The organism is Corynebacterium sp. 045007 (genome assembly GCF_040743205.1).
In the GTDB taxonomy this organism is placed as follows: Bacteria; Actinomycetota; Actinomycetes; order Mycobacteriales; family Mycobacteriaceae; genus Corynebacterium; species Corynebacterium jeikeium_D.
The window spans coordinates 57,305-114,274 of the sequence record NZ_JBFLKW010000002.1 but is presented as its reverse complement, the minus strand read 5'-3'; the positions used below and the strand labels follow the sequence as shown (position 1 = coordinate 114,274).

Annotated in this window: 52 protein-coding genes and 1 tRNA gene (2 of these 53 only partly in view); 37 read left to right on the top strand and 16 right to left on the bottom strand. The window is 58.2% G+C overall.

What is annotated here, in order from left to right; all coding sequences use genetic code 11:
- The 3 genes from AB1Z34_RS01820 to AB1Z34_RS01810 form a co-directional block, all read right to left on the bottom strand.
- On the bottom strand, positions 1–902 hold the start of the coding sequence (locus tag AB1Z34_RS01820; RefSeq protein WP_367157805.1) for an alpha-(1->3)-arabinofuranosyltransferase family protein. The gene continues 2,710 nt to the left of window position 1, outside the view; only the first 902 of its 3,612 coding nucleotides appear in the window; the start codon lies at positions 900–902; the stop codon falls past the left edge of the window.
- Between the two features lie 29 nt (positions 903–931).
- Positions 932–1,126, bottom strand: coding sequence for a DUF2613 domain-containing protein (locus tag AB1Z34_RS01815; RefSeq protein ID WP_005510537.1), 195 nt, complete (start codon positions 1,124–1,126; stop codon positions 932–934).
- A gap of 196 nt (positions 1,127–1,322) precedes the next feature.
- Positions 1,323–1,802 carry a universal stress protein gene (locus AB1Z34_RS01810; protein ID WP_147719434.1) on the bottom strand — a complete coding sequence of 160 codons (480 nt, stop codon included), beginning with the start codon at positions 1,800–1,802 and terminating at the stop codon, positions 1,323–1,325.
- Positions 1,803–1,986: 184 nt separating this feature from the next.
- On the opposite strand from AB1Z34_RS01810, the gene AB1Z34_RS01805 reads away from it, so the two are divergent.
- The 10 genes from AB1Z34_RS01805 to AB1Z34_RS01760 all read left to right on the top strand — a co-directional run bounded on the left by AB1Z34_RS01805 (position 1,987) and on the right by AB1Z34_RS01760 (position 12,479).
- On the top strand, positions 1,987–3,318 hold the full coding sequence (locus AB1Z34_RS01805) for an MFS transporter (protein ID WP_367157804.1): 1,332 nt from the start codon (positions 1,987–1,989) through the stop codon (positions 3,316–3,318).
- Positions 3,319–3,374: 56 nt separating this feature from the next.
- Positions 3,375–4,544 (top strand): sensor histidine kinase, encoded by a 1,170-nt coding sequence (locus AB1Z34_RS01800; protein ID WP_367157803.1) that lies wholly within the window; start codon positions 3,375–3,377, stop codon positions 4,542–4,544.
- Entirely contained in the window at positions 4,541–5,200 is a 660-nt protein-coding gene (locus AB1Z34_RS01795) for a response regulator (protein WP_367157802.1), read from the top strand. Before AB1Z34_RS01800 ends, AB1Z34_RS01795 begins: the two co-directional genes overlap by 4 nt.
- Before the next feature lie 91 nt (positions 5,201–5,291).
- A complete protein-coding gene (locus AB1Z34_RS01790; protein ID WP_367157831.1) occupies positions 5,292–5,681 on the top strand; it encodes a recombinase family protein in 390 nt (129 codons plus the stop codon).
- A gap of 15 nt (positions 5,682–5,696) precedes the next feature.
- Complete coding sequence (locus AB1Z34_RS01785) at positions 5,697–6,164, top strand: recombinase zinc beta ribbon domain-containing protein (protein WP_224433374.1); 468 nt, start codon at positions 5,697–5,699, stop codon at positions 6,162–6,164.
- Between the two features lie 84 nt (positions 6,165–6,248).
- Positions 6,249–8,036 carry an ABC transporter ATP-binding protein gene (locus AB1Z34_RS01780; RefSeq protein WP_070602446.1) on the top strand — a complete coding sequence of 596 codons (1,788 nt, stop codon included), beginning with the start codon at positions 6,249–6,251 and terminating at the stop codon, positions 8,034–8,036.
- The gene (locus AB1Z34_RS01775; RefSeq protein WP_367157801.1) at positions 8,033–9,781 is read left to right on the top strand and encodes an ABC transporter ATP-binding protein; all 1,749 of its coding nucleotides are present in this window, start codon (positions 8,033–8,035) and stop codon (positions 9,779–9,781) included. Before AB1Z34_RS01780 ends, AB1Z34_RS01775 begins: the two co-directional genes overlap by 4 nt.
- 34 nt (positions 9,782–9,815) lie before the next feature.
- Complete coding sequence (locus AB1Z34_RS01770) at positions 9,816–10,412, top strand: MptD family putative ECF transporter S component (RefSeq protein WP_070437219.1); 597 nt, start codon at positions 9,816–9,818, stop codon at positions 10,410–10,412.
- Entirely contained in the window at positions 10,405–11,091 is a 687-nt protein-coding gene (locus AB1Z34_RS01765; RefSeq protein ID WP_070437217.1) for an energy-coupling factor transporter transmembrane protein EcfT, read from the top strand. The genes AB1Z34_RS01770 and AB1Z34_RS01765 overlap by 8 nt, the downstream gene beginning before the upstream one ends.
- Positions 11,088–12,479 (top strand): ABC transporter ATP-binding protein, encoded by a 1,392-nt coding sequence (locus AB1Z34_RS01760; RefSeq protein ID WP_070602388.1) that lies wholly within the window; start codon positions 11,088–11,090, stop codon positions 12,477–12,479. The genes AB1Z34_RS01765 and AB1Z34_RS01760 overlap by 4 nt, the downstream gene beginning before the upstream one ends.
- Before the next feature lie 149 nt (positions 12,480–12,628).
- On the opposite strand, the gene AB1Z34_RS01755 is transcribed toward AB1Z34_RS01760, so the two are convergent.
- Positions 12,629–12,702, bottom strand: a tRNA-Gly gene (locus AB1Z34_RS01755).
- A gap of 208 nt (positions 12,703–12,910) precedes the next feature.
- On the opposite strand from AB1Z34_RS01755, the gene dcd reads away from it, so the two are divergent.
- Both dcd and AB1Z34_RS01745 read left to right on the top strand, forming a co-directional pair.
- On the top strand, positions 12,911–13,492 hold the full coding sequence (gene dcd, locus AB1Z34_RS01750) for a dCTP deaminase (RefSeq protein WP_038626826.1): 582 nt from the start codon (positions 12,911–12,913) through the stop codon (positions 13,490–13,492).
- Positions 13,493–13,693: 201 nt separating this feature from the next.
- Positions 13,694–15,076, top strand: a complete 1,383-nt coding sequence (locus AB1Z34_RS01745; RefSeq protein ID WP_367157800.1) for a UDP-glucose/GDP-mannose dehydrogenase family protein — start codon at positions 13,694–13,696, stop codon at positions 15,074–15,076.
- On the opposite strand, the gene AB1Z34_RS01740 is transcribed toward AB1Z34_RS01745, so the two are convergent.
- The 3 genes from AB1Z34_RS01740 to AB1Z34_RS01730 form a co-directional block, all read right to left on the bottom strand.
- Complete coding sequence (locus AB1Z34_RS01740) at positions 15,073–16,503, bottom strand: YibE/F family protein (RefSeq protein ID WP_367157799.1); 1,431 nt, start codon at positions 16,501–16,503, stop codon at positions 15,073–15,075. The two genes, AB1Z34_RS01745 and AB1Z34_RS01740, sit on opposite strands and share 4 nt — an antisense overlap.
- A 544-nt stretch (positions 16,504–17,047) precedes the next feature.
- Complete coding sequence (locus tag AB1Z34_RS01735; RefSeq protein ID WP_306295413.1) at positions 17,048–18,430, bottom strand: pyridoxal phosphate-dependent aminotransferase; 1,383 nt, start codon at positions 18,428–18,430, stop codon at positions 17,048–17,050.
- A gap of 136 nt (positions 18,431–18,566) precedes the next feature.
- Positions 18,567–19,103 carry a YceI family protein gene (locus AB1Z34_RS01730; RefSeq protein WP_016421578.1) on the bottom strand — a complete coding sequence of 179 codons (537 nt, stop codon included), beginning with the start codon at positions 19,101–19,103 and terminating at the stop codon, positions 18,567–18,569.
- Between the two features lie 303 nt (positions 19,104–19,406).
- On the opposite strand from AB1Z34_RS01730, the gene AB1Z34_RS01725 reads away from it, so the two are divergent.
- Positions 19,407–20,528 carry a CE1758 family FMN-dependent luciferase-like monooxygenase gene (locus AB1Z34_RS01725; protein WP_049171747.1) on the top strand — a complete coding sequence of 374 codons (1,122 nt, stop codon included), beginning with the start codon at positions 19,407–19,409 and terminating at the stop codon, positions 20,526–20,528.
- The gene (locus AB1Z34_RS01720) at positions 20,528–21,295 is read left to right on the top strand and encodes an FMN reductase (protein ID WP_256884532.1); all 768 of its coding nucleotides are present in this window, start codon (positions 20,528–20,530) and stop codon (positions 21,293–21,295) included. Before AB1Z34_RS01725 ends, AB1Z34_RS01720 begins: the two co-directional genes overlap by 1 nt.
- Positions 21,296–21,345: 50 nt before the next feature.
- On the opposite strand, the gene AB1Z34_RS01715 is transcribed toward AB1Z34_RS01720, so the two are convergent.
- Complete coding sequence (locus tag AB1Z34_RS01715; protein WP_049171743.1) at positions 21,346–21,537, bottom strand: hypothetical protein; 192 nt, start codon at positions 21,535–21,537, stop codon at positions 21,346–21,348.
- A gap of 518 nt (positions 21,538–22,055) precedes the next feature.
- On the opposite strand from AB1Z34_RS01715, the gene AB1Z34_RS01710 reads away from it, so the two are divergent.
- The 3 genes from AB1Z34_RS01710 to AB1Z34_RS01700 are packed head-to-tail and all read left to right on the top strand — an operon-like array spanning position 22,056 to position 23,977.
- Positions 22,056–22,649, top strand: a complete 594-nt coding sequence (locus tag AB1Z34_RS01710; RefSeq protein WP_016421574.1) for a hypothetical protein — start codon at positions 22,056–22,058, stop codon at positions 22,647–22,649.
- Between the two features lie 45 nt (positions 22,650–22,694).
- Positions 22,695–23,369 (top strand): hypothetical protein, encoded by a 675-nt coding sequence (locus AB1Z34_RS01705; protein WP_005511744.1) that lies wholly within the window; start codon positions 22,695–22,697, stop codon positions 23,367–23,369.
- Between the two features lie 8 nt (positions 23,370–23,377).
- Complete coding sequence (locus AB1Z34_RS01700; RefSeq protein WP_005511781.1) at positions 23,378–23,977, top strand: hypothetical protein; 600 nt, start codon at positions 23,378–23,380, stop codon at positions 23,975–23,977.
- 140 nt (positions 23,978–24,117) lie between these two features.
- Here AB1Z34_RS01700 and AB1Z34_RS01695 read toward each other — a convergent pair whose 3' ends face one another.
- From AB1Z34_RS01695 to AB1Z34_RS01685, 3 genes are all read right to left on the bottom strand, one after another.
- Entirely contained in the window at positions 24,118–24,771 is a 654-nt protein-coding gene (locus tag AB1Z34_RS01695; protein ID WP_016421571.1) for a response regulator transcription factor, read from the bottom strand.
- Between the two features lie 133 nt (positions 24,772–24,904).
- Positions 24,905–26,011 (bottom strand): histidine kinase, encoded by a 1,107-nt coding sequence (locus AB1Z34_RS01690; RefSeq protein WP_222865240.1) that lies wholly within the window; start codon positions 26,009–26,011, stop codon positions 24,905–24,907.
- A gap of 249 nt (positions 26,012–26,260) precedes the next feature.
- Complete coding sequence (locus AB1Z34_RS01685) at positions 26,261–29,644, bottom strand: heterodisulfide reductase-related iron-sulfur binding cluster (RefSeq protein WP_367157798.1); 3,384 nt, start codon at positions 29,642–29,644, stop codon at positions 26,261–26,263.
- 788 nt (positions 29,645–30,432) lie between these two features.
- Here AB1Z34_RS01685 and AB1Z34_RS01680 point away from each other — a divergent pair.
- The gene (locus AB1Z34_RS01680; protein WP_049189446.1) at positions 30,433–31,041 is read left to right on the top strand and encodes a YdcF family protein; all 609 of its coding nucleotides are present in this window, start codon (positions 30,433–30,435) and stop codon (positions 31,039–31,041) included.
- Positions 31,042–31,047: 6 nt separating this feature from the next.
- Here the strand turns inward: AB1Z34_RS01680 and AB1Z34_RS01675 are convergent, their stop codons facing one another.
- A complete protein-coding gene (locus AB1Z34_RS01675; protein WP_049193758.1) occupies positions 31,048–31,824 on the bottom strand; it encodes an enoyl-CoA hydratase in 777 nt (258 codons plus the stop codon).
- 246 nt (positions 31,825–32,070) lie between these two features.
- Between AB1Z34_RS01675 and AB1Z34_RS01670 the strand changes: the two genes are divergently transcribed.
- On the top strand, positions 32,071–32,835 hold the full coding sequence (locus AB1Z34_RS01670; RefSeq protein WP_049171735.1) for a cyclase family protein: 765 nt from the start codon (positions 32,071–32,073) through the stop codon (positions 32,833–32,835).
- Positions 32,836–33,112: 277 nt separating this feature from the next.
- Here the strand turns inward: AB1Z34_RS01670 and AB1Z34_RS01665 are convergent, their stop codons facing one another.
- Positions 33,113–33,844, bottom strand: coding sequence for a YcnI family protein (locus tag AB1Z34_RS01665; protein WP_049171733.1), 732 nt, complete (start codon positions 33,842–33,844; stop codon positions 33,113–33,115).
- A gap of 518 nt (positions 33,845–34,362) precedes the next feature.
- On the opposite strand from AB1Z34_RS01665, the gene dnaK reads away from it, so the two are divergent.
- From dnaK to AB1Z34_RS01645, 4 genes are read left to right on the top strand one after another with little or no spacing between them, the layout of a single operon-like run.
- Positions 34,363–36,204 carry a molecular chaperone DnaK gene (gene dnaK, locus AB1Z34_RS01660; protein ID WP_048734453.1) on the top strand — a complete coding sequence of 614 codons (1,842 nt, stop codon included), beginning with the start codon at positions 34,363–34,365 and terminating at the stop codon, positions 36,202–36,204.
- Between the two features lie 2 nt (positions 36,205–36,206).
- Positions 36,207–36,794 carry a nucleotide exchange factor GrpE gene (grpE, locus tag AB1Z34_RS01655; RefSeq protein WP_016421563.1) on the top strand — a complete coding sequence of 196 codons (588 nt, stop codon included), beginning with the start codon at positions 36,207–36,209 and terminating at the stop codon, positions 36,792–36,794.
- A 60-nt stretch (positions 36,795–36,854) separates the two neighbouring features.
- On the top strand, positions 36,855–38,051 hold the full coding sequence (gene dnaJ / locus AB1Z34_RS01650; protein ID WP_005511752.1) for a molecular chaperone DnaJ: 1,197 nt from the start codon (positions 36,855–36,857) through the stop codon (positions 38,049–38,051).
- Entirely contained in the window at positions 38,051–38,461 is a 411-nt protein-coding gene (locus AB1Z34_RS01645) for a helix-turn-helix transcriptional regulator (RefSeq protein ID WP_070601024.1), read from the top strand. Before dnaJ ends, AB1Z34_RS01645 begins: the two co-directional genes overlap by 1 nt.
- Positions 38,462–38,569: 108 nt before the next feature.
- Here the strand turns inward: AB1Z34_RS01645 and AB1Z34_RS01640 are convergent, their stop codons facing one another.
- Together AB1Z34_RS01640 and AB1Z34_RS01635 are read right to left on the bottom strand one after the other, a co-directional pair.
- A complete protein-coding gene (locus AB1Z34_RS01640; protein WP_367157797.1) occupies positions 38,570–40,132 on the bottom strand; it encodes an alpha/beta hydrolase in 1,563 nt (520 codons plus the stop codon).
- Complete coding sequence (locus AB1Z34_RS01635; protein ID WP_070549985.1) at positions 40,120–40,437, bottom strand: hypothetical protein; 318 nt, start codon at positions 40,435–40,437, stop codon at positions 40,120–40,122. The genes AB1Z34_RS01640 and AB1Z34_RS01635 overlap by 13 nt, the downstream gene beginning before the upstream one ends.
- A 143-nt stretch (positions 40,438–40,580) precedes the next feature.
- Here AB1Z34_RS01635 and AB1Z34_RS01630 point away from each other — a divergent pair, with 143 nt between their 5' ends.
- The 3 genes from AB1Z34_RS01630 to AB1Z34_RS01620 all read left to right on the top strand — a co-directional run bounded on the left by AB1Z34_RS01630 (position 40,581) and on the right by AB1Z34_RS01620 (position 42,868).
- Positions 40,581–41,429, top strand: coding sequence for a carbon-nitrogen hydrolase family protein (locus AB1Z34_RS01630; RefSeq protein ID WP_070602406.1), 849 nt, complete (start codon positions 40,581–40,583; stop codon positions 41,427–41,429).
- Positions 41,430–41,528: 99 nt separating this feature from the next.
- Entirely contained in the window at positions 41,529–42,146 is a 618-nt protein-coding gene (locus AB1Z34_RS01625) for a trimeric intracellular cation channel family protein (protein WP_016421558.1), read from the top strand.
- Between the two features lie 83 nt (positions 42,147–42,229).
- A complete protein-coding gene (locus AB1Z34_RS01620) occupies positions 42,230–42,868 on the top strand; it encodes a VTT domain-containing protein (protein ID WP_016421557.1) in 639 nt (212 codons plus the stop codon).
- Positions 42,869–42,999: 131 nt separating this feature from the next.
- On the opposite strand, the gene AB1Z34_RS01615 is transcribed toward AB1Z34_RS01620, so the two are convergent.
- The gene (locus AB1Z34_RS01615; protein ID WP_016421556.1) at positions 43,000–43,887 is read right to left on the bottom strand and encodes a fructose bisphosphate aldolase; all 888 of its coding nucleotides are present in this window, start codon (positions 43,885–43,887) and stop codon (positions 43,000–43,002) included.
- Between the two features lie 360 nt (positions 43,888–44,247).
- Between AB1Z34_RS01615 and clpB the strand changes: the two genes are divergently transcribed.
- The 11 genes from clpB to AB1Z34_RS01560 form a co-directional block, all read left to right on the top strand.
- On the top strand, positions 44,248–46,827 hold the full coding sequence (gene clpB / locus AB1Z34_RS01610) for an ATP-dependent chaperone ClpB (RefSeq protein ID WP_070546029.1): 2,580 nt from the start codon (positions 44,248–44,250) through the stop codon (positions 46,825–46,827).
- A 186-nt stretch (positions 46,828–47,013) separates the two neighbouring features.
- A complete protein-coding gene (locus tag AB1Z34_RS01605) occupies positions 47,014–47,661 on the top strand; it encodes a GNAT family N-acetyltransferase (RefSeq protein ID WP_016421554.1) in 648 nt (215 codons plus the stop codon).
- 266 nt (positions 47,662–47,927) lie between these two features.
- Positions 47,928–49,466, top strand: a complete 1,539-nt coding sequence (locus tag AB1Z34_RS01600; RefSeq protein ID WP_016421553.1) for an HNH endonuclease signature motif containing protein — start codon at positions 47,928–47,930, stop codon at positions 49,464–49,466.
- Between the two features lie 265 nt (positions 49,467–49,731).
- Positions 49,732–50,562 carry a sulfurtransferase gene (locus tag AB1Z34_RS01595; RefSeq protein ID WP_367157796.1) on the top strand — a complete coding sequence of 277 codons (831 nt, stop codon included), beginning with the start codon at positions 49,732–49,734 and terminating at the stop codon, positions 50,560–50,562.
- A gap of 188 nt (positions 50,563–50,750) precedes the next feature.
- Positions 50,751–52,787 carry a hypothetical protein gene (locus AB1Z34_RS01590; RefSeq protein ID WP_367157795.1) on the top strand — a complete coding sequence of 679 codons (2,037 nt, stop codon included), beginning with the start codon at positions 50,751–50,753 and terminating at the stop codon, positions 52,785–52,787.
- Between the two features lie 51 nt (positions 52,788–52,838).
- A complete protein-coding gene (gene pyrE / locus AB1Z34_RS01585) occupies positions 52,839–53,399 on the top strand; it encodes an orotate phosphoribosyltransferase (RefSeq protein ID WP_016421549.1) in 561 nt (186 codons plus the stop codon).
- A gap of 98 nt (positions 53,400–53,497) precedes the next feature.
- Positions 53,498–54,343, top strand: coding sequence for a lysoplasmalogenase (locus AB1Z34_RS01580; RefSeq protein ID WP_016421548.1), 846 nt, complete (start codon positions 53,498–53,500; stop codon positions 54,341–54,343).
- Positions 54,330–55,001, top strand: coding sequence for an RNA methyltransferase (locus AB1Z34_RS01575; protein ID WP_187400716.1), 672 nt, complete (start codon positions 54,330–54,332; stop codon positions 54,999–55,001). The genes AB1Z34_RS01580 and AB1Z34_RS01575 overlap by 14 nt, the downstream gene beginning before the upstream one ends.
- Positions 55,002–55,070: 69 nt before the next feature.
- Positions 55,071–56,288 (top strand): glycoside hydrolase family 76 protein, encoded by a 1,218-nt coding sequence (locus tag AB1Z34_RS01570; protein WP_005510131.1) that lies wholly within the window; start codon positions 55,071–55,073, stop codon positions 56,286–56,288.
- A 132-nt stretch (positions 56,289–56,420) separates the two neighbouring features.
- Positions 56,421–56,831, top strand: coding sequence for a DUF3151 domain-containing protein (locus AB1Z34_RS01565; RefSeq protein ID WP_016421545.1), 411 nt, complete (start codon positions 56,421–56,423; stop codon positions 56,829–56,831).
- Between the two features lie 97 nt (positions 56,832–56,928).
- On the top strand, positions 56,929–56,970 hold the beginning of the coding sequence (locus AB1Z34_RS01560; RefSeq protein ID WP_367157794.1) for an aromatic acid exporter family protein. 1,362 nt of this gene lie beyond the right edge of the window; the window shows 42 of its 1,404 coding nt (coding positions 1–42); the start codon lies at positions 56,929–56,931; the stop codon falls past the right edge of the window.

Below are 56,970 nucleotides of genomic sequence, written 5' to 3'. Positions count from 1 at the left end.
AGAATGGGCTCCGCGACCAGCGCATTTCCGCCCACGCGTTCAAAAGAGACAAACGGGGTCCACGAGGTGGAACCGCGGAGCGTCTCGCCGAGACTCAACCAACGAGTGGTCACACCGGAGGACTCGATGTAGTCCGTAAACGGTGGTGAGTACTTGCCCAGCAGCAGTAGCGGCACAATCCACCACATGCTGACCGCAGCACACGCAGCCAGCCAACCGCCGAGCATCGCCCACGCACGCCCGCGACGAGGCCCCGTAAAAGCGAAGAAGAGCAGCATCAGACCTGCGGGGATGCAAGCCGCCGCTGTACTGACCGCATTGACCGCGCCAGTGCACAGTACCGCTAGACCGGACAGCAATACGGCACGGGCAGTCGCACGCCAGGGCAGTTCCTCGCGCCGGGCTGCGACCCGCAGGAGCGGAAGCAGAATCCACGGTGCCAGCGCGACGGGCCAGGTCTCGGACGAAATCGCGCCCAACGTCGTAATCACACGCGGCGACAACGCGTACAACAATGCCGCCAATACGCGAGAGGTATGCGTGCCGACGTTTATAGCTTCGGCCACGCGATATGCGCCGGTAAAAGCCACGCAGAGAGTAAGGCTCCACCACAGCGCCTGAACCAGCCAGCCGGGCGCTAGGACATCGGGCAGCAAACTAAACAGCGCGAAGAATGCGCCCTGTGGAAAGAGATAGCCATATGCCTGGTTTTGGAGCTGTCCCAGCGGCATGGTGTCTGACCACATGTTGAGCGAGGCGGACAAAAACCCGATGGGGTCTTCTGTCAGGTCGTGCTTTGTGTCAGCGACAGTCTTGCCGGGAGATTGGATGAATGCCAGCAGGCACAGCAAAGCCCACCAAGGTACAAGCACGCGCTTACGCGCTCGAACAAAGGTGGGCATAGCTTTAAAGGAGGGTTAGCGTTAAAAACTTAACGCTGACCGTACTCGACACCGCCAAGCAGAGCGTCATCGGTGGAAACAGCCTGTGCTTCCGGAATTCGGTCTTCGGTCAGAGCCTGGCCGATGCCGAAGATAGCGGCACCACCGAGAAGGGCGCCAATGAGCGCCGAGGCCAGGGCAGGGCCAACGCTACGACGCTGCTCGGAATCAGTTTCGTATGCCATGTTGAGGACTCCTCGTGTGCATTAAGTCAATACTGTTTATAAAACTACACTCTGTGACTTCTGTAAACCAGTGGAACAGCTGGGATTCTCTCCCCGCCTTGAATTTTGAGCGGTTTCAGCGGTCATTGAGTTTTCTTAGTTGAGAGATTAACCCATTTTCTATCAGCTAAGTAAGTTTTTAAAAATTTTCTAGAAATTATTCCTTTTCCCCCGGAACGACGAGGACCGGGCGGCCAGCATTCTTCAGCAACGCGTCAGAGGTCGAGGCGGTGAACAGACCACGCAAACCAGTCACACCACGAGTGCCGGAGATAATCACGTCCGCATCGAGGTCGTGAGCTGCATCGACGATGGCCGACCAGATAGTAGTTTCAGTCTCTACCAAGTAGGGCTCCGCGACGAAGCCAGCCTCAGCGGCAATCTGTACACCCTCACGGCAAATACGGACGGCCTCGTCGTGAGCCGGATCGCCGTCTTCAGTCGTGGCATCCCAGTCGGGCTGCATCATGCCAGAGGCGCCAGCAGTGCGAGCTGCAGCGCGCTGCAGGGGTTCCCAGGCAGTCAGAATGTAGGCCTTCTTAACGCGCAGCAGTTTTCCGGCATAGGCCAGCGCCCGCTTGGCTTCGTCGGAGCCGTCGTAGGCAATGAGCATGGAATCAGAAATCGGTTCAACCATTTTTGAGTTCAATCCTTACGTCAGAGATAGCCGAAAGACTGTCAATAGATAAAGAAAAGAGATGTCGTTGTAGTCCAGGATAGGACAACAGCGACATTCAGCACGCTAGTTTTTAAGCTTCCCCGAACCAGCCGGCTTGGGTCGGCTAGAGAGTCATTCGCAGGAAGCGGTAACGTCCATTGTTATGGCAATAGAAGAAAAACCAGGGCAACCACAGCCAAAGACTGCTGGTTCCTCGAAGAATGCCATCGCGCTCAGCGCTCCCGTTCTTGTTATCGCCGTAATCGTCGCGGCGCTGAATTTGCGCCCGAGTATCGCGTCAATTGGTCCGGTGCTCGATCAGCTCCTATCCGACCTTGGCGCTTCCTCCGCCTTTGGTGGTTTGATTACGGCGATTCCGGGGCTCGCATTTTTCGCGATTGGGTTGTCCGCGGTTTCCGTCGGCAAGCGAATGGGCTTAAGCGGTGCACTCACACTGTCTGCGACGTTGCTATTCGTCGGCCTTGCGGTGCGCCCGTGGGTGAGCAGCATCTGGCTATTCCTTCTGTTTACGGCGTTGTCGGTTGCGGGTATTGCGCTGGGAAATGTACTGCTACCTGCGTGGATCAAGGTGCATGGCGGCCGTCATGCCGTCGTGCTGATGATGTTGTACTCCAGCATGCTCGCCCTCGGGGGCGGACTGGGGCCGGCGACGGCGTTTTTGATTAGCGATTCACCCGAAGCGTCCACAGGTGGCGTCGATATGTGGCGCTGGGCGATTGCCGTATGGGCGATCACCGCCTTTGTTCAGCTCGTTGTGTGGTTGCCGCTGCGTGCGCGCATCGGATTCGACTATCCGAAGGCCTCGGTCAGCTCCTCGGCAAACACGCCAATCTGGAAGTCTCCGACAGCCATTGCGCTGGCAGTTTTCTTCGGCGTGCAGTCGATGAACGCCTACGTGCTGATGGGCTGGATGCCGAAAATGCTTATCGACGCAGGCATCAGCGTCAGCGTAGCTACCGCGGCATCCATGATTGTTCAAGGGCTGGGCATCATCGGCGGTCTGCTGATGCCACCGCTGATTGCACGGCTCCGCACCATGTCCTACGTCGCTTTTGGTCTCGGCTGTCTTTTCTTCCTCGGGTACGCGTTGATGATTCTGATCGACCAGCGGGGAGCGGCGGAAACTGGTGTTGGATACGCGATTGGGGCTGCGTTCCTGCTGGGCGTGGGTGGTTTTTGTTTCCCCATGGCTATCGCGCTGATTCCGGGCCGCACGCGCAGCCATGAGCTGACCGCGCGGCTGTCCGGCTTCGTGCAGCCAATCGGCTACATTTTCTCCGCAGTCGGGCCATTCCTGGTAGGTGTGGCCGCTGGAACGACGGAAACGTGGACACCTATTCTGGTCGTACTGCTTGGTACTACGGTCGTGCTTGCAGTGCTTGGGCTGGCTGTCGGTCGGCCAACGTACATTGATGACGAACTGGCCGACCGAGGTATCGGTGAAAAGAAGCCGGGGCGTATTCAGCTCGACTGAATTTAGGGGAGTTAGCTCCACTGTATTTGAACCCGGGCCAACTTAGCTTTGAACCTATGACAAAGAAAAAGAATTTAATCGCGCTGGCCTGGAGTTTTATCCTCGGCCTGCTGTTCATTCCGGGTTTGATTGCCTCTGTTGTGCTTCTGCCGTGGATTCCGCTCATTGGCCGCGGTGCCGATTGGCTCTCCCGCTGGGCAGCATCGTGGTCCGGCACCCCAATCGCCAACCGCGTGACCAATCGCTGGTTCGACATCCGCAACTTCGTCAACCTGCTTGTCCAGTTGGCCATTGGCTTTGTCACCTTCATAGCGTGGGTCGGCGGCGGGTTCACTGTTGGTGTACTTTTTGGCGCACCATTCCTGGTTGATGAAGTGGAGTTTTTCAGCTGGACTCTGACAGACCCCACACAGAAAATCGGTGTTGCCTGGGTTTTCGCCATCGTCTTTTTGGTGCTGACCATCGCCATCAACCTCGGTGCCGGCCTGCTGTCCATTTGGCTCTCCCGCGTCATCCTCGCACCATCCAGCGAGGAAGTCAGCCAGTCCCGCGATGTGCTCATCGACTCTTTCTCAGGCGAGCGCCGTCGCATTGAGCGCGAGCTTCACGACGGTCCGCAGCAACACCTGACCGCCTTGAAACTCAACATCGCTGCTGCTCGCATGGGTAAGACTGAAGAAGAAGTAGCCGAGGCGCTCTCCGCCGCCGACCGCAATGCAACGCAGGCTCTTGCGCAGCTGCGCTCCGTGGTGCTTGGCATTGCCCCGCCAGTGCTTTTCGAAAATGGCTTAGTCGCAGCAGTAGAGGAATTGGCAGCGCACTCTGGCATGGAGGTTTCTGTTCGTGAGGACGGTGTCTCCGACTTCGGCCCGATTGATGAAACCACAGCGCTGCTCGCTTACCACTGCGCAGCGGAGGGGCTGACCAACGCCACCAAGCATGGCCATGCCGATCGAGCTGATATCACTCTCGGGGTTCAGACTCCGAAGAAGGCGCTCGTGTCCCATCTGGGTACGCTTACGGTCACTGTGCGCGACAATGGCGAAGGCCTGGAAAAACCAACGAGTGCAGACGCTGTAGACGTCGTAAAGCATGACAGTGGAACCGGCATTGCGGGCCTGCGCGAACGGGCGGCAGCGCTCGGTGGAACCGTGGAACTCACCAACGCCGACGGTGGAGCCCAATTGCTGCTGGAACTGCCGATTCGCCAAGGAAGGACGCGATGAAAGTACTGCTGGCAGAGGACTCCGTACTCCTGCGCGAGGGGCTGACCGGCCTGCTGCGGGCACTGGGGCACGAGGTCGTCGCCGTCGGCGATGCGGATCAGCTGCTCGCCACCGCCGAAGGGCAGGTGTTCGATGTCATCGTCACCGATGTCCGAATGCCGCCGAACATGCGTGACGACGGACTGCTCGCGGTCTCCACACTTCGCCAGGACAACCCCGACCAGCCGGTTGTGGTGCTCAGCCAATACGTGGCGGCCAGTTACTTAGATCGCCTGCTGCAGCATGGTGGCTTTGGGTACCTGCTTAAGGAACGCGTCTCGGATGTCGACCACTTCGTTGCGGCGCTGGAAGAAGTGCGTGGTGGCGGTACCGTGGTCGATTCTGAAGTGGTTGCGACGCTACTGGCCGCAAAGCAGGACGGCATCGCCGAGCTGACTCCACGTGAGCGCGAAGTGCTGGACCTGATGGCGCAGGGGCTTAGTAATAAGGAAATAGAAAAACGCCTAGTACTAACCGCAGGCGCTGTGAGTAAGCATGTGGCGAATGTGTTCTTGAAGCTTGGCTTCCAACCGGAAGATAACAACCGTCGTGTCAAAGCAGTGTTGCGGTGGCTGAGATATACGGCGCCATCGCCGTCGTCGTCGCCGTCGGCTTAGGTTGCGCCCCTGAATCAGCTCCATACCCACGCAAAAGCCCCCGCGCCGACTCCTTCGAAACGGGAGTCGGCGTGGGGATTATGGGTAATTGGTGCTACTCAGATATAAGAAAGGCGAGGGTGGAAGCCTCGTCATCGACGAGACGCAGGCTCCGACCGTGCGGTTGATCTACCAGCTGTTCCTTGATGGGATAGCGATCAGTGAGATTAAAACCGAGCTCGCTGCCCGCAAGATTCTCACCCCGCGCGGGAAAGAAGTGTGGTCAACCTCGACAGTGTGCTCCATCCTGTCCAACGAAAAATACAAGGACGACGCCCTGCTGCAAAAGACGTTCACCACCGATTTCCTTACTAAGAAGATGAAGGTCAACGAAGGCGAAGTACCCCAATACTATGTATCAGGTAATCATGAGCCGATTACCGAACCGCGTATCTGGGATCAGATGCAATACGAACTCGCCACCAGGCATGGCAACATATAGTCAGCGAAAGTCGGGTTGTTCTCCACCCGGCTGGAATGTGCTCGGTGTGGGGCGTGGTATGGGCGTAAAACGTGGGCGTCGAACACGAAATGCAAAGACGCAGTTTGGCAATGCAACCATAAATACACAGACGAACATCCCTGCAGCAGCGCGACGGTGAAAGACGAGCAGATCGAAGCGCTGATTGCGGAAAACCAGCGGTGTGCGCTCGACCAGGACGCCTGCCAATCCGCGTACGCCGAACTCGATACTACCTACCGTAAGACGCTCGCACGTAGAACAAGCCTGGAAAAAGATATCGCAGCGAACACCGCCAAGCACGCCGCCATCACCACAACCCTGAATGATCTGACAGGGGAACCTGTGAGCGAGTTTCACCCCGCACAATGGAGCGCACTTATCGACCACGCCATTGTCACCGAGGACGCGATCCGGTTCGTGTTCCGCACCGGTGAACAGGTGAGGATTGCCCTGAAAGGGTGATGTTCGTATCAGTTGACGTGCACAGTAGACACACCTCCCAGAAATATAGTAAGGTTAGGCATGCCTAAGAAGGATGGTGCTTACGTGAACGAAAGTGCAACGGATCAGGTTGTTGAAGGCGAGTATGGGTCGGCGAAGGAAAAATCAGTCGCTGGCCAGAACGCGATCCGTCAGCTATCGCAGCCGGTGAAAGGCAAACTGTTTATCGCGCAGGCCTTAACGTTCGCCTCTGGGGTGTTGGCTATCGCACCCTATGTGGCTTTGGTGGAGCTGGGAGCTGCGCTGATGCAAGACCGGGTGGACCCGGCGCGGGTGAACTGGATCGTGATGCTCCTTGTTTCTGCTTACATGGCGCGGTTGACTTTGTATTTTGTTGCGTTGGGCGTGACGCATTTTATTGACCTGTCGTTGCGTAATCAGATGCGTCGGCAAATTGCCGCCCGAATGTCGACTGCTCCGCTGTCGTGGTTTACCCGCGAGGGCGAAGGGAAGATCCGCAAGACCATTCAGGATGATACGGCCACGGTGCACACAGTGATCGCACACGGGCCGATCGAGAAACTGAACGCAATCGTCTCCCCGCTCGCCTTGTTGGCCTATGCGTTCGTGGTGGATTGGCGGCTCGCTCTGCTGTCGATTGCGACGATTCCGGTTTATGTGGGCATGTATGGCATGTCGATGCGTGGGATGAATGAGAAGACCGCGGAAATGGACACCAAGCTTGCTCAGGTTTCGGCAACGATGGCCGAGTTCGTTGCCGGTATCTCAGTGGTGAAAGCGTTCGGCAAGGTTGGCCAAGCACATAAAGCCTATTTAGATGCAGCTAACGAGTTTTCTAAGTTCTACCGGGCGTGGTGTATGCCGCTGGTGTCGATGTCGGTCGCCTCATTTTCGTGGGTGTCGATCCCGGTGTTGTTGATCGTGAACCTTGGCGGTGGCGCGTTGATGATGAACGCCGGTTGGGTGAGCATCTACGAGGTGATAGCGACGACGTTGATTGCCTTGGTGCTGCCGGGAGCGTTGATGGCAGTCGCAACCATCGCCTGGTCTTATCAGCTCGCAGGTTCAGCGGCAGTACGGCTGGTGAATGTCATGGAGCTACCGGCGTTGAGTCAGCCCGATGCGCCACAGACACCACACGGTCATGATATCGAGATTCGGGGTGTGTCGTATGCCTATGACGACACCCAGGCATTAGACGAGGTGAGCCTGAGCATTCCGGCAGGCACGGTGACCGCGCTGGTTGGCCCGTCGGGTGCGGGGAAGTCGACGTTGGCGAGTTTGATGGCCCGCTTTGATGACCCGGACGCTGGCACGATCACCATCGGCGGGGTTGATCTAAAGAGCATTTCCCAGGATGTGTTGTATTCGACGGTCGCATTCGTCCTGCAAGATGCACAGCTTATTCGCGACACCATCCACAACAACATTGCCCTGGGCGCGCGAGACGCAACCTTGGATCAGGTGCGGCAGGCGGCGAGAGCAGCGCAGATCGACGAGTTCATCATGAGCCTGCCAGATGGTTACGACACTGTGTTGGGGGAGGACACCCACGTTTCGGGCGGGCAGGCAGCCCGTATCGCGATCGCCCGGGCGCTCATGGTTGATGCCCCAGTGTTGGTGCTGGACGAGGCGACGGCGATGGCGGACCCGGAATCGGAATCGAAAATCCAACAAGCTCTCTCGACTCTTGCCAAAGGCAGAACCGTGATTGTGATCGCCCACCGACTGGCCTCGATCAGGGGCGCGGATCAGATTGTCGTCATGGAACGCGGGGGCATTGCTGTGGTCGGTAAACACGACGAGTTGTTGGGTAATGCGCACTATCAGGCACTTCTTGCCCAAGGTGCATGCGAGGAGATGACACGATGAATCAACTATTGCTGCCACGCTTTAAGCGTTTGATGGAACCCGCCTCGTGGCGAGACCTTTCGGTTGGTCAAGCGTGGGGTGCGGTCTCAGGACTGTGTCACGGCTTTGCCCTGCTCGCGCTACTCCCTGCAGCAAGCGCCTTGGCGACCGGAATGCCGGTGTGGGGGCTGTCGTTTTGGGGCTGGCTCATCGCCTTGGCGGTGTTCGCGGTGCTGGGCGTGGGCACGGAGTTTTATGGCATGCGCACCGGCTATATCGGCGCGCTTGGATTCATTCACGACGTCCACCAGGCAGTAGGTAACAAAGTAGCCCGCCTACCGTTGGGAGTGTTCGATTCGGGTAGCTCTGGACGGCTGTCGCGCATGGTCACCCAGGAAATGATGAACTTGGGCGAGTCGGCGGCACATTTCATTTTCTCTCTCGTCCAAAAACTCTCGGCCGTGCTGGTGATCACTGTGGGAACCTGGTTCTGGGATTGGCGGCTGGGACTGACCTTGACGATCGCGTTCCCGATCATGCTTGCCTTCCTCCATATTTCCCGTGTGCTTCTCGATAAGGGCAAGAAGGTTTCCGAACCAGCCGAATCGGAGCTGGCGGCTCGCATGGTCGAATTCGCCACCTGCCAAGGCGCGCTGCGCTCCTGCCATGTCGCCGACGACTACCCGGCCCTTGATCGGGCATTCAAACAGGCTGACCGCAAGGGTCGCAAAGCATTGTGGATCGAAACACTAGCGAACCTGATTAATGGGATGTTCGTTCAAGCGCTCATTGTGGTGATGATCTGGCTGACCGCCCAACTCGCCCTCGGCGGGCAAATGAATGCGCTGAACGCCGTGGTCACAATCGGCATGTGCCTGCGGTTCACCACCATGCTCCAAGACATCGGTGGCTGCATGACCGGGCTGGAAGAACGCCGCCAGCAGATGAACCACGTCGACAAGGTCATGGATGCCCCCGAACTGTCCGAACCCGATGCCTCTACACCGATAAACGCCCCTGGTGATGTTCGTTTCGAGGACGTCACCTTCGGCTACGATCCGGACACCCCGGTTCTCCGTGATATTTCCTTCCATGTCCCGCAAGGTGGCATGTGTGCCCTGGTTGGTCCATCTGGGTGCGGGAAGACGACGATCGCCCGGTTGGTTGCACGTTTCTGGGATGTGCAGTCCGGCAGCGTGCGCGTTGGCGGAGTGGACGTGCGCGAGCAGACCACCGAAGATTTGATGCGCCAGGTGTCTCTTGTCTTCCAAGACGTCTACTTATTCAACGACACTCTCGAAGCCAACATTCGCCTTGGCAACCCAGAAGCCACCGATGAAGAAATCAGGTGGGCCGCTGACCTGTCGGGCGTGACGGAAATCGTCAACCGCCTCCCAGATGGCTGGAATTCATTGGCGGGTTCTGGCGGGCGTGCACTGTCAGGTGGGGAACGGCAACGCGTCTCTATCGCTCGCGCCTTGGTGAAGAAGGCCCCGATCGTGCTTTTCGATGAGGCCACCAGCGCATTGGACGCGGAAAATGAAGCCAATATTGTTGCGGCGATGAATGAGCTACGCAAGCACTCCACGCTGATCGTGATCGCCCACAAACTTGAAACCATTCGACAAGCTGGCCAAATTATTGTGCTCTCCCACGGTGGGCGTATCGCCCAGCGCGGGTGCCACGACGAGCTGGTCAACCAGCCGGGTCAATACCGCGATTTCTGGCAAGAGCGCATCAACGCAGGCGGATGGCAACTCGTCTAAACACAGCGCATATCAGCACATAAAAGGAAAAACTATGTCCACACCCACATCCTCGCGCCTCAACGCGCGCGACTTCATCAATATCGGCGTCTTCACTGCCTTGATGTTCGTCATCGTGTTTGCATTCGGAATGCTCGGGTTCATTCCGGCTGCCATGTATGCCGGCTTCTTGCTTTCTATCCTCGTTAACGGCATCGTCTTTGCGCTGTTTACTGCCCGCACTCCGAAGATGGGGGCGTTGACAATCATGCTGATTATCATCGAAATCCTCTTCTTCGTGACCGGCCACTGGGTGGGAGGAATTGCGATCGCCGCTGTGTTCGGCCTGCTCGCTGACTTGGTGATCACCAAGGGGCCGAAGAGCGTGAAAGTTCGTGTCCCGCTGGCATATGCACTGTTTATTCTGCCGATCTATGTTTCCCCGTGGATTCCGCTATTTATGAACCAAGACGCATATATGTCGCAGATCGCCGAACAAATGGGTGCCGAGTATGCCGCCAAGATGGCACAGGTCGTCACGATTCCGATTCTGCTGGGCTTCTTCGGCGTGATGCTCATCGTGGGCTGGCTTGCTGGTCTGTTGGGAACCAGGGTCGCGCGCAAACACTTTGAACGGGCCGGTCTTGTCTAAACTTCCCGACCCGCGCACCATTATCGCAGCGCTCGTCATCGTCTCCACCACGATCTACAGTGCCTACTCGCCGTGGTTCGTGTGTACTCTGGGCGGATTCGCCGCCGTGATGCTGACGAGCGCTACGATCAACCCCAACACGCTCGTGCGCCCGAGCTGGGTGGCCGTCTACCTGGCCACGTTTGCGGCTCTCGGCACACTCGTCTTCGTGATACCCCTGGTCTGGAAATCAACAGCCAGCGCGTTCCTCGTGCTGTTTCTGCAGTGGATGTGGCGATTCAGCGTCAGCGCAGGAATGGGAGCCTACGCGATCGGCGTAATCCGACCCGCCACCTTGCAAAAAGCACTCGCCAGCTCACGAATCCCGACCTGTTTCACGATCCCGATCTCAGTCGCGTTACGTGTGCTGCCCGTGATCGGCCACGAAGTTAAAGCGATCTCAGATGCCATGAAACTACGCGGCATGTCCGTGCTCTCACTGCGTGCGGCGCAATACTTCACAATCCCTCTGCTATCGACCGTGGTACGCAGCGGGGACGAACTGGCATCGGCCGCCCTCGTGCGCGGACTGGGCGGAACCGCAAAGCCCACCTCAGTCACAGTCGTGAAATTCCGAGTGGTCGACGCAGTCATTCTGCTCATCGTTATCGGCTTCGCGATATGGAGAATCGTCCTATGACAATAGCCCAAGCAACTAGGGTCACCTTCACCTATCGAGGAGCAGACCACCCCTCAATCAACGACGCAACCATCACCATCACACCCGGAACCGTCACCTTGCTGTGTGGCGCATCCGGGTCAGGAAAAACCACCGCACTACGGCTATTTAACGGGCTCATCCCGCACTTCCACGACGGCGACCTTACCGGAAACGTCACAGTCGACGACATTGACGTGGCACAAACAGACCTGCCACGCCTTGCCCACCACTGTTCGACAGTGTTTCAAAACCCGCGCACCCAGTTCTACACCACCCACGTGCGCCAAGAACTCGCCTTCGGCCCAGAAAATCTCGGCCGCGACCCGCAGGAGATCTGTGCCCGCATTGACGAGGTCGCAGCCGAGTTAGGTATCGCCGACCTGCTGGAATCCCGCGTCACACAACTATCAGGCGGACAGATGCAACGCGTGGCCTGCTCCGTCGCCATGTGCAACAACACGTCGCTGATCGTCTTTGACGAGCCAACCGCGAACTTGTCCGCTGACGTTATCGACCAACTCGCCACACTCATCGCCAGGCTCAAAGCCGATGGACACACCATCATCATTGCTGAACACCGGCTAAGTTTCCTTTCCGGGATCGTCGACCGTGTCTACTGCTTCGACAAAGGCAAGATTGTCCTCACCGCAACCGGCGAAGAGTTCTACGCTACCTCGGATGAGGAGCGCAAACAGCTTGGGCTGCGATCCCTAGTGCCCGTATCCATGCCGAGCCTGCCCGAACCAGAAGGTGAAGGGCTCACAATCGACAACCTCGCCTTTGCCTACCGCCACGGAAACACAGTCCTCAATATTAACCACGTGTTGTTTCCGGCAGGGAAAATCACGGCACTCCTCGGCCCGTGCGGGTCAGGCAAATCAACACTGGCACGCATTGTTTGCGGACTAGAAAAAGCCAAACATGCATCCATCACACTCGGCGGACAAAAATTCACCAGCCGCGACGCCTACCTTGTGATGCAAGACCCTACCCGACAGTTGTTCTCAGATACCGTCATCGACGAAGTCACGCTCGGCACGACCAAAGCCGAAAAGCAACACATCGATGCCCACGCGATCCTTGAAGAACTCGACCTTGCCGACCACGAGGCTGATCATCCGCAAGCACTCTCTGGCGGGCAACGTCAACGTCTGGTTATTGCTACAGCGCTTGCTGCGAACAAGAAAGTTTACATCTTCGACGAGCCCACGTCCGGTGTTGGCTACAAACACCTTGTCGCGATTTCCCGAGTAATGCGTAAACTCGCTGACACTGGTGCCGTCGTCATCGTCATCACCCACGATGCTGAACTCGTTACCGAGGTCGCCGACCACGCTATCCACCTCGACCAAATCAACGCCTGCTAACGCAAACGCTCACTCAGCCGAAAGAGAGGAAAGTGTTTCTACAGGTCAGAGTTAACGCGCTATACACTCGCTAACGCAAGCGATTTTCTTGACCCCCTTGGGGCATACTCGCTAACGCAAACGCCTACTTATCATTTTCGACGTCTAAGTGGAGCCGATGACGGGAATCGAACCCGCGCCGCCTGCTTGGGAAGCAGGAGTTCTACCATTGAACTACATCGGCACACAGTAGGCGGAATGATTAAAAGCACGCCACGGGATTGGCACAGTAGGTGTGGCATGCAGGAAATCAGTCGCCCTCTGTAACTTCAATGTAGCACTCTCGATTCGCGTCGAAAAAAATTGGTTGGCAGCAGCTCCGCTGAATTTATCGCGGGCATATCCTGCAACCCGCGCACGCTGTGCATTACAGAGCGGTTAAGCTGGTCTATGTGTTGCTCTCAGATCGTGATATTCGTGCCGCTATCGATGCCGAAGGCTCCGGCCATCTCGGCATTGATCCTTTTGACCCGAAGATGATTCAGCCTTCGTCCATCGACGTGCGTCTGGACAAGTTCTTCCGAGTTTTTAACAACTCGCAGTACACGCACATCGATCCGAAGTTGCCGCAGGAAGAACTGACGTCCCCGCACGAGGTTCCAGAAGGGCAGCCCTTCATTCTTCACCCGGGCGAGTTCGTCCTGGCATCGACCCTGGAGTACTTCACTATTCCTCCGAACTTGGCAGGCCGCCTGGAAGGTAAGTCTTCGCTGGGGCGTCTGGGCCTGGCAACGCACTCGACCGCCGGCTTTATTGACCCAGGGTTTTCAGGTCACATCACGCTGGAGCTATCCAATGTGGCGAACTTGCCTATCGCACTGTGGCCAAATATGAAGGTCGGCCAGCTGGCACTGTTCAAGATGTCCTCGCCGGCAGAGGTGCCTTACGGTTCCGGCAAGCTCGGTTCGAAGTATCAGGGGCAGCGCGGCCCGACGCCGTCGCGTGCGTACCTGAACTTCCGCGATGAGGAATAAGGCACCTGAAACTCGGGATATGAACTCGGAATATAAATGAATTGTGAATAGCCCCGAGTGAATTCTCGGTGAAGAAATGGAAACAATTGTTCAATAAAGAGTTTCCGCAGGTGAAAAGCCTAAATATGGGCCTTTAGTTCACACCATTTAAGGGTTAAATCGGCTTGAGGGCCTTTTATCTTTCGATAAATAATAGCCCTTATGCGTATTACGGTTATTGGTACGGGTTACCTTGGCGCCACTCATGCCGCGGCGATGGCGGAGTTAGGCCACGAGGTTCTCGGCGTAGATGTTGATCCCGCCAAGATTGAGGCATTGTCCGCAGGCCAAGTTCCTTTCTTTGAACCCGGCTTGCCCGAACTGCTAAAGAAGCACGTTGAGTCGGGGCGACTACGTTTCACCACTAACTACGACGAGGCTGTTGAATTTGCGAACGTCCACTTCGTAGGTGTCGGAACTCCGCAGGTCAAGGGCTCGTACGCAGCCGATGTTCGCTATGTGGACGCAGCTGTTACCGAATTGGCCAAGCGCGTCGTCGGCAAGCATTTAGTGTTTGGTAAGTCCACTGTGCCCGTCGGTACCGCACCGCGCTTGCAGGAGCTGGCTGCGGAGATGATCAGTGAGCGCGCCGCATCCGGCGATGATGAGTTGAAGAACACCAGTCTCGAGATCGCCTGGAACCCGGAGTTCCTGCGCGAGGGCTTCGCGGTAAAGGACACTCTCGAGCCGGACCGTGTGGTGCTGGGCACCCAGAAGCCGGGCATGATCCTCAATGGTGCAGGTCAGGAAGTCGAATCGATCGCTGAGGAAAGCCTGCGCGAGTGCTTCGGTCCTATCTTTGAGCGTGAGACGCCGTTTATCGTCGCGGACACCGCCACCGCAGAGCTGGTGAAGGTGTCGGCGAATGCATTCCTCGCCACCAAGATTTCCTTCATCAACGCGGTCTCTGAAATCTGTGAGGTCACAGGTGCGGATATCACCACGCTTGCCGACGCCATCGGTATGGACGCTCGAATTGGCCGCCGCTTCCTCAATGCGGGGCTGGGCTTCGGCGGCGGTTGCCTGCCGAAGGATATCCGCGCATTCATGGCCCGCGCCGGTGAGCTGGGCGTTGACCAGGCGCTGACCTTCCTGCGTGAGGTCGATGCGATTAACATGCGTCGCCGTGAAAAGACCGTTGACCTGGTGCGTGGTAGCTTCGGCGGCTCGCTGCTCGGCCACACCGTGACCGTGCTGGGTGCGGCTTTCAAGCCGAACTCTGACGATGTGCGTGACTCCCCGGCGCTGTCGATTGCTGGTTCGCTGTCTCTGGCGGGCGCTTCGGTGAGTGTTTATGACCCGCAGGCCATGGAGAACGCCAAGAAGAATTTCCCGACCTTGGAGTACGCACCGAGCATCGAAGCTGCCCTGGAAGGCACGGAGATGGTTGTCGTCGCCACCGAGTGGCAGCAGTTCCGCGACATCGACCCGGTGGCTGCGAAGAAGCTGGTCAAGCGTGCAGCAGTGCTCGACGGCCGCAACTGCCTGCCAGCCGACCAGTGGCGTGCCGCAGGCTGGGATGTCACCTGCCTCGGCCGCGGCTAAATGCTAGCCGCCCTCGAGCGCTTCGGAAACTTCATACCCTCCGGGGCCACGGTATAGGCGGCGATGAGGGTGGTAATCGGCACTGCGAGTACCAAAGCCACCGCACCGATGGTGGAACGCAGCAGCTCTGTGGCCACGACATCGGAGGTCAACGACTGCATCAGCGGCCGGTCGGAGACGCTTAACAAAATCGATAGCGGTAGTGCGGTGCCGAGGTACGCCAGTACCAGTGTGTAGACCATCGACGCGATGTGATCGCGACCGACGCGCATTGCCGAGCGGAAGACCTCCATAGGCCGCGACCGCGGAGCTGCTTCGTAAAGCTCCTGGACGGTCGATGCCTGGGCGATGGTGACGTCGTTAAGCACGCCCAACGCGCCGATGATGAATCCCGCCAGAAGCAGACCTGTGACGGAGACGTCAGGCAGGTAAAGCTGAATGAGCAGGTTGTCCTCGTTGCCGAGACCACGTAGCTGTGACGTGGAGATTGCGAGGTTGGCCAGGCCCGCCGCCAACACCATCGTGGTGAGTGTTCCCGCCAGTGCGGAAGCTGACTTCCAATTGATGCCATGTACGAGGAAGAGCACCGGGAAGAGGATCGCCGCGCCCGCCGTGATGGCTAAGGCCACAGGATCGCCACCGCGTAGCAGTGCCGGAACCAGGAATCCCATCACTGCGGCCAGCGTGATGCCAAGACCAATGAGGCTCAAGACTCCGCGAGTCATGCCGACGAGGATGATGAGCAGCACCGCTGCGCCGAGCCACATCCAGATGGTCGTGGTGCGATCCATGTCCAGGAAGGTGTAGGTGTTGCCGATGCTAGCGGTGTCGACAACCTGATGAGGCGCGAGGTCGACGACATTAGTGTCGGCCGCGGGAGCAGGAGCTTCGGGGGCAGCGGGGGCCTCTGCGTCGGATTCAGGTGCTGGTTGCTGCTCCGGGGCTGGAGCTGGTGCCGGAGCCTCTGCATCAGGAGCAGGCTCACCCTCTGCGCCCTCAGGGGCAGGCGCGGGAACAACGCCGGGAGCCGGTGTCATCAACCCCGGATCCGGCACGGCACCATTGTCGACAGCTCCGGTACCGGCCGCGTTTGGACGGTGAATTGCCAGGACGACCTTGTCGCCCTCCTCCAGCTCAATTTCGCCGGGAAGGCCGGATGCCTCCAGAAGCGTCTTCTTGCCCTCGTCTGGGCCTGAGGTCAGCTCAATGACCGAGAGCTGGCACTTCGGCGCCGCGGGGTCGTTGAGCGAAGCCGTCAGCCCTGGACGCGGCTGGTCGTCGAAGACGCGTCCGTTGTCAGGCGAATTGCACGTGCCGACGCTCTGCTTTACGACGGTTCCCTTAACCGTCTCTGCAGCTGACGTCTGTGACTGCAGGAATCCCGGCCCTGGGCTCGGAGCTTCACCCGATGGCCAGAGACCAATCACTGCGAGGAAAGTGACAATGCCGGCAACTGTGAGAACTGTGGCCAGTAAGCGACGTGCTCTTGTGGGGTTGTGCCGCGGTTTCGTTGGTTTTGGTTTGGCTTGTGCAGGTTCGTTTTGCCGTACCGGTGCTGGTTTTGAATGTGCGGCTGGTTCTGCATGTCGTGCTGGGGCAGCCGAGGTTGCAGAGTTGGGTTGATTCGCGGTATTGACAGCCCGGAACCGGCCGGTAGGGGAGCCGCTGTTCGAGTTCTTCAGTACGTCGAGATGCGCACCTATGTCGGAACCCGGAGCAACGCGAAAAGGTTGCTGGTTGTCAGAGTTCATTGAATCTTTTGAATGCCTGCCCACCCTTAATAACCTAATCGCTGCACCAGCACCGGAAGGCGTACCGCCATTCCGGCGCGCCGGGCCGTGGTCATCAGCGCTATGGCCCACCTATCGATGCAATACTCACTCATCGATGCGCTCCAGTGTGTCCATAAGTGAATAGCGCATCGATATGTGAGAAGGGCAGAACCAGTAGCGTGCGCAACCTTAAGTACTGCTATTGCTTGTAGCTGACCAGGAAGTTGCCCAGGCGCTCGATGGCTTCCTTCAGGTCGCGTGCCCACGGCAGGGTGACAATTCGGAAGTGATCCGGCGTCGGGTAGTTGAAGCCAGAGCCGCCGACCATCAGGATCTTCTCTTCACGCAGGATGTCGAGCATCAGCTTTTCGTCATCGTGAATTTCGTAGACGTTCGGATCCAGCTTCGGGAATGCGTACATGGCGCCCATCGGCTTCACGCAGCTCACGCCCGGAATTGAGGTCAGTCCCTCGTAGGCGACATTGCGCTGCTCCAGAAGGCGACCCCCTGGCAGGATCAAGTCCTCGATGGACTGGTAGCCGCCAAGTGCCACCTGAATGCCGTGTTGAGCAGGGACATTCGGGCATAGACGGGTGCTGGCCAGCAAGTTGATGCCCTCGATAAAGCCCTCTGCGTGGCGCTTCGGGCCAGTCAGCACCATCCAGCCAGCGCGGTAGCCGGCCACACGGTAGGTCTTGGACAGGCCGTTGAAGGTGATACAGAGCAAATCCGGGGCCAAGGAGGCAGTGGAAATGTGCTCTGCATCGTCGTAGAGGATGCGGTCGTAGATTTCGTCGGAAAGCAGCAGGAGTGAGTGCTCACGAGCGATATCGACGATGGCTTCGAGTGTCTGGCGTGTGTAGACCGCGCCGGTCGGATTGTTCGGGTTGATGATGACAATCGCCTTCGTGCGATCCGTCACCTTCGAGCGAATGTCTTCGACATCCGGGGCCCAGTTGTTCTCCTCATCACACGTGTAGTGGACGGCCTTGCCGCCGGCGAGGGTGGTTGCTGCAGTCCAGAGCGGGTAATCCGGAGCTGGAATGAGGACCTCATCGCCCTCGTTGAGCAGCGCCTGCGTGGTGATGGAAATCAGCTCGGAGACGCCGTTGCCCAGCCAGACGTCGTTGACGTCGAAACGGGGGAAGTCCGGGTCCATCTCATAGCGCGTGACGACGGCACGGCGTGCGGAGTAAATACCCTTGGACTCGGAGTAGCCCTGTGCGTGGGGGAGGGCGCGGACCATGTCCTGCACGATGGTGTCAGGTGCATCAAAGCCGAACTTTGCCGGATTGCCGGTGTTGAGCATCATGATGCGGTGGCCGTCGGCCTCCATCTGTTCGGCGAGAGTAGTCACCGGACCGCGAATGTCGTAGAGGACGTTCTGCAGCTTGGAGGATTGGTCCAGTGTCTTCAGTGGAGTGCGGCGAGGTGCCCTGATGTTTCCACGACGGGCGGCAACACGGGCAGCACGGGACTGCTCGGCCTGAGCGGCCTGCGCAGTCTGAGCGTCCTGCGTTGTCTCGTTGGTGGTTTCGGTGCCCTGGGAAGTGTCTTTACTGGAACTCACCTGTCTAAGCATGCCACTTTTTTGCTCCCGCACCATGCTTTTCTCACAGCGGGGGCAGATTAATTGCACATTGATTGCGCAAAAGCGCCCTGCATGAGGATGCAGGACGCTTTACTGGGTTGCGGGCAGCTGGGGTTCTGGCTGCTAGTTACTGCTTAACTGCGGAGCCGTCGATCTGCAGGGAAATCTCGTTGCCAAGGAGCAGGCCGCCAGTCTTAATAGGAGCGTTGTAATCGATGCCGAAATCGGTGCGGTCAATCTTGGTGGCTGCCTCGAAGCCAACGCGAGTCTGACCCCATGGGTCTTCAGCGGAGCCGAAAATGTCGACATCCAGGGTGACCGGCTTGGTGATGCCGTTGATGGTTAGGTCGCCGGTAACGGTGGCCTTTTCTTCGCTCTGGAGCTCGATAGCGGTGGAAACGAATTCGAAGGTTGGGTTTTCGTCGGTGCCGAAGAAGTCCTTCGAGCGCAGGTGGTTGTCGCGCTCTTCATTGTTGGTGTTGATGGAGTTCGCCTGAATGGTCGCCTTTGCCGTGGAATTCTCCGGCTTGTCGGCATCAAAATTAATAACGGACTCAAACTCAGTGAACTGGCCGTGAACCTTGGTAATCATTGCGTGACGAACGGTGAATCCAACGGTGGAGTGCTGTGCATCAAGAACGTAGTTGCCAGACTGAAGAGCCATAGTGAATCTCCTAAAAGTTAAAAGTATCTCGAATGTTTCGAAGTATTTTTGTCCGCCGGAACCAACTTCCGGTGTTGACGTGTCAACGATAACTCTAGATGTGATGATGTGTCAACAAAGTTCAAAGAAAATGCCGAATATTTTTTAGAAGCGCACATCCGGTCGGGCGATTGGCTCGGGGTTTTGTCATGGCTGGGCGAGGCTCCTTTGGTTGGAGGCGGTTCATATGGAGTCGTTTTAAGTGCTTATGCCCAGCATAACAGGCGTTGACATGTCAACAACTGCTATTTAGGATTGAGCATTATGCAATTCGGAATTTTTACAATTGGCGACGTCACAAAAGATCCCACGACTGGACAAATCCCTACTGAACATGAGCGAATTAAGGCAACTGTCGCCCTAGCGAAGAAGGCCGAAGAGGTCGGCCTCGATGTATTTGCTACTGGCCAGCACCACAATCCACCGTTTGTGGCACCGGCGAATCCGCCGATTTTATTAGCCAACCTCGCAGCACAGACCGAAAATCTGATTCTGTCGACTTCGACAACGCTGATTACCACCACCGACCCCGTGCGCATCGCCGAGGATTACGCCTACCTCCAGCACCTTTCCGAAGGTCGCATTGATCTCATGATGGGCCGCGGCAACACCGGGCCTGTTTATCCGTGGTTTGGCAAGGATATTCGCAAGGGAATTCCGCTGGCCATCGAGAACTATCACCTACTGCGCACCCTTTGGCGTGAGGAGAATGTGGATTGGCAAGGTCAATTCCGCACTCCGCTGCAGTCATTTACGTCCACACCGCGCCCGCTCGACGGTGTAGCACCTTTCGTGTGGCACGGCTCAATCCGCTCCACTGAGATTGCTGAGCAGGCCGCCTTCTATGGGGACGGCTTCTTCCATAATCACATTTTCTGGAATATCGAGCACACCACAGCCATGGTCAATCTCTACCGCCAGCGCTATGAGCACTACGGTCATGGTGCTGCTGATCAGGCAATCGTCGGGCTTGGCGGTCAGGTCTTCGCCGCTGAGACGGAGAAGAAGGCCAAGGAGATTTTCCGCCCATACTTCGACAATGCCCCGGTCTATGGACATGGGCCATCTCTGGAAGAATTCGAGAACATCACTCCACTGACCGTCGGCACGCCTGAGCAAATCATCGAACGTTACCTGGGCTATGCAGACGCCGTTGGCGACTACCAGCGTCAGCTCTTCCTTATCGATCACGCCGGCCTGCCGCTGGAAATGGCGTTGGAGCAGGTTGAAATCCTGGGAACCGAAATCGTTCCGGTCCTGCGTGAAGAGTTCGAGCGCCGCCGTCCGGCGCACGTGCCTTCCGACCCGCCGACGCATGCCTCGCTGGTTGCCGAGGGCGCAGATTCCCCGCACCTTCTCGTCCGCCCGGCTGAAAGGAATCAGTAGTGAAAAAGCTCGTCGTCGTAAGTGCCGGTGTTTCCGATCCATCAACCACGCGCATCCTTGCCGACCGCATCGCGGAGGCCGTCGAGGCGCAGGTCTCCAAGCGTGGCGAGGGGGTCCAAGTTGAGTACGTCGAGCTGCGCGAACTCGCTGTCAGCCTCGGCACTGTGATGTCCACAGGGCTTTACGACGAAAAATTGCGCGCCGCCCTCGATACTGTCAGCGGTGCTGATGGATTGATTGCCGCGACCCCGGTGTTCGCAGCGTCCTACTCGGGGTTGTTCAAGATGTTTTTCGACGCCTTGGATAAGGATGCGCTGACTTCTATGCCGGTCATTATTGCTGCGACGGCTGGCACAGCACGACATTCGTTGGTGCTGGAGTATGCGATGCGTCCGCTGTTTAGCTACCTGCGCGGCACGGTTATGCCGACTGCTGTATTTGCGGCTACTGAGGACTTTGGTGCTGGCGATGGTGCCGGAAATGGCGCCGGCGGAGTATCTGGCGCGGAGATGAACAATCGCGTCGTGCGTGCAGCTCGTGAGCTTGCCGAGTACCTTGTCGGTGTTCGCTCGGCAGTAGTCGGTTTTGGTCCAGATTTTGGGAACGAAGCTGAAGAAAAGGCTGCAGCGCATTCAGCGGGCGGGGCCAGCGAGGGGAATCAGGGTGCCAGCGCGCCGAACAGGCGACGCAGTACAAACACGCGGGTGGATACTAACGTCACGGATTTTGCCACACTTCTAGAGGGGCTCGACGGCACCGCGAAGTAGCCGCGCTCACGTGAAGGGGCGGCAGAGGAGGGGTAGGGGGTCAGCGCTCTTTAGCGGCACCACGGGAGGTTGTAGTAGTCGCAAGAGAAGGTATCGGAAAGAGCGTATTCCTTAACCTGCAGGTCGTCGCTGCTGGTCGTAGCTGTCGGTGCTGCGGTAGCGGTCGGGGCGCCGGTCAGCGCGCCCAGGGAAAGTGCTGCGGATGCAATGGTGGTAGCAAGAACAGAAGTGCGTCGAAACATTAGGTAGTACTCCGAAAGATATCTGCCTCGGCAAAGTGTCAAGGCTGTGTGGACTGCCGGACTTCGCCAGTGATTAATAAAGAAATCATAACTATTTAATCAAGAGTGTGAAGTGTGGAGGTCTCTCTACCTGCCCGCGCCTGGGGGTGGCCATTCGGCTACTCTCTGGTGTCTTTATGTAGGTGGGCTAGTGGCCGAAATGTTGATTGTCTAGTACCAAGTGGCCGACCGAGGCATTTTTGAATTGGTTCAAAAGGCGTAGTTCTGATGCGATTGAATTGATCGCCGAAATCTTATTGTGGCGCCCATAATCGCTGGTCAAGGTCAATTAGATGTCGTATTTTCGCGTGGTAGAAATCGGTGAGATTCCATTTTTACTATGTGGATAATCGCTGCGGCCGTCGTAAAGCCAGTCGAAAATTTTCCATTACAAAACGCTGAATTTCGACTTACCTTTGCAGGTGTCAGTTCAAGTATTTCCTTACGAGTTGCTCGTCACATCCTGAAAGGATTTCGCCGTGAAGAAGACCCTGCTCTCCGGCTCCATTGCAGCCCTGGTCACCATGTCCTCGCTGGCTGTCGCCCCGATGGCTGAAGCTGCCCCAGCCCCCACCCCGGGCACTGTCGGTGGCACTTGCTCCGTTGAAGGCCAGTCCGGCCAGTCCCTGAAGATCACCGGCTCGAAGTTCGAGGTCGAAGGTACTGCGACTGTCGCTAACTACGGCGACACCGACCTGCCGCTGACTCAGACCCTGAAGGAAGGCAAGACCAAGTCCTGGAACGTCGGCGGTTCGGTCGACTTCGATTTGCTCAAGCTCTTCCACGTCACCTTCAGTGCCGGCTACCAGTCCACTCAGACCTGGGAAGTTGGCCAGACCCTCGGCCCGTACCCTGTCAAGCCCGGCTACACCGGTGTTCTGGAGTATGGCTTCCTGAATCAGTCCTTCGAAGGTACTCACCTGACCTGTAAGGGCGGAAAGTGGATTGACGCGGGTCGTCCGTACTGGGGCACCATCCCGAAGGAGCGTCACATTCGCGTTTCCATGCGCGCCAACGAAGCTGACCGCTCCGTGGACGGTGCTGCTCCGCAGGTCAAGGAGTACGCCGTTTAAGACGGCCAGAGCCCCTAAAGCCTCGAAGCAGAAGGAAGTTTCTCCATGTTGAGCCTGAAAAAGAAGGCCCTGGCCTGCGCGGTGATGGGTGCAAGTCTTCTTGCACCAGGCATCGTTGGACAGGCCGCGGCGACCCCGCTGACCCAGACCCCTGACCAGGATGAGCACCACACCGGTTTCACCAATACGGATAAATGTGACCCGGTCAAGGATGCCAAGCGTCACCCCTGGGAACAGTGGATTACCGACGAATGGGACCGCTACAATGGCACTAACTCATTCACCAACCGCACTGACCGCCCTATTCAGTACACCCTCGAGGTGACAGAGGGAGTCAACGAGTCTGTGAAGGCCATGAGCTCCGGAAATATGTGGGACGTGTTCCTCCACGGGGTGAAGAACAAGTACGGCATCGTCGAGGTCAGTCAGTGGTCGGTTGGCGACAAGCTGGGCCCGGTGACCGTCAACCCCGGTGAGACCGTTCGCGCAGACTACGGCGTGCACATGAAGTCCTTCATTGGCCGTGTTCGCACCTGTGACCAGAAGACCGGCCTGTGGCGCGGTGAGCCCTACTTCGGTGAGTACAACGGCAAGGGGCCGTCGACTCGCTTCGTGGTCTGGCACAAGACCACCAAGGAGGGCGAGCACCGTCAGCAGTGGGCGCCTGTCAGCGGTAACTCCGGTGACGGCGGCCCGGCATCCGCCACGATTAACGACTAGGAGCAGTTATGAAAAAGCGTGTTGTCGCCATGTGCTTGACGACGGTCTTTGCGCTCGGACTCGGTGCTCCGACAGCGGTGGCCGCCCCGAATCCAGGAGCCGGTGAACCGTTCGCGCCGGAGGAGTGGGTACCAGTGCCCAAGCCGGCGGCAGTTGACCGCGGTCCGGCACCGGGAACCACTTGTGAAGCTCCGGGTTCGGTGGCTGAGTTCGTGGAAATCACCGGCTCTCGCTACGACGTTGAGGGCGTTGTTTCTACGAAGAATGACATCGGTGATGAGCCGATTCCGCTGACGCAGACCATCAAGGAGTCCAAGACCAAGAAGTGGTGGACCAATATCTCTGTCAGTGTGAAGGTCAGTAAGGAGCTCAACCGCAAGTACTCCTGGGAATACTCCCGAGAGATGGTTTGGAGCCTCGGGCAGAAGATCGGACCGTACGAAGTGCGCAAGGGTGAAACTGGTCGTCTGAGCTGGGGATTCCTGGTTGACGAGTTCGCCGGACAGACAGTTCGCTGCAACGCCAACTCGAAGACGTGGGAGCCAATTGGGCGCAGCTACTTCGGTGTGGCTCCGCGCGAGCGACATGTCGAGGTGACCATCCAGTAGTTACACAGTTCTCTCTCCACACTCAGCACGGGTAAAAGGGGCATATTCGCGAAAGTGAATATGCCCCTTTTTGCTATCTATCTCGGGCCTGCAAAGGCTCAATTCAGAGCCGCTAACCGGCCAAATCTCAGAGCCCCTGGTTATTCTGCGGCAGCGGATGCCGGCGGATGGAAGCCCGCATCTATTGCTTTCAGCGCCAGGTCCAGGCGAGAGGTAGCTCCAAACTTATTGAACATGCTGGAGAGATGCTTCTTGATAGTGCCCGGCGACTTGCCGAGCTCCTTGGCGATGTCGTGGTTCGATTTGCCGCGGCAGATCAGGCCGAGAACCTCTCGCTCGGCTTGAGTGATTTTGTACGAGGAAATGTTGCGGGACGGCAGAGTTTTAATCAGCCGAGTCGCAGAAATCGGTGAGATGACGGTGCCGCCCTGGAAAACATCTTCAACGGTGCCAATGACGGATTCCGGGCGGGCAGTTTTGAGAATGTAGCCATTTCCGCCGAGACTCAAGATTTTCAGCATTGTTTCATCGGTATCAAATGAGGTGATAGCGATGAATTTCGGTGGATTCTCCACCTTCTTAATGCGCTCAAGTAGCTCAACGCCGTCCATGTTGGGCATATGAATATCGGTCAAAACTACGTCAACGCCACCACGGGCAATAATGTTGAGAGCCTCGTGGCCATCGCTGGCTTCATCGACCACGGTGATATGCGGTGCCTTCTTGAAATAGGTTCGCAGCGTCGAGAGTACGAGTGGGTCGTCGTCGACAATGAGAACCTTAATGTCAGACATCCGCGAACCTTTCATAGAAGTTATAAAAACCGAACAATATCTGTCATCGTGTGATATTACTACGCTAACCAGGACTTTTCGAGAGATATCTTCGTCACAGGCGGCTCCTACACCAATCTTACGCTAGCGTAACCTACTGGTTGGTAGGTGGCATGTGGAGTTTGCAATTCCACACATTTCCCTCTCGTTCTGACGTGATGGAACCGTCCCACGGTCGCACTCGCCGATGCAGTGAGGAAAGCCCCAAACCGCTCGAGAGCATCGCCCGCGGCAGAAAATGCGGTAGCGCCTTCGATATCTGATTGCTGATGTCGAGCGTGAAGCCATCTTCCTCATTGCTCAGCGCCAGAATGTGAACGTTCGTTTGCGGTTCGCCGTACTTCTGAATGTTCGTGCAGAACTCCGACAGCGCCGGCGAGATAACCTCTGAAATCTGCGTCAAAGAGGGCTCGGTTTCAATCTTCGTGGCCAGCGAAACGTTAAACCCAGCTTCCTGCAGTTCATCCTTGGCCTGTTGAAGCACCCTGCTCATGCTGGGAACTCGCTCATCCTGGCCGATAGCGGAGGTCAAAGAACTCTCGTCGTCAGCTGATTTCAGCAATGAAAGCAACTGGCGAAGCTGTAGCAGGCCTTCTCGGGAGGTCTCTGCGATGTCCTCCAGGGATTCTTCAAGTTTTTCATCGGTCCCTTCTCGCTCGATGGCGAGCGCCTGCGCCAGCATGGTTACGCGAGTAAAGGACTTGGCAGTGGAGTCGTGCAGTACGGTCGCCAACTCAAGGCGTTGCTCTTCCAGAGCGCGGTTAGATTCAATCGTTGCCCGCCGGCGTTGTTCTTTGTAGCGACTGCGCATCATGCCGATGGCGTAGGCAATTACAAAAAGTAGTGTTGTCACAAAGGTCGCGACATGGTCGCGTGCGAAAGTACTTGTGTTGACGTCGTAGTTTGAGATCACCAACAAGAGCAACGCAGTGATTCTCGCCGGCATCTTGTTGTTGTTAGCACGCATCACTTCCACGATGAGAAGCGCGCAGAAAATCTGCATTGGAGCCTGCTCTGTGGGAAGGAAAGTCAATGCCAAGAAATTCGCTGGGACAACCACCATGGCAAAAAGTGGCAGATAGGTCGCCACAGCAACAAGAATGACCTGAAGGCCACCGATAATGGTCGGCAACAACAGATCAGAGTTGCTCTCGCGGAAAATTAGCGCATCGAGAGCCGTGAGAACCAGCGCAATGACCATCTCCACTGACCCCGGAGTCCTCAGAAAGTCCCTTATCTGTGACAGCGATTTCTTAATCACTACGCCAAGACCTCTTTCCACACCACAACGCGGTCATCTCTAACGGGATGCAGTAATCAATATATTGTCAGTGCGGTTGAGAGTGCCATTTGCATGATTAATGCCGTGGCGCAGGGACCGTCGTAAAGCACAAAAAATCCGCCCGGGAAGAATAACCTCTCGGGCGGATTCCTGCTTACTTAGCGAGCGCTACTTACGTCGCGCCGATCCTGGCAGCGGAACTCCGTGCTGGTTGCGCGGAAGGTTCTTAGCGCTTGCCGACGGCGCCTGCGTCTCCTCGGCTGGGGTCTCAGTGGCCTGCTCGGTGGAGGTGGCATCTTCCGCCGACTGCTGTTCGGTAACCTCTGGCTGCGCCGGAGCCTGCTCTGCCTTTGGCTGAGCAGGAGCCTCCTGAGCTTCGGTTTCCTCTGCTGCCGGGGCAGGGGTGCTAGCGACTGGCTTGGCCTTGCGTGCGCCACCCGGGATTGGAGCGCCCTTGCGTGCGCCGCCCGGAACCGGAGCACCGGATGCGGTCTTCGGCTGCTCAGCTGCTGGCTGGTCAGCTGCTGGCTGCTCGGACTCGGTGGCCGCTACTTCAGCAGCGGTGTCCTCGGCGGGAGCGGTTTCCTCGGCCTTCGGCTTCGCGGCCGGAGCTGCCTTCTTAGCAGCACCTGGAACCGGGGCACCCTTGCGTGCGCCACCCGGAATCGGAGCGCCCTTGGTTGCCTTCGGAGCCTCAGCCGGAGCTTCGGTTTCTGCAGCTGCTGGCTCTGCCTGCGCGGCCGGCTTAGCGGCCTTGGCGCCGCCCGGAACTGGAGCGCCCTTCTTAGCGCCACCTGGAACCGGTGCGCCGGCCTTTGCTCCGCCTGGCTTCGGAGCGCCGCCCGGAGCTGGAGCACCCTTCTTGGCACCGCCTGGGGTCGGGGCGCCGCCCTTTGCACCACCTGGAACCGGGGCGCCGGCCTTGGCGCCGCCTGGCTTCGGAGCGCCACCCGGAGCAGGAGCACCCTTCTTGGCGCCACCCGGAGTTGGTGCGCCGGCCTTGGCACCGCCTGGCTTTGGAGCACCACCCGGAGTCGGAGCGCCCTTCTTGGCACCACCTGGGGTCGGTGCGCCGCCCTTGGCACCACCCGGCTTCGGAGCACCACCCGGAGTCGGAGCGCCACCCTTGGCGGCAGCGCCTGCAGCAGCACCAGCAGCTGCGGCACCAGCGCCGGCAGCGGAAGCCTTCTCTGCCTTCTTCTTCTCGGCAGCCTCAGCCTTCTTGCGCTTAGCTTCCTCTTCCTCGAGGCGCTGACGCTCTTCCTCTTCAGCCTTCTTCGGATCGACCCAGCCACGCTCCGGCTGCTCAATCCACTCCGGTTCGCGTGCCTGCGGCAGCTCGCCGTCGACCTTCACGGAGTCGCGGAGCATCTGGGCGATGTCCAGGACCTCCGGCTTCTTCTCGTCGTCCTCGATGACGTTGTTGACGCCATCGTTCATCATCGTCTTACAGAACGGGCAGCCGATGGCAATTGCCTCAGCGCCGGTTCCGACAGCCTCTTCGGTGCGGTTTACGTTGATGCGCTGACCGATGGTCTCTTCCATCCACATGCGAGCGCCACCAGCACCACAGCAGAAGCCGGTGTTCTTATTACGTGGCATTTCGACGAGGTTGGCGCCGGACGCGCCAATCAGCTCACGCGGAGCTTCGAATACCTTGTTGTGGCGGCCCAGGAAGCATGGGTCGTGGTAGGTGACCTGGCGGCCCTGACCCGAAGCAACCGGCTGCAGGCGGTTAGCACGAACCAGCTTGTTCAGCAGCTGGGTGTGGTGGACAACTTCGTACTGTCCGCCCAGCTCCGGGTACTCGTTCTTGAAGGTGTTGAAGCAGTGCGCACAGGTGACGACAATCTTGCGCTGCTTAGGCGGCACACCGTCGAAGACCTCGTCGAGCTGCTCGATGTTCTGCTCAGCCAACATCTGGAAGAGGAATTCGTTACCAGCACGGCGAGCGGAGTCGCCAGTACAACCCTCGGCCTGGGAGAGCACAGCGTACTTCACACCTGCGGTGTAAAGCATCTCTGCAACAGCCTTGGTGGTCTTCTTCGCATTGTCGTCGTAAGCACCGGCACAACCGACCCAGAACAGGTACTCGGTATCGTCGAAGCTCTCGACATCCTCGCCCCAAATCGGGACAACGACGCCTTCCTTGCGGACCTCATTGATCCAGTCGGCGCGAGTGGAAGCGTTCTGGCCCCACGGGTTGCCCTTGGTCTCAAGGTTCTTGAACAGGCCAGCCAGCTCGGTCGGGAAGTCCGACTCCACCAGGACCTGGTAGCGACGCATATCAACGATGTGGTCGATGTGCTCAATGTCAACCGGGCACTGCTCAACACAGGCACCACAGTTGGTGCAGGACCACAGAACGTCCTGGTCGATGATGCCCTCGTCGCCGTCGCCAACCAGCGGCTTGGTCAGGAGTGCTGCGCCAGCACCTTCGCCCTCGCGAGCGGTTTCGATGGTCTCGCCAGCCAACAGGTACGGGGCAGAAGCGTAAGCGTGGTCACGCAGCTGGTTAACCAGCAGCTTCGGGGACAGCGGCTTGGAAGTGTTCCATGCCGGGCACTGCTCCTGGCAGCGACCACACTCGGTGCAGGAGGTGAAGTCCAGCAGAGCCTTCCAGGAGTGGTCGGTGACTACGCCGGTGCCCATGGAGTCAACCTCCGGGTCAGCCTCTTCCAGGTTCAGGATTTCGCCGTTAGAGGTCATCGGCTTAGCCCCAGCGAGGGCGTTGTAGCCGTCAGCGTTGCGCTTGAGCAGGATGTTGGCGAACGCCAGGAAGCGGTGCCATGCGACACCCCAAGTTAGGTTGCGGCCAACAACGAAGAGCCAGACCATACCGGACAGCAGCTTAATCAGCGCGAAGATGGACACCATGACTTCGGAGGCCGGCAGAATCTGTGCGATACCACCGGTGACGAAGTTCGCCCAGGTCCAGACCTCGGCGCCAGTGTGACCGTGGTCGCCGTAGGTAGCCAGCTTGGCAGCCTTGACGAACATCATGCCCAGGCCCTCGATGAGGACGACGGCCTCAACGAAGTAGGCAGCCTTGGCGTTGGATCCGTAGAAGCGGCTCAGACGCTCCTTGCCCAGGTTGGTCTGGCGGACGAGAATCAGTGCCAGGATGCCCAGGGTGGTGCCCAGGCCGAGCAGTTCGTCGATGAAGTGCCAGGCGGTCAGATTCCTGAGGATTGGCCAACCACCGGCTGGCCAGAAGGTCTGAATGTACGCCTCGAACCACACTAGGGAACCGAGGAGGAAGCCCACCATGACGAACCAGTGAGCCACAGCAACGCCGGGCTTCTTGGCCATCTTGGTGTGACCGACGATCTCTCGGATCATGGTCCAAATACGGGTTCCCCATTCACCGGTGTGACCGTACGTCTTTTGGCCCACCATGATGGTCTTCACCATATGGGTGAATCCCTTAATAAAGATGAACCAGCAGGGCAGGGACAACAGGACGCCAATAACGCCGACTGCGACGGTGAATCCGGTAGATTCCGGAATCGCCGTGTCAGCCGTCGCCGCGGCGAGGTTGAGCACGCTCATAATGTTCCTTCTAGGCTGGCTCAGCCAGGGTGATGGCTGAGTGAAAATAGTTCTCTTGTGAGTTCTATCACGAGCCGCGGACGCTTACCTAACTAATGTGCAAAATAGTGCTGAATTCATCGATACACGGTGTAACCAGCGGTTATTTGACGAATTACGCAAAAAAATCGTTGTTTTATTCGAGAGGGGTTCGAGGGGGTTGACGCCTTCGCTTGACGACGGCGCGCGGCACTTTCGTCGTCACGCATTTGTAGGCGGAAGTGGCGGCGGAGTTGCGTGTATGTAGTTGTCGAGTGTTGTCGATTCGATGTTTTGCGGACGCATTGTGGGGGTAGTGCTGGAGTGCAGGGGTGGGGCTGTGTTGCGAGGTGGAGAAGATGTTCGGTGGCGTGTTGATTTTTGAAGATTGACTGAAGCGGACATCTATTCACATGCGTTACATCCTTAACTTAAATAACAATAGTGACTTCTGTACCTGTGTTTTGGTGGATAATTTGCTATTGGATCCCGGGATTTGCTGGCAGTTAACGAAAAAGTCATTAAATGTAACTCACTTTTATGAATCCCAAGTGGATTTAAAAGCCTCTACGTCCGCAATTTACCTGGTAGGCGGCGTGCTATTTTGGTGGCGAAGAGAGTGCCTGGCCACCCCCGCGTAATTCTTATGTAGGCGCCATTTTGTGTAGCGCCTAGTATTAGCGGCGTGATACTGCGGATTTATCCGCCTGATTCTAAATGGCATGTGGGGTATGGATTTTTCCGTGCCACTTTTCTTGAGAGGGACTTTAATGGCGCGATCTTTCCGTGCAATCGCTATGGCTGGAGCTGGCCTTATTCTTACTGCGAGTGCGGTCTTTGGCTCGGGCGCAGTGGCAAACGCCAATCCGGTCAGTGCAGTCGCAGTCAAGGCGTTCAATAGCTCGCTTGCGACTCCAGTGGTGGTTTCCCCGGTCGGACGTGCAGCTGCGGAGACTGCGTTACTTGATCCTCAGGTGCCGATTATTGTGCTCGGGGCCCGTCTCAATCCCGACTGCAGTGCTCCTGCTGTGTTGACGTCCCGATTGGAAACTGCACGTTCGCTGGCGCTGCGTCATCCGCTTAACCCGGTCGTCGTCACGGGTGGTCGTACTCGGCCGGGCTGCCAGACTGAGGCTGAGTACATGCGTGATGCGCTTGCATCTATGGGAGTGTGGAAGCGACGAATCACGATGGAAACAAACTCAGACTCCACCGTTGAAAACGCGGCAGGCACTGCATACCTTGCAGGATCGGGAGCCCGTGGCGTTCGTGCTGCTGTCATTGTGACTTCTCCAACGCACACACCGCGTGCACGAGACACCTATGCTGCCGCCGACAACTCGGCTCTGTGGCTGGCAGTCCCGTCGACTGTGAACTAGCAGTTTCTAGGAATTGGTGAAGTTTGCCTCGCGCTTTTCAGTGAAAGCGGCCATGCCTTCCTTCTGGTCATTGGAGGAGAACAGGGAGTGGAAGGTGCGACGCTCAAAGAGCAGTCCCTGCGACAGCGTCATTTCGTAGGCCTGGTTGATCTGTTCCTTAATCTGGGTAGTGGCAACCAGAGACTTCGACGCAATGGTGTCGGCGACTTTCAGGGCCTCGTCGAGAAGCGCGTCCGGCTCGACGACGCGGGCGACCAGACCTGCGCACTCAGCTTCCTCGGCACCCATCATGCGGCCGGTGAGGCACATCTCCATTGCCTTAGCCTTGCCGATTGCGCGGGTGAGACGCTGCGAGCCGCCCATGCCCGGAGAGATGCCGAGGTTGACCTCAGGCTGACCGAACTTGGCCTTAGCGCCAGCGATGATGAAGTCCGCCATCATAGCGACCTCGCAGCCACCGCCCAGGGCGTAGCCGTTGACGGCGGCGATAACTGGAGTGCGGACGGAAGTCAGAACATCCCAACGTGCGAACCAGTCAGAGACATACATCTCGGTGCCGGACTTGTCCGCCATCTCCTTAATGTCCGCACCTGCGGCAAACGCCTTCTCGGAGCCGGTGATGATAATCGCGCCGATTCCCGAGTCGTTGTCGAAAGCGGTGGCTGCTGCGCCGATCTCTTCCATGGTCTTGTGGTTCAGGGCGTTCAGTGCCTTCGGGCGGTTCAGGGTGATAATGCCGACGCGACCTCGGGTTTCGGTAAGGATGTTTTCGTAGGTGGTCATTAGATACTCCTTTGGGATGGCTTGAGTTTGGTGAAAGTTGTGTATGTAGCCCGCAATTCCAAAATCTGAAGAACGTGGCTGCGGCTTGAAAAGTCTTTCCTGTATGCGAGGGTACCTGCGGTAGCGGGTGTCGTCAGGCTGTTTGAGCTGATAGGTGCAGGGTGGGGCGAGTTGGTGTCTTTTAGTGCTCGATGTGCCGGTGGCCATATTGGCTAACTAGACAGCTTTGTCTATATACTTCGCTTTATGTCGAACAAGAACACCGCAAACACGCACGAACTATGGGACATTGCTCGCAAGCTTCGGGAAAACCACACCTATGTTGACTTGACTCACGCGTTTCACGCCGGTCAGCCGAAATTCCCTGCGCTTCCCGACGAACAGCGAACACGGCTTTTCACCGTTGCTGAGCATGGATTTGAAATCGACCAGTATCAGTTTGTTGGCCAGTGGGGTACGCATGTGGATCCGCCTGTGCATTTCGTCCAAGAGACGAGAACTCTTGACAATATTGGCGTCGAGCAGATGATCCTGCCTTTGGTCGTCCTAGATTTCACTGCTGAAGTCGCTCGGGATAATGATTTCTCCCCTTCGATTGCTGATGTCGAGGCGTGGGAGGAACGCAATGGTTTGATTCCGGGCGGTGCATTTGTCGCATTTCGCAGTGACTGGTCAAAGCGGTGGCCTGACGCTGAGGCAATGGCCAATGCGGATGAAGAGGGCGTGACTCACTACCCAGGATGGAACGTTGAGGTTGTCGAATGGTTGATAGACAACCGTGGCGTTGTGGCGATTGGGCACGAGACCACTGATACGGACCCCGGCATCGTGGCTCATGGTGGCAGCTTGCCGACGGAACTCTATCTATTAGGGCGTGACCGATGGCAGATTGAACTTCTGGCTGGGCTCGACCAGGTGCCGGAAACGGGGGCTCTCGTGGTTGCCTCCTGGCCGAAGCCAAAGGATGGGACGGGGTTCCCAGCTCGAGTTTTTGCTGTTTTGCCAGTGTAATCCTCCCACTGCCTTCGAACGGTTTTCGAATACGCCATAAAGCTTCGCCTAACTCAATCCGAGCCTAGATGCGTGATTCAGCCGTCATTGTTTGAGAGCTTTGCATTGTCCGTTCACTGCGTCGACCGAAACGACGAGCCGACAGCACGGATTATCCTCCGGCGTGCATTGTCAAGATCGGCCGGCTCTATGTGCTCGCATGGGGTGAGCTCTGTGAAGGCATGGGCGGCAGTGCCGCGGTGAAGGCGGATTCCCGAGTGGCAATCCGCCTGTGGTCTTAACCTCGCTTACGCAGTGAAACTACCAATGCGGCAATACCGGTCAGCGCGCCCACGAGGCCGAGCCCCAGGCCCCAGCCGCCAAGCGTGCTGCTCGAATCCTCGCTGGTAGCAGCTGCGGAATGCTCCACGTCGTCTGAGCGGCTATCGCCGTGGTTTGTCTCGCTGGTGCCATGGTTGTGGCTGTGGTCGTGGCCGTGGCTATGTTCATTGTCTTCCGACTTCTCAATCAGCTCCACAGTTGGAACCGGGTAGTCACTATCGTGGTCCTTTTCAGCCCAGTTCATCGAACCCTTTTCACAGGTTTGCAGCGTCGGCACCTCAACTGTCGACGGCTTTGCGTCATCAGCCACCTTCACGCTGAGCGTCAGAGAATCCTTCAGGTCCGACGGCAGTGGAGTCTTTGCGGTGTAGATGACCTTCTGCACCTTTTCATTCTTGCCAGAGCCGGTCGACTCCTTGGTGACATCCCAGTTCGCGTTCACGTTCGGCGTAACCTTTTCGAACTCCTCCGGGATGGTGAACTCGACCTTCGTCGTCGGCGAACCGTCGCAGCCATGGCCGACCCCGAAAGCCAGATCCGCGTAGCCGCCAATCGGGGCAGACGACGGGGTTGCATGCACATGTGCGGATGCAATGGCAGGGAAGGCGAGGGTTAGTGCGGCGCTTGCCGACGCTACTGCGAGCCCACGGAAAAAGGGGAAATGGTGTCGCTGTGCATTCTGAGGCACGAAAAACTCCTAAATAAGTGGGATGAATTCTTGGCTCAATCGCCCCGTAAATGGGGAGAATTTAGACATGTATTAGTGGAGCCGCCAGAGCTGATTCGGTGTCAGGCCATGGGGTAACAAGGGCATGGCCTGTTGATGAGCCGGTGGCTGCAAAACACGTCAGGGGATTAGTCGGTTCGCTGTGCAGGAAAGTTCCCAGGGCTAGTGCTAGGAAATTCTTTGTCCCCCTGGAGTCCAGAGGCAGGATTCTGTATAGAAAATTGCGCTGTCGGCTACCGTGAGTGGCTTTAGAGCATAGTCTTGTAAAAATCTTTTATCGCGGTGACCTGCGGTGATGACGGTTTTTTTAGAAAAGTTGAGTCGGGTTGGAATAACTTTGTCCCATAGTCCGTTGCATAGCATGACAAACATTGAGTCGGACACACTCAAGTTTGCTTGACATATTTTCTACGGCAATGCAGACTTGAGCGCGTAAGACTTAAGGGCAATTCTTTTACTCTTCTAGAAAGGTGTTCATCATGGGACGCGCTGTTGGTATTGACTTGGGTACGACGAACTCCTGTGTCTCCGTCCTCGAGGGCGGCGAGGCTCAGGTGATTGCGAACGCTGAGGGTTCGCGCACCACTCCGTCGGTGGTTGCATTTGCAAAGAATGGTGAGGTCCTGGTTGGCCAGTCCGCTAAGAACCAGGCTGTCACTAACGTTGATCGCACTATTCGTTCGGTCAAGCGCCACATGGGTACTGACTGGAGCATCGAGATTGATGACAAGAAGTACACTCCGCAGGAGATTTCCGCTCGTACGCTGATGAAGCTGAAGCGCGACGCTGAGTCTTACCTGGGTGACGACGTCACTGATGCGGTTATTACCGTTCCGGCTTACTTCAACGACGCTGAGCGTCAGGCAACCAAGGAAGCGGGTCAGATTGCTGGCCTGAACGTCCTGCGCATTGTCAATGAGCCGACTGCTGCTGCACTTGCTTACGGTCTGGAGAAGTCCGACAAGGAGCAGACCATTCTGGTCTTCGACCTCGGTGGCGGTACCTTCGACGTCTCCCTGCTGGAGATCGGCGACGGTGTTGTTGAGGTTCGCGCAACTGCTGGTGACAACAAGCTCGGTGGCGATGACTGGGATCAGCGCATCGTTGACTGGTTGGTTGAGAAGTTCCAGTCCAGCAACGGCATTGACCTGACCAAGGACAAGATGGCTCTGCAGCGTCTGCGTGAGGCTGCTGAGAAGGCCAAGATTGAGCTGTCCTCCTCGCAGCAGGCATCTATCAACCTGCCGTACATCACCGTTGATGCTGACAAGAACCCGCTGTTCCTGGACGAGACCCTGTCCCGTACTGAGTTCCAGCGCATCACCTCTGATTTGCTTGACCGCACTCGTAAGCCGTTCCAGCAGGTCATTGCTGACGCTGATGTTTCGGTTTCCGACATTGACCACGTCGTGCTGGTCGGTGGTTCCACCCGTATGCCGGCAGTCTCCGAGCTGGTCAAGGAACTGACCGGTGGTCGTGAGCCGAACAAGGGCGTTAACCCGGACGAGGTTGTCGCAGTTGGTGCTGCTCTGCAGGCCGGCGTTCTGCGCGGTGAGGTCAAGGACGTGCTGCTGCTCGACGTCACCCCGCTGTCGCTGGGTATTGAGACCAAGGGCGGTGTCATGACCAAGCTGATCGAACGCAACACCACTATCCCGACCAAGCGTTCGGAGACCTTCACCACTGCTGAAGACAACCAGCCGAGCGTTCAGATTCAGGTCTTCCAGGGCGAGCGTGAGATGGCTGCAGCTAACAAGCTGCTGGGCTCTTTCGAGCTGGGCGGTATCGCTCCGGCACCGCGTGGTGTCCCGCAGATTGAGGTCACCTTCGACATCGACGCCAACGGCATTGTCCACGTCACCGCTAAGGACAAGGGCACTGGTAAGGAAAACACGATCACCATCCAGGACGGCTCCGGCCTCTCCAAGGAGGAGATCGACCAGATGATCAAGGACGCTGAGAAGCACGCTGACGAGGACAAGAAGCGCCGCGAGGAGCAGGAAGTCCGCAACTCGGCTGAGTCCATGGCTTACCAGACCCGCAAGTTCGCATCGGAGAACGAGGACAAGGTTTCCCAGGACATCCGCGACCGCGTTGAAGAGGCCGCCAAGGAAGTCGACGAGGCTCTGAAGGGCTCCGACATCGAGGCCATCAAGTCCGCCGTCGAGAAGCTGTCCACCGAGAGCCAGGAGATGGGTAAGGCTATCTACGAGGCTCAGGCAGCTGAGGGTGCAACCGCAGCCGAGGGTGCTGAGGCCGCTGACGCTGACGACAACGTCGTTGACGCTGAGGTCGTCGACGAGGACGAGAAGGACAAGTAAGAATGACTGACCAGGATCAGGGAAACCAGCCCACCCCGGAGGAGCCGGCCAACCTGGCCGATCAGGTCAACGAGGTCTTCGAGCAGGCCAAGCTTGACGACGACGTGGAGCCGGCGACCGAAGGTGCCGCCGGCGACACCGCCGCGGAGGAAGCTGCAGACCCAGTTGCAGCCATCCAGCGTGAGTTGGATGAGCGCACGGAGGACCTGCAGCGCCTGTCGGCGGAGTTCGCAAACTACCGTCGTCGAGTTGACCGAGACCGTGAAGCCGAGCGCGTACAGGCGAAGGCAAAGCTGGCTGGAGAGCTGCTGGTTTTGGCTGATGACCTCGACCGGGCTGAAGAGCACGGCGACTTGGCAGACGGCACGCCGCTGAAGGCTTTCGCGGATAAATTCCGTGGCGTGCTGACCGCACAGGGTGTTGAGGAATTTGGTGCCGCAGGAGAGGAGTTCAACCCGGACATCCACGAGGCTGTCCAGGATCTCTCTGAAGGGGATGACAAGGTTCTAGCCAATGTGCTGCGCAAGGGCTACCGAATTAATGACCGTGTCATTCGTACGGCGATGGTAATCATCGGCGATCCGCAGTAGCGGAGACACAAGTGACGCAGATTTCTTTGAATTAGTTTTTCTGAAAGGAGGAGATGCACCATGACTCAACGGGAATGGGCAGATAAGGACTATTACGCTGACTTGGGCGTCTCTAAGTCTGCGTCACTCGACGAGATTAAAAAGGCCTACCGCAAGTTAGCCCGGGAGAACCACCCGGACAAGAACCCGGGTAACAAGGCCGCTGAAGATAAGTTCAAGCGAATCTCCGAGGCATACTCGGTGGTCGGTGACGAGGACAAGCGCCGCGAATACGATGAGCTGCGTGCAGCTCTCGCAGGTGGTTTCCGATTCCCCGGTGCCGCAGGTGCCGGCGGAGCCGGTGCTGCCGGTGCACGTGGATTCGACTTCGACGTGTCGGATCTCTTCGGCGGAGGTGCCGGATTCGGTGGCAATGCTGGTGGTGCAGGTGGCCTAGGTGATTTCCTGGGCGGCTTCGTAAACCGCAATGGTGGCGCTGGTGCTGCCGGGCGGCAGAAGGCCCGCCGTGGTGCGGATGTGGAGACAGAGATTACGCTCGATTTCCGCGAGGCTGCCCAAGGTGTCACCATCCCGCTGCAGCTCACCAACCCGTCGCCATGCACGAACTGCAATGGTTCGGGTGCAGCGCCGGGAACCTCACCGGTGACGTGTACCACCTGTCATGGTTCGGGATATGTCAAGGAGCAAAAGGGGGCCTTCGGCTTCTCCAGTCCGTGTGCGGACTGTGGTGGCCAGGGCACTCGCATCGAGAACCCTTGCTCGCAGTGTAACGGCACCGGTGTGACCACCCGCCGTCGTACCATCACCGTTCGCGTCCCCGCAGGTGTGGTGGACGGCCAGAAGGTCCGTCTTGCGGGCCAAGGTGAAGCGGGACTGCGGGGACGTCCGGCCGGTGACCTCTTTGTCACCGTTCATGTTCGCCCGGATGAAGTCTTCACCCGCAGCGGCAACGACCTTGAGGTCACGGTGCCCGTGAGCTTCGGCGAGCTCGCACTCGGCGGCACCATTACCGTGCCGACGTTGGGTGACAAGATTCGCGTGCGTGTCCCGGCTGGCACAGCCGATGGCCGAACACTGCGTGTGCGCGGTCGAGGAATCCCGAAGCGCAATGGCACTCCGGGTGACCTGCTGGTAACCGTGCGTGTGAAGGTGCCGACCAATTTGGACGACAATGCCACTTCGGCATTGCGCTCCTACGTCGAAGCGGAACGTGCCAGCGGGTTCAATCCTCGTGAGGGTTGGGCAGGTGCGAAATAATGTCCGACAACACTGAGGTCTATGTCATATCCGTAGCCGCGAATCTCGCGGGCATGCATGCGCAGACGCTGCGCAATTATGACCGACTCGGGTTGGTAACTCCGCAGCGAACCTCCGGCGGAGGTCGGCGCTACACCAAACGCGATGTGGCGCTGCTGCGTGAGATTCAGCGTCTGAGTCAGGAAGACGGCGTCAACCTGGCCGGTATTAAGGCCATCATCGACCTGACTGAGCGGGTGGATTCGCTTGAGCAGGAAAATGCAGAACTGCGAGAGCAGCTCTATCAAGCAAAGGCACAGGCTCGTCGTTCGCGAGGCGAACTGGTTCACGTCCCACGCTCTACGGCAGTGGTGATGTGGGAGCCGCGCACACGACGTAGGCACAAAGACAACCGCGGTGCGGAAGGATAATCCCACACGGCTGATTGAACGGACTAAGCAGCGTTGGCTGGTTAGTCCGTTTTCTCTTGGCTTGTTAATTTTGGCCGTGGATTAGCAACCGCTGATCTGAGACACCGGTCAGCTGTCAGTTAGCCACCGGTTGGTCTCGCGGGTGAAAACTTCGTCGTCAAAGTAGTGTTCGATGTGCGGGTTGCCCTGAACGTGCCGATACTTTTGAGGAATATCCTGCACGGGAGTGACCATGAAATCGGTCAAATCTCGCATGGACAGGCCACGCTCACTCAGGTTGAGTGTGTACGCGCCGAAATCCTTATCCGCTGGGTTTTTCCCATGAATCCCCAGTTCGGCAGGAATACGAATGGGGTCCATCGGGGACGTCGCCACTGCCACACGGTGGCTATTTTCATCTTCGGGTCGGACTGTTCCGTCCGGCTTGAGTAGTTTCATGTCGTTTGCGCGCTCCAGTCCGGGGCCAACACCTGGCGGAGCTATGAGCAGCACCCTATCCGCGTAGAGGCCACTACCAAGGGAAGCCTGCGAGACCACCGTCGCCCCATAGCTATAGCCGGCAACAACGTGCCGCTGAGTAGAAGACGTGCCGTGGCTAGTAATGCCACCGGCAATCGCAGTGTCACCACTATCGACACCACCGGAACGTTCAATCAAACCAGCTTGCAAATGCTGCAGCCGCTCAGCGGCAAAATTGTGATACTCGGTGCGTATGGCCTCACGGAGGTCGGGCGGCGCGTCATAGGAAAACAACACCACCGCCACATCCTCCGGATCTTCACCGGCGGCGTGGAAGGTCGCGGCTACGCGCTCGAACTGCCTGCTAGCGTCCTCCGCGCTAGAGCTGGTGCCGGGGACGAGAGTAATCACAGTCGATGCTCGCTCAACGTCACCGAACGCAATCGCAGAATGTCCAGGCGAGGACTCCAATAGTTGTCCAGGAGGCAGCCCCAAAGCCCGGGCGCGAGCGGACATGGCAGCGTCTATCTCCGATAGCGGTCTACTCGAATACACTCCAGTCAATCCGCTCCCAACTTCCAAGTCCCAACCACCGTCAAGCCCTCTGTCGGTAGTGCTGCCAGTACCGCTGCCAGCCTGCGATGGCTGCAATCTGCCCGAGCCACTAACTCCGCTTGCCACCAGTGGTGAAAGAGCTGAGATTGTGCCCGCAGCCTTCTCATCGAGTCGGTTGAGCTCAGCCAAGGCCGACTGAATCCGAAGCTGCGAGGTTGCACGCCATTCAGCCATGGTGAAAGGCCCGGCAGGAATTTTGGGATGAACGAGGCTGCGCGCAATCGTGGACAGCATGCCCTCCGGCGGAGTCACCGCACCAGAACCCAGGTTCACCTGAAACCCCAGGTTGGTTGCCTGGTTTACCGCGTCGGTAAGTTCGCGGATGACGTCGTTAAGCATGGCGGCGGTGTCGCTGCAGCAGGCGGCGAGACGTTCGAGCGCGACACTGCTCCGGCGTAGACGCGTGGAGCTGTGGGTGACAGAAATCTCGGCGGCGCTGCGGTTGTCGCCGGCGAAGTCGTCCTCTGAGAGCGCGTTGAGTGCGCCCTGGGAACTGTCGGCGGAATCGGCGAGGGCGCGTGCCCCGGAACGCAGTGCCCGGGCAAGCGTCTCCAGCGAATCCACATGCCACAGCAGTGCTTCGCCTACCGTGACCATGACAGCTTTTCCAAGGCGGCGGACTGGTCATGCTCGTGCGCGAGAGCGCTGACAGCGAGGGCATCGGCAGCCTGCGCAATAACGTCGATGTTTGTGCACGCGGCAAGCAATGATTCCGACCACTTCCCACAAGTAGTGGAGACAGCGGGGACAATCCGTGAACCGGGCAGGGCAGAGGTGAGCTCGGCGCTTCCTGGGGCAGCTGCGACGATGGTGGAAAGGCCATCAATACGAGTGGAAATCTGCTGGTAGGAACGGCTTAAGGCGGATAGTTGAGCTGGGTTTACTGTGATGTGTTCGGCCATGTTTTTGATTCTGCTGGGTGGAGTAAGGCAGCGGAAGACCATCTTCAGCGAACTGTGGATAACTCTGAGCGGAAGCAACGCAGGAAGCCGCGCTGTGGATAACTTCAGGGCGGTCAATCCGGGGTAGTCGGTAGCATTTAGGCATGCGTATTGCACTGGCTCAGTTGGAATTGTCAGCGTCGGTTGAAGAGAATCTGGACGCGGTGAAGGTGACTATCGCGCGGGCAGCACAGGACAACGCCGATTTGGTGGTTTTCCCCGAGGCCACGATGAAGGCGTTCAATTCCGGTCGCCTGGATGTCGTGGCGGAGTCCAGCAGCGATAGGTTCGTAGCGGAGGTCTCGCAGGCCGCTCACGATGCCGGAATCAGCGTGGTGGTCGGCATGTTCCGCCCGGCAGATGAAGTGGAACGCGACGGTAAGACGATGCACCGCGTCTTCAACTCGCTGCTTCTGGCTTGGCGTGATGAGGACGGCCCCGGTGTCGAGTTCTACGACAAACTCCACCTCTTCGACGCTTTTGGGTTTCGCGAATCGGATACTGTCGCGCCGGGCAACGCGCACGTGGTCTGTGATGTCCCGCTTGCCGACGGATCGTCGGTCGCCCTCGGTCTTGCGACATGCTTTGACATCAGGTTCCCGGAGCAATTCATTCAACTGGCCAACCTGGGCGCAGAGGTCATCGCGCTGCCTGCATCGTGGAATGACGGCCCGGGCAAGGTAAGGCAGTGGCAGACGCTGGTGTCGGCACGCGCACTGGATAGCACTTGTGTGATTGCGGCAGTCGATGCGGCCCGGCCTGATGGGGCGAAGGCCGCGGGGAAAGATGAGGGGCCGACCGGCGCGGGGCACTCCATGTTGGTCAATGCGGACGGCGGAGTTATTGCCTCGGCGGGCTACGACCCGCAGTTGCTTGTGGCCGATGTGGATATAGCGGAGGTGGAGCGGATTCGTCGCTCGATTCCGGTGCTGGAGATTCGCGATCAGGGCTAGCTGGGAAGCGATGAAGAGGGCCGAGTCGAGGGGGCGAAGATTGCGGGATATTAGCCTATAGTTCTACCGATTCGGGCGAAGTCATTTATATTTCTTATCATGCTGCTCCACATCCTCTGGGTCATCGGAATTACGGCTGAAGGCGTCACCGGCGCACTAGCGGCCGGTCGAATGCGCATGGATCTCTTTGGAGTTTCAACAATTGCGTGCATGACTGCTATCGGCGGCGGTACCCTGCGCGATGTCATTCTCGGTCACTATCCGTTGGTGTGGGTTGCAAGCCCGCAATATTTGCTGGTTATCGTCGGTGCAGCACTGATTACGGTGCTGTTGGCCGACTTCCTGATGAAGCACTTTCGGGTCGTGTTCTTGGTCGCTGACGCAATCGGCTTGTCGGCGTTTTCCATCATTGGTGCCCGCGTGGCCATGGAAATGGGGCACGGCGTCATCATCGCTATTGTCGGCGCCGTTCTTACCGGTGCGTTTGGAGGTGTGCTCCGCGACCTGATGTGTGACCGCGTCCCGCTGGTGTTTCAAAAGGAGCTCTATGCCTCCATCGCAGTCGTCGCGGCGACGCTTTACTACGTGCTCGACATGGTTGGCCTGCACGAGAACATCAACATCATCTGTGCGGTGCTGTCCGCACTGTTCATTCGACTAGCGGCGCTTTGGCGTGGCTGGTCGCTGCCGGTATTTGACTATCAGGGGCGCGATTAAAACACAGTACCCAGAAAAACTCTCAGCAAAATACTCTAATTAGCTCAGCAGAATCGATAGTTGTTGCTGAAAAGATTGCCGTTATGGATTTTTCTGGATTCCTCTCCGGTATCGGAGACCCCGAAGCTCTACTCCAGGGGTTTGGCCCTTGGGTGCTTGCGGGGCTTGGACTCATCATCTTTATTGAGTCCGGTGTGCTCTTTCCTTTTCTGCCCGGTGACTCGCTGTTGGTCACTGCTGCCGTCTTAAGGTCAGAGCTAGATGTCCACACCTGGCAGGTGCTGGTTATCGGTATTATTGCCGCGGTGCTGGGTGATCAAGTCGGTTACTTCTTAGGCCACTCCTTCGGCCGCAAACTGTTCAGCGACAATGCCAAGGTGCTCCGAACTAATCGGCTGGAAGCGGCCGAGAAGTTCTTTGCCAAGTACGGACCACTGTCGTTGGTGCTGGGGCGATTTGTTCCCATTGTGCGCACCTACGTTCCGCTGGCTGCGGGCACTGCGAATATGCCCTACGGAAAGTTCATCGGCTGGAATGTCACCGGTGCGATTGGCTGGGTCGCCAGTATGGTCGCTGTTGGTGTGCTGCTGGGCAACATTCCGGGAATCACCAGTTCCATCGACAAGATCATGTTGCTGGTCATTGCAATTTCCGTGCTACCGGTTGTCATTGGTGGTGTGAATGCGCGTCGTAAAGCAGCTGTTGCGAAGCGCTCGGTGTAGGACGGTGCTGTCGTAAGGGCAGAGGCACCGACAGAAAAACTCCCGCACCAAGAAAACCTGGTGCGGGAGTTTTTAATTACGCTAGCGACTACCTAGAGGTGCGCACAAGCGCAGATGCACAGCGTGGACGATTAGGAAATCGAAGCCTCGTAGATGCCCTTGACGGACTCAGCCATAGTTGCGTTGAACTCTTCGTCGGACTGCTGAGCGGACAGGCCCTCAGACAGTGCACGGGAGAAGGAAGCAATCATGCCGTGGTTGCGGGACAGGCGCTCGTTGGCGTCCTCGCGCTCGTAGCCACCGGACAGGGCGACAACGCGCATGACCTTCGGGTGCTCAATCAGCGGCTTGTACAGGTCATCCTTGGTCGGGATGGAAACCTTGATCATGACCTTCTGGTCATCAGCCAGGTCATCCAGGCCGGCGAGCAGCTCGCGCAGGACGATGTCCTCAGCCTCTGCCTTGTCAGCAGCGTTGATGTCGACTTCCGGCTCCAGGATCGGAACCAGACCGTGGGACAGAACCTGCTTGCCGAACTCGAACTGCTGGGCAATGTTGGCCTTGATGCCCTCTTCGTTTGCCTCGGCAATGAAGGAACGCATCTTGGTGCCGAAGATGCCCTTAGCGACAGCGCGCTCCAGCAGCTCATCCAGGCCCGGGCACGGCTTCATAAGCTGAACGCCGTTTTCCTTGTCTGCCAGGCCCTTGTCAGTCTTCAGGAACGGGACGATGCCCTTCTTTTCCCACAGGTACTGAGCGGTCGGGATTCCCTCAATGTCGCGATCCATGGTCTGCTCGAAGAGAATCGCGCCAATAATCTGCTCAGAGTTGAAGGACGGGGAAGTGATGATGCGGGTACGCATCTGGTGAACCAGGTCGAACATTTCATCTTCGTTCGAGTACTGATCCTCGTTGATGCCGTACAGGCGCAGAGCCTTCGGGGTAGATCCACCGGACTGGTCGAGAGCGGCGATGAAGCCCTTGCCCTCAGTCATCTGACGTGCCTGCTCGATGTTCATTCGAGTCCTTTCGTGAGAATGAAGGAATGTCACCTACCAGGGTAACCAAAACAGTATGAGTGCGCTGTCCACCCATCACTCACATGGGGGAAGTTGAATCCGGCGGGAGTGTGCTGGTGAGGACGTCGGGCGGTGTGTCGGAGTGTGTTCGCACGTGGTTTCTGGAGCTTTCCAACGTTTTCTAGTGCTTTCCGGCGCGCTACTACGCTTAACGACGCTGCTGAGCTCAATCCTTTTTGCTATAGGTGTGGTGTGAATCACGGTCGGGAAATTGAAAAATTTGAAGTTGAGTGGAACAGACTCAAGGCTGAGTACGTTATGGGTAGTGAATGACAAAGTTGAGTCAAAGGGGCGCAAGTTATGAGTTTTACACCAACAACTAAGACTGGAGAAGTTCTCCAGGAAGCTATGAAGGCCGCGACCAGCGCGGGTAACCCGGATATCCGGCCTGGGCACATTCTGGTAGCACTGCTGGAGCAAAAGGAGGGTATTGCGGCTCCACTGCTTGAAGCAGCGGGCGTTAATCCTTCCGGGGTTTTGACCCGCGCTAAGGAGTTGGTCGCGGGGTACCCGTCGGCAAGCGGGGCGAATATGGCGAACCCGCAGTTTAATAGGGACGCCGTTAATGCTCTGAACGCCGCCGAGGAGCTGGCGGGGGAGCTTGGAGATGAGTATGTCTCCACGGAAATTCTGCTTATCGGTGTAGCAACTGGCCAGTCGGAGGCGGCAACTGTGCTGCAGTCGGCGGGTGCTACTGCCGAGGCGTTAAAGGGTGCGCTGACTAGTGTGCGTGGATCGAGGAAGGTAACAACGGAGAATCCAGAAGAGCAGTACCAGGCTCTGGAAAAGTATGCGACGGACTTAACCGCGCGGGCACGAGAGGGCAAGATTGACCCAGTTATTGGCCGCGATGCGGAGATTCGTCGCGTGGTACAGGTCTTGAGTCGTCGTACCAAGAACAATCCGGTGCTCATTGGTGAGCCGGGCGTTGGTAAGACGGCCATTGTAGAGGGGCTGGCACGACGCATTGTTGCAGGTGATGTGCCGGAATCTCTGAAGGGCAAGACGCTGATGAGCCTGGATCTGGGCTCTATGGTCGCCGGTGCGAAGTACCGCGGTGAGTTCGAGGAGCGCCTGAAGGCGGTTCTGGACGAGATTAAGGAATCCGACGGTCAGATTATTACCTTCATCGATGAGATTCACACCATCGTTGGCGCTGGTGCCACGGGTGATGGCTCGATGGATGCGGGCAATATGATTAAGCCGATGCTGGCTCGTGGTGAGCTGCGTCTGGTCGGTGCGACGACCCTGGATGAGTACCGCAAGTACATCGAGAAGGATGCTGCGCTGGAGCGTCGTTTCCAGCAGGTCTTTGTCGGTGAGCCGAGCGTTGAGGACGCCATTGGTATTCTGCGTGGTCTGAAGGAGCGCTACGAGGTCCACCATGGTGTTCGCATCCAGGACTCCGCGCTGGTGGCTGCAGCAACGCTGTCGGACCGCTACATCACATCCCGCTTCCTGCCGGATAAGGCTATCGACCTGGTTGATGAGGCCGCATCGCGTTTGCGTATGGAGATTGACTCCTCGCCGGAGGAAATCGACTCCGCGGAACGCATCGTGCGCCGCCTCGAAATCGAGGAAATGGCCCTGGAGAAGGAAACTGACATCGCGTCGAAGGAGCGTCTGGACAAGCTCCGTGAGGAACTTGCAGATGAGCGCGAGAAGCTCAACGCTCTGAAGACTCGCTGGCAGAACGAGAAGTCCTCGATTGATGATGTCCGCTCCGTTCGAGAAGAGCTCGATGCCCTGCGCACTGAGTCCGAAAAGGCTGAGCGCGAAGGTGACTACGGGCGCGTCGCAGAGCTGCGCTACGGGCGCATCCCTGAGTTGGAGAAGAAGCTGGAGGCCGCCGAGGAATCGGTCGCTGACGCAGAGGAAAACTCCATGCTCAAGGAGGAGGTCACGCCTCAGGAAGTCGCTGAGGTTGTCTCCGCCTGGACGGGTATCCCGGCTGGCAAGATGATGCAGGGTGAGACCGAGAAGCTGCTCGAAATGGAGCTCAACCTCGGCCGTCGCGTTGTTGGTCAGAATGCCGCTGTGGAGGCTGTCTCCGATGCCGTCCGCCGTTCGCGTGCGGGTGTTGCCGATCCGAACCGTCCGACTGGTTCCTTCCTGTTCCTCGGTCCAACTGGCGTTGGTAAGACAGAGCTGGCCAAGGCGCTGGCGGAGTTCCTCTTCGACGATGAGCGTGCGATGGTGCGCATCGATATGTCCGAGTACGGCGAGAAGCACTCTGTCGCTCGTCTGATTGGTGCTCCTCCTGGATACGTCGGCTACGACGCTGGCGGTCAGCTCACCGAGGCTGTTCGTCGCCGTCCGTACACCGTCGTGCTTTTCGACGAGGTCGAGAAGGCTCACCCGGACGTGTTCGATGTGCTCCTGCAGGTGCTCGATGAGGGTCGCCTGACCGATGGTCAGGGCCGAACCGTGGACTTCCGAAACACGATTCTGATTCTGACCTCCAACCTCGGTGCTGGTGGTACGCATGAGCAGATCATGGATGCGGTCAAGATGGCCTTCAAGCCGGAGTTCATCAACCGTCTCGACGATGTAGTGATCTTCGATCCGCTGACCTCCGAGCAGCTGCGCGGCATTGTGGACATTCAGGTTCGCAACCTGGCAGAACGCCTGGAGGCACGTCGTCTGGTGCTGGATGTCTCCGATGAGGCACTGGATTGGCTGTCGGAGCGCGGCTACGACCCGGCCTACGGCGCCCGTCCGTTGCGTCGTCTGGTGCAGAAGGCAATCGGCGATGAGCTGGCACGTCGACTGCTCGCTGGTGATGTTCGCGATGGCGACCGCGTAGAGGTCACGGTTGCTGACGATGGCGAGTCGCTGAAGGTTGTCGGCTATGACGAGGATGGCGTAGCCCGAATCTAGGGCGCCTGATACTCAGGGCGATAACTGCTGAGCAGGCTGTCTGTTTGTTGGGGCGGTTTGAGAGAGTTTTCTCCTGAACCGCCCCTTTTTTGTGCCTTTATTGTCCGGGTTTATGTGTCTTGTGACCGACCGTGTGGGCTTGTTGCATTCCGGTCAGTCTGGAGTGCGCCGGTATAGTGCGCAAATATGACTAACTTTCAGTGGCGACCAGCGACAGACTCCGACCTCCCCTTCATTGCCTGGATGGACGAACTAACGGAAACATTCGGAGATGAAAGTCAGCCACTGCCGGAAGATTATGTAGTCACGAGGCGTCAATACGTCGACCAGTGGGACGCGAGTCAGGGCGGGGTTATCCTTTTCGCCACTTCGCTTGACGACGCTGACCTCGAGTCGCTCAGTAGCGACATGACCCGCACTGACCCATTTGAACCGAGGGTTTCTCGCGAGGCTACCTACAGTGCGGCCGCCATTAAGAAGGAATGGTTGGAGCGCGGGGATTCGTCGTCAAGCGAAGAGCACGAGAGCTATGAAGTGCCGGTGGGGGCGGCCTGGCTGCGTACGTTTACGCAGGACGATCCGGGGTACGGATTTGTGGAAAATGGGATTCCTGAGGTAGCGATTGCGCTGCGTCCGGGCGTTGTCGGGCGCAGGCTGTCGCAGCCGATGATTGCAGGACTCCTTGAGTATGCGCGTGAGCTGGGGTATCCGGGGGTTAGTCTGGCTGTCCATGATGCCAACCCGCGGGCGGCGAAAGCCTATGTGAAGGCGGGATTTGAGCTAGTGGGGCGCTCGAGCTTCCCGGACCACGATGTGATGGTGGTGCGGTTTTAGGTTTTCGGCGTGCAGTTTTTGGTGGGGGCTGCGCGGGTTGGTGGGGGCTGCGCGGGTGGTGAGGGACTGCGCGAGTTGGTGGGGTTTTCAGGGCGGATGGTGGGGTGTTTAGGCGCTGGAAGCGAGGCAGCGTTTCGGAAAAAGGTTCGAAAAAGTTGACTTAGGGGGTTGTGGTGTGTCGAATGGGTGTGCGATAATGTGGGGGAGGGAAATTAGTTAGTCCATTTGGGGATTCGGATTGCTAGCGTTTTAAAAGGGGTGGGGAAATGTCTACACCATCGGCGTCAAACGGCGGTGGACCGCTTTCGACATCGCAGGTTTTAGATGCGGTTGCGCAGTTTGAAGCTCTGTCGACAGTCATCGTGGAGAACTTCGAAGTACTTGCACCGGATCATGCGCACGATGCATATAAGTCGATTGAGAAAGCGCGAAAACGACTCGCAGTAATTGATGCGACTTATGTGGAGACTATGAAGGGGCGGATGCCCAGCGCGGAGCACCGAAGGATCGCGTGGCTAGCGCAGGAGATGCGAATCTCGCGAGCAGAAGCGAGGCAGCGTATCAATGTCGTCGGACGTCTGAGTAGGAATGTTGATCCGTTTGCTCCGGCGAATGAGGATGTGCGAATGCCGAACCTTCGTCAGAAAGTTGAGGAAGGTGTTGTCGGTGCGGATGCTGTTGCGAAGATTGACAAAGCCGTTCGGGAGCTGCCGGCAACGGAGCATGCACAGCTGTCTAGGCTGCTGGACAAGCACATTTCAGATTTAGTGGACAAAATCCGTGTTGATGATCTCAATAAATTGCCGAACCGCCTGCGGGCGATGTTGGGGGTTGATGACCCGTATACGGATGAGGACCGCGCTCGGAAACGAAGTCTAAAAATCGGTGCTCAGGGGCCGGACGGCATGAGCCGGTTGAGCGGTGTGGTTACGCCTTCGTTTGCGGCGGTGCTCAAAAGGCTGCAGGCAGATCATGCGCGGCCTGGTGGGTTACTCGAAGAAGGCGCCGATGACCAGCGGAATCCGGAGCAGCGTTTCCATGATGCCGTGGAAGCGGCGGTGAACGGGGGCTTTCAACCAGGCGGTGAGCTTCAGCCGGCGCGGGGGACGACATCGGTGGTCACCGTCGCGCATATCGCAGATGTGGCAGCGTTAGCTGGAGTCTCCCTGCCTGAGGGGAAAGATTTTGTACTTCCTGGATCGGGCAAAGCGGTCTCAGACGCGGGAGTGCGAATTTCCATTAGTCAGGCCGTGCAACAGATGGTTGATAGAAATTCGTTCCTCCAAGTATTGGGGAATGAGGGGCAGACCTTGTATTTTGGTCGGTCCCGCAGGCTGGGGACTTTGCCGCAGTATCTGGCCCTTCTTGGAGAGGAAGGAGGTTCCTCCGCGCCGGGCATGGGCACTCCGGGAGCTATGTGCGATGTTCACCATGTGCAGTCGTGGGCTTCCGGTGGTGGCACTGACCTGGATAATCTCACGTTGGTGGATCCGGGTACGCATCGAAAGATCGACGATGCTCGATGTAATGAAAATACTTGGTGGACGCTCCGGCCGGATGAGGTGGCGGAGATTCTAGGAACTGACGAAGGGGACGGGGTTAGCGGGGAGTGTGAGCAGGCCTCTACTGATCGTGTGGTCTGGGTGCCCCCGAAAGACGAGGAAGGAAACCGGAAAGCGGAATCCAATGAGGACCCCGATACGTTCGATAGCCCGGGGCGCTGGTTGCGTCGTAAAGCGCGAGAGAAACGGGCGGGGGACACAGTGGATGGCAATGACGAGATGGGGCCGGATCCCGGTGGGTAGTCGGATTGGGAGACCGAGGCCTGGCTTAGAGGCTGATCTTCCGTTTCGTAGTCAGCTTTGTGTTAATAAAGCGGTTGAGGAAAGGGGGGTGCCGATGCTGGCGGCATAGTGCAGCAGTTTTTCTGCGGTGGCACAGCCGATTCCATGGCCTGTGCCTGAGATGAAAACGGCCAGGTGAGCAGCGTCTTCATGCACCTTCCCAAGCTCCTAGTTTTAATAACGTACATATCGCGCTACCAAGTCAATCGATTTAGAATCCGGAATTATGACAACATCCATCTCGGTACAAGAGCTTCGTGACAAGATTGCCGGCGGCGGTCGTATCGTCGTCGTTGACGCACGCTGGTCGCGTGCTAAAAAACCATATGACTCCTACGCCACGGCTCACATCCCACTGGCCGTGTTCTGTGATCCCGAGTTGGACCTAGCAGGTGTTCCAAGCCGAGAAGCTGGTCGCAACCCGTTGCCGGATATCGAGCGTGTGCGCGATGCCGTCCGTCGATGGGGAGTCCGCTCGGAGCATCTCGTGATCGTCTACGACGCGGGCGATGGACTGTTCGCGTCACGTGCTTGGTGGATTCTGCGCTGGGCAGGTTTGGAGAATGTGCGTGTCCTCACCGGTGGGTTAGCTGCTTGGGAAGCAGATGGAAACGAGACTGCCTTCGGGCCCGGAAATCTGCCGCGGCCTGGAACGATTGCGGTGAGTGACGGCAATATGCCTGTTGCCAGCCTCGATGACGTGCGCACCTGGTCTGAGCGTGGAATTTTGGTGGATGCGCGTGAGCCCAGCCGTTTTGAAGGTCGTAGTGAGCGCGTCGATCTGCAGGCAGGTCACATCCCGGGTGCCGTGAACCTGGCGGCTCGCAGTCTGCAAAATGCCGACGGCTCCTTCCTGCCTGTTGAGCAGCTCCGTGAGCGCTTTGCCTCCGTCGGTATCGAAGACGGTCGCAATGTAGCGGTCTACTCCGGTTCCGGTCTTCATTCCTCGCTGTTCATTCAGGCTATGGAAGAAGCGGGCATCACGGGCGCCGCTCTGTATGTCGGCGGCTGGTCCCAGTGGGCTGGCGATCCGAGCCTGCCTATCGTCCGCTTCTAAGCGGGCCCGGGCCAGGGCGACCGCCCCAGGGCCCCTGATGTGCCGTCCATGTGGCTTTTGCCCCTCGCCCTTTACCGTCCTAGAGAGTCCTGAACGCTCTCGCCTCGGGCATTGGTATTGCGCCAGACGGGGGACGGCATCTTGTCGCTGACCAAATAGAACGGCTTCTGGCTTAAGCTAGGAGATTAATGATTCCCCTAGTATTCACCCTCGCAGCGATTCTCATCATCGCCGCAGTCGCGCTGTTCGTTGTCGACCGCCGCCGTCGCAGCACAAGTGAGACTGCTGTGGCGTCTCCGTCATCGCCATCGCTTTACGACGAGCCCTCGGACTCCACCGGCGAAGTAACCGGTGTGGCGGCAGAAGATGTTGTGTCCGAACAGTCGGATTCTTCGGGGCAAGGCCGCCCCGAGACAGCTTCTGTGGCGAGACCGAACGTCGCAGCTGATGCTGACTCTGACTCTGAGGTTGTCGCTGAGACTGATGGTGCCGCTGAAGTTGACTCTGAAACTGAGGTTTCGACGACAGAACTGGGGACTTCAGCTGTAGAAATAATGCCGACGGAGCCTGAATCTGTCTTGAGAATCGAGCCGGCGGCCACTGCTGAAATGCCCGAAGCAACAGAAGACGCGGGTGCTCCCGAAACATCGGAAGCAGCAGCTGATCTGAATGCGGGAACGGACGTGACTCTCCGAAGCGGCGCGGAGTCTGGCACAGAATCTGGCGCAGGGCCTGGCGCGGAGCCAGCTGAGTCGGTGACTGCTGAAGATACCGATACCACGGATGAGCCCGAGACAGGTTTAGTGGACAACACCAGTGCCATAGATGCCAACAGCACCACTGCTCCTGACGCTCGCATTGGAACTGTTGACGGTGCAGAATCCGAAGCTGCGTCCGGCGTAAAAGCCGAGACTGACGAAGTGCCGCAATCATCCGATCGTGCGGCGCGCACCCAGGCCACCCAGGCCACCCCGCCCACTGAGTCCACCCAGCCCGCGCAACCGCAGCGCGCCCAGCAGCAGTCAGTGGCCCCTGTCCGTCGACGTATCAGCGGTCGCCGTGTGCGTCACTTGCGGAAAGCCTGGGCGCAGGAACGTAATTCTGTCTATAACCGTGTGGACCATGAGCTGCCGTCGTACTGGCAGCGTACGCCGGACGGCGATGCCAAGGCCGTGGTCTCCGGTTTCGCTTTTGGCCGGGAAATGCACCTCGCCGATGTCGGCGGCATCACCACCATCGCCATCCGCCGTTCTGTATCCAGCGATGAGGTTTTCGAGTTGCGCCGCAGCGGCGGCACGACGCTGCCTCACGTAGCTACCGAAGCCGGCCTGGTAGTCGCAGCTACCGACCCAGAGCTCATTCATCGCATTTTCGACGACCGTGCAACCCGCATGCTTGCCGACGTGCACCCGGCCATTACCCGCATGTGGTCCGAAAACTCCTGGTCCTTGGCTCAGCTGATTGATAATTCGGTGCCAGAGGACTGGGACGGTGCACTGGCATCGCTGTCGGACTTCTCCGACATTGCGCGCAGGTTGCCACCGGCGGAAGGCGAAACCGTCGCTCCGGACACTAATCAGTGGGATCCCACTCGTTTGCAGCTCACCGAGCAGTCCGTTGACTCTGGTTCCTTGATTTCGGATGGAACCGGGCGTGGGCACTTGCACGCGGTACCAGATCAGCGTCGCAACGGTTCTGCTAACCACGAATCGCAGGATCACAGCTCACAGAACGGGCATGCCCAGAGTCACAGCGCGCAGAATAGCAAGGGCGAAGAGCCGCTGGACGTTGAGGAAATTGTTTACGCAGATTCTCCTTCGTCCTCGTCCGCTGCTACCGCGGATGCAACCACGGATGATTCGCAGTGGTCGTCGCAAAGCAATGCACAACCCACGGTGGTGCAGGCGATTGACGGTTCGTCGTGGCGTCCTACGCGGGATATACCGCTGGATCCGACGGCCCTGCCTTCGCGGTCGACGGCACGAAAGATGGGTGCAAACGTTGGCGAGTCGGAGGACATTGGAGATTCTGGCCAGCAGATTCCTGCGCTTGGGGAGGACCCCGAACATAGCCGGATGCGCTCGAGCCAGGGGCGTGTGGTGCGATCAAATGTGAAGCCCGCCAGTATTTTTACCGACGCCGCCCCAGACCTCGACAGCAGCGACGACCCCACCGAATCTGTATCCGAGGACAAGGGCGCAACCCCTGATTCCGCGGACGAGTAGAACCAGACATATCCTTGAGCACACAGTCGTTTATTTAGGAGACAACCTCAGATGAGCATCCACACGAGCAATGTCAATCAGGAGAAGCTGCAGCGTTTGGCCGAGTTGGTCAAGGAGCTGGCGGTTGTTCATGGCAAGGTCACGCTGTCGTCTGGACGTGAGGCTGACTACTACGTTGACCTGCGCCGCGCCACCCTACATCATGAGGCCTCGCGCCTGATTGGTTCTCTGCTACGAGAGCTCACTGGAGACTGGGACTACGCGCACGTCGGTGGTCTGACGCTTGGCGCGGATCCGGTGGCTACCTCTGTCATGCACGCCGAAGGGCGTCCAATTGATGCCTTTGTGGTGCGTAAGGAAGCCAAGAAGCACGGCATGCAGCGCCGCATCGAGGGGCCGGACATTGTGGGCAAGAAGGTCCTGGTTGTGGAGGACACCACCACGACGGGCAACTCGCCGCTGACTGCCGTCGCTGCCCTACGTGAGGCCGGTGCTGAGGTTGTCGGTGTAGCCACTGTGGTTGACCGCGCGACGGGTGCCGACGAGGTCATCAAGGCTGAAGGCCTGGAGTACCGTTATCTGCTCGGTTTGGATGACTTGGGTCTGGCCTAAGAATCTGAGCGCTAGAGCTTTCGCCGAGCCTCACCCAGCTCGCCGAGCCTCACCCAGCTCACCGCCCCAACGCAGTCCCACGAAAGAGGAACATCCCCATGACCACCAAGCGCGCAGGACTCCTGTCCAAGCTCACCACGACCAAACTTCCCGGCACAAAGGAAACCGTCGCTGACATGTTTGTGCGTCGCACGGGCGAGGGCCTCGGCGCACTCGTCGGTATCGCCAGCGCGAGCTCCGACACCCGCCGTGCCCCAGAACGTGCCGGCTACATCGCCGCCAGTGCGGTCAACGTTGTCTCCAGTGCCTTCGGCTGGGAGACTCCACGTCGAGTTTCCAAGACTGTCCTCATGCCACTGTTGGCGGCTAATGTTTGGCGCCGTCGCCACGAGACGTCTCGCTTTACGACGACCACCCTGCTCATCGGCCTCGCCGGCGGTTGGTTGGGCGACTTGATTCTCATGCCGAATAAGCCGAACCTGAACCGCGGTTCTGTGCCGTTCGCAGTTAACCAGGTTGCCTACCACGTGCTGCTGTGGCGTGCCGGAGCTCGGATTAGCGCGCTGCGTGCTGCCATTCGCTTCCCACTGTGGGCTGGTTCGGTACCGCTGGTCGGTGCTGTAAAGCCCGAGGCGCTGCCCGCTGCTGTTGGCTACGGTCCGCTGCTGGCTGTGACCTCCGCACTGGCCGATGACCCGGCGCTTCTGGAGGGTGCCGGTGCTGTCGGTACTGATGAGCAGACCGGCCTGCCGATTGCCGATGCCGCCTACGGCCTCGGCCACGGTGGCAACCTGTTCCTCGTCTCCGACACGCTACTGATGGCTCGAAAGATGTTTGCGGAGGAGGGCGTCGTCGGCAAGCTTCTGAATGCGGCAGTGATGGACACCTACACCGTGGCGCAGTTGTTCCTGGTCGAGGGGCTGTTGGCTCTTGACCGCGCCTGAGCCCGGGAAGGGGCCGACGGAATGGTTTGAGGCCCGTGTCGGGTTGGGGCCGTGGGAGCAGGAGCACCCGAACGAACCCCGGCCGACCGGCCCAGAATACGATAAGCAGCTTCTGGATGAGGGCGACCGACGCAATGTCGTCGATGCCTACCGCTACTGGACGATGGAGGCTATCGTCGCGGAGCTGGATAAGCGTCGTCATCCGTTGCACATCGCCATCGAGAATTTTGAGAATGACTCCAACATTGGCACCGTGGTACGCACCGCAAATGCCTTCCTGGTGGAGGCCGTGCACATCGTGGGGCGCAAGCGTTGGAATCGTCGCGGCGCGATGGTGACTGACCGCTACCAGCACTTGCTGCACCACGAGACGGTGTCGGAGGTCATTAGCTGGGCGCGCGAGCATGATTTGGCTGTCGTGGCCGTGGACAATGTGCCGGGCTCCGTACCCATCGAAACCGTTGAGTTGCCCGAGCGTTGTCTTTTGCTCTTCGGCCAGGAGGGGCCGGGAGTGACTGAAGAAGCACAGCAGGCGGCGGATTTGATGGTGTCGATTGCCCAATTTGGCTCGACGCGTTCGATAAATGCGGGGGTAGCGGCGGGTATTGCCATGCACTCTTGGATTCGTACTCATGCAGATATCACCGCGGCCTGGTAATTGTCTGCTTAGGTGTTTTATTTCGAAGGCTGTTTTAGAGCTGTTTCACAGCCGTTTTAAGGAGAGCCAGTGGTTCTAAAAATGTCGCGTCCGGAGGCCGAAACGTGGGCCTATCGTGCGGACGTGGCTGAACAGGCGATTCGCAACCGTCATGCGGCGAAGCTGTGGGGTCTTCCGGGCACGAATTTGGCAATGGCTTCCTGGCCCGCGCCGCTGCGACATAAGGTCTTCATCAACTGGCATTACTGGTGGCAGGCGCAGTATCTCGACTGCCTGGTAGACGCAGCCAAGCGCGTGCCTTCTAAGGAGAAGTACCGCGCTATCCGCCAGACCACTCGGGGTATCCGCATTCGCAACCTCACGCTGCTGACCAAGAACAAGTACTACGACGATCGCGCGTGGATGGCGTTGGCGCTCGGGCGTGCCGACGCGGTCCTCGGCGCATCGGTGCCCAAGAAGACGACAGCACGGCTGATTTCATGCTTGGGTGATGGTCGGCAGGAGTCCACGGGTGTGCTGCCGTGGCGTGAGCAGGACCTCTTCTTCAACGTTCCCTCGAACGGTCCTGCAGCCATCGCTCTGGCCCGGGCTGGTCGTATCAAGGAGGCAGAGGAACTTATCGATTGGGTTTACGCCAACCTCCTGGCGGACTCAGGGCTGCTCTACGACGGCATTCGCTTGTCCATGGCAGGTGCCGTCGTACAGAAGGGCATGTTTACGTACAACCAGGGTGTCATGATTGGCGCTTGCCTCGAAGTGGGACTTGCGCTTCGGGCGCACGGCCAGCGTGAACAGGCGACGAAGTATTTCACGCGCGTGCAAAACCTCATCCACGCGGTGGCAAAGGATTTGGCGACCACCGACAATGTCATCGCCGGTGCCGGTGGCGGCGATGGTGGTCTGTTCAACGGCATCCTCGTGCGATACCTCGCCGATGCGGCGGTGCGTTTGCCTGGAGACAATCGCATGAATCGCGCGGCGGCCCGCATTGCTCGCCGACTGGTTCTGGCGTCGGGGGAGAAGTGCTGGTACCACCGCCTCGAGGTTGATGGCCTGCCGCTTTTCCCCGCAGATTGGAACGATAATGCTCAGTTCCCACAGGGCGGTTCGGTTGCGCAATCAGTCGGTGGCGCGGTTCGCGGTTCGGCGATTAAGGAGCGTGACCTCTCTGTCCAACTGTCGGGTTGGATGCTGATGGAAGCGTGCGCCCGAGTGGCCGATTTTGTTGCGACCAAGCTGGAAAATGGTGAGTCGTTGGATTCGACGAAGCCGAGCTGCCCGGAGTAGTCGGGGAACGCTAGTTGGTCGTCATCTGGCGCTTGCCGACGTTGTACCACCGCGCTGTGCCCGCCGTTGCCAACAGGGAGTCACCTACTGAGCCCCTGCCATCGCCACGTGATGCCTGGCACAATAGGACGCATGAAACTCAATGACATGATGGCTCCTGCTCCCGTGAAGCTCCCCGTTCTTGACGAGGCCGTTGCTGCCCGCAACGGTGGCGCAAGCCCGGAGGCCGTGGTTCGCGCATGCCCGCGCGATTCCCAGGCTTGGGCGGATTTGGCTGAAAGCGCCTTGTCCGAGGGCCAGGAGATTCAGGCCTATGCCTTCGCTCGCACTGGTTACCACCGCGGTCTGGACCTGCTGCGTGGAAACGGCTGGAAGGGGTTCGGAGCCATTCCGTGGGAGCACGAGCCGAATCGTGGTGTGCTCCGCGCCTTCGCAGCGTTGGCTAAGGCTGCTAAGGCTATCGGCGAGGATGATGAATTCGATCGCATGATGGCGTTGCTGCGTGACAGTGATGAATCCGCGTTGCCAGAACTGGGTCTTTAATCGCGCACAGAGATTCAGCGGGCACATAAGAGTGCACAACAGCACAACGGGTACATAAAAAGCGCACAGTTTTTTACATGAGGATGGTGACTTCGGCATGGCTGGCATAGCTGGTAGGGAAGATAAGGATGCCGCAGCT

Excerpts from the sequence above, each read along its gene's own strand:
- AB1Z34_RS01815 (WP_005510537.1), bottom strand. The coding sequence starts at position 1,126 with ATGGCATACGAAACTGATTCCGAGCAGCGTCGTAGCGTTGGCCCTGCC.
- AB1Z34_RS01810 (WP_147719434.1), bottom strand. The coding sequence starts at position 1,802 with ATGGTTGAACCGATTTCTGATTCCATGCTCATTGCCTACGACGGCTCC.
- AB1Z34_RS01805 (WP_367157804.1), top strand. The coding sequence starts at position 1,987 with ATGGCAATAGAAGAAAAACCAGGGCAACCACAGCCAAAGACTGCTGGT.
- AB1Z34_RS01800 (WP_367157803.1), top strand. The coding sequence starts at position 3,375 with ATGACAAAGAAAAAGAATTTAATCGCGCTGGCCTGGAGTTTTATCCTC.
- AB1Z34_RS01795 (WP_367157802.1), top strand. The coding sequence starts at position 4,541 with ATGAAAGTACTGCTGGCAGAGGACTCCGTACTCCTGCGCGAGGGGCTG.
- AB1Z34_RS01775 (WP_367157801.1), top strand. The coding sequence starts at position 8,033 with ATGAATCAACTATTGCTGCCACGCTTTAAGCGTTTGATGGAACCCGCC.
- AB1Z34_RS01770 (WP_070437219.1), top strand. The coding sequence starts at position 9,816 with ATGTCCACACCCACATCCTCGCGCCTCAACGCGCGCGACTTCATCAAT.
- AB1Z34_RS01760 (WP_070602388.1), top strand. The coding sequence starts at position 11,088 with ATGACAATAGCCCAAGCAACTAGGGTCACCTTCACCTATCGAGGAGCA.
- AB1Z34_RS01745 (WP_367157800.1), top strand. The coding sequence starts at position 13,694 with ATGCGTATTACGGTTATTGGTACGGGTTACCTTGGCGCCACTCATGCC.
- AB1Z34_RS01735 (WP_306295413.1), bottom strand. The coding sequence starts at position 18,430 with ATGCTTAGACAGGTGAGTTCCAGTAAAGACACTTCCCAGGGCACCGAA.
- AB1Z34_RS01730 (WP_016421578.1), bottom strand. The coding sequence starts at position 19,103 with ATGGCTCTTCAGTCTGGCAACTACGTTCTTGATGCACAGCACTCCACC.
- AB1Z34_RS01725 (WP_049171747.1), top strand. The coding sequence starts at position 19,407 with ATGCAATTCGGAATTTTTACAATTGGCGACGTCACAAAAGATCCCACG.
- AB1Z34_RS01715 (WP_049171743.1), bottom strand. The coding sequence starts at position 21,537 with ATGTTTCGACGCACTTCTGTTCTTGCTACCACCATTGCATCCGCAGCA.
- AB1Z34_RS01705 (WP_005511744.1), top strand. The coding sequence starts at position 22,695 with ATGTTGAGCCTGAAAAAGAAGGCCCTGGCCTGCGCGGTGATGGGTGCA.
- AB1Z34_RS01700 (WP_005511781.1), top strand. The coding sequence starts at position 23,378 with ATGAAAAAGCGTGTTGTCGCCATGTGCTTGACGACGGTCTTTGCGCTC.
- AB1Z34_RS01695 (WP_016421571.1), bottom strand. The coding sequence starts at position 24,771 with ATGTCTGACATTAAGGTTCTCATTGTCGACGACGACCCACTCGTACTC.
- AB1Z34_RS01690 (WP_222865240.1), bottom strand. The coding sequence starts at position 26,011 with ATGGTCATTGCGCTGGTTCTCACGGCTCTCGATGCGCTAATTTTCCGC.
- AB1Z34_RS01685 (WP_367157798.1), bottom strand. The coding sequence starts at position 29,644 with ATGAGCGTGCTCAACCTCGCCGCGGCGACGGCTGACACGGCGATTCCG.
- AB1Z34_RS01680 (WP_049189446.1), top strand. The coding sequence starts at position 30,433 with ATGGCGCGATCTTTCCGTGCAATCGCTATGGCTGGAGCTGGCCTTATT.
- AB1Z34_RS01675 (WP_049193758.1), bottom strand. The coding sequence starts at position 31,824 with ATGACCACCTACGAAAACATCCTTACCGAAACCCGAGGTCGCGTCGGC.
- AB1Z34_RS01670 (WP_049171735.1), top strand. The coding sequence starts at position 32,071 with ATGTCGAACAAGAACACCGCAAACACGCACGAACTATGGGACATTGCT.
- dnaK (WP_048734453.1), top strand. The coding sequence starts at position 34,363 with ATGGGACGCGCTGTTGGTATTGACTTGGGTACGACGAACTCCTGTGTC.
- grpE (WP_016421563.1), top strand. The coding sequence starts at position 36,207 with ATGACTGACCAGGATCAGGGAAACCAGCCCACCCCGGAGGAGCCGGCC.
- dnaJ (WP_005511752.1), top strand. The coding sequence starts at position 36,855 with ATGACTCAACGGGAATGGGCAGATAAGGACTATTACGCTGACTTGGGC.
- AB1Z34_RS01645 (WP_070601024.1), top strand. The coding sequence starts at position 38,051 with ATGTCCGACAACACTGAGGTCTATGTCATATCCGTAGCCGCGAATCTC.
- AB1Z34_RS01640 (WP_367157797.1), bottom strand. The coding sequence starts at position 40,132 with ATGGTCACGGTAGGCGAAGCACTGCTGTGGCATGTGGATTCGCTGGAG.
- AB1Z34_RS01635 (WP_070549985.1), bottom strand. The coding sequence starts at position 40,437 with ATGGCCGAACACATCACAGTAAACCCAGCTCAACTATCCGCCTTAAGC.
- AB1Z34_RS01630 (WP_070602406.1), top strand. The coding sequence starts at position 40,581 with ATGCGTATTGCACTGGCTCAGTTGGAATTGTCAGCGTCGGTTGAAGAG.
- AB1Z34_RS01625 (WP_016421558.1), top strand. The coding sequence starts at position 41,529 with ATGCTGCTCCACATCCTCTGGGTCATCGGAATTACGGCTGAAGGCGTC.
- AB1Z34_RS01620 (WP_016421557.1), top strand. The coding sequence starts at position 42,230 with ATGGATTTTTCTGGATTCCTCTCCGGTATCGGAGACCCCGAAGCTCTA.
- AB1Z34_RS01615 (WP_016421556.1), bottom strand. The coding sequence starts at position 43,887 with ATGAACATCGAGCAGGCACGTCAGATGACTGAGGGCAAGGGCTTCATC.
- clpB (WP_070546029.1), top strand. The coding sequence starts at position 44,248 with ATGAGTTTTACACCAACAACTAAGACTGGAGAAGTTCTCCAGGAAGCT.
- AB1Z34_RS01605 (WP_016421554.1), top strand. The coding sequence starts at position 47,014 with ATGACTAACTTTCAGTGGCGACCAGCGACAGACTCCGACCTCCCCTTC.
- AB1Z34_RS01600 (WP_016421553.1), top strand. The coding sequence starts at position 47,928 with ATGTCTACACCATCGGCGTCAAACGGCGGTGGACCGCTTTCGACATCG.
- AB1Z34_RS01595 (WP_367157796.1), top strand. The coding sequence starts at position 49,732 with ATGACAACATCCATCTCGGTACAAGAGCTTCGTGACAAGATTGCCGGC.
- AB1Z34_RS01590 (WP_367157795.1), top strand. The coding sequence starts at position 50,751 with ATGATTCCCCTAGTATTCACCCTCGCAGCGATTCTCATCATCGCCGCA.
- pyrE (WP_016421549.1), top strand. The coding sequence starts at position 52,839 with ATGAGCATCCACACGAGCAATGTCAATCAGGAGAAGCTGCAGCGTTTG.
- AB1Z34_RS01580 (WP_016421548.1), top strand. The coding sequence starts at position 53,498 with ATGACCACCAAGCGCGCAGGACTCCTGTCCAAGCTCACCACGACCAAA.
- AB1Z34_RS01565 (WP_016421545.1), top strand. The coding sequence starts at position 56,421 with ATGAAACTCAATGACATGATGGCTCCTGCTCCCGTGAAGCTCCCCGTT.